At 58.7% G+C, this 47,932-nt stretch carries 49 protein-coding genes and 1 pseudogene (1 of these 50 running past the window's edge); 31 read left to right on the top strand and 19 right to left on the bottom strand.

Annotated features, from left to right (window positions below):
- Positions 1-97: 97 nt before the first annotated feature.
- Together HQ945_RS18405 and otnC are read left to right on the top strand one after the other, a co-directional pair.
- On the top strand, positions 98-1,096 hold the full coding sequence (locus HQ945_RS18405; RefSeq protein WP_113281410.1) for a LacI family DNA-binding transcriptional regulator: 999 nt from the start codon (positions 98-100) through the stop codon (positions 1,094-1,096).
- Positions 1,096-1,779, top strand: a complete 684-nt coding sequence (gene otnC, locus HQ945_RS18400; protein WP_113281241.1) for a 3-oxo-tetronate 4-phosphate decarboxylase — start codon at positions 1,096-1,098, stop codon at positions 1,777-1,779. Before HQ945_RS18405 ends, otnC begins: the two co-directional genes overlap by 1 nt.
- 43 nt (positions 1,780-1,822) lie before the next feature.
- Here otnC and HQ945_RS18395 read toward each other — a convergent pair whose 3' ends face one another.
- From HQ945_RS18395 to HQ945_RS18380, 4 genes are all read right to left on the bottom strand, one after another.
- Positions 1,823-2,143, bottom strand: a complete 321-nt coding sequence (locus HQ945_RS18395; protein WP_027232044.1) for a hypothetical protein — start codon at positions 2,141-2,143, stop codon at positions 1,823-1,825.
- A 112-nt stretch (positions 2,144-2,255) separates the two neighbouring features.
- Positions 2,256-3,749, bottom strand: a complete 1,494-nt coding sequence (locus HQ945_RS18390) for an amidohydrolase family protein (RefSeq protein ID WP_113281240.1) — start codon at positions 3,747-3,749, stop codon at positions 2,256-2,258.
- A complete protein-coding gene (locus tag HQ945_RS18385; protein ID WP_113281239.1) occupies positions 3,739-4,935 on the bottom strand; it encodes an amidohydrolase family protein in 1,197 nt (398 codons plus the stop codon). The genes HQ945_RS18390 and HQ945_RS18385 overlap by 11 nt, the downstream gene beginning before the upstream one ends.
- A gap of 33 nt (positions 4,936-4,968) precedes the next feature.
- A complete protein-coding gene (locus HQ945_RS18380; protein ID WP_113281238.1) occupies positions 4,969-6,333 on the bottom strand; it encodes an amidohydrolase family protein in 1,365 nt (454 codons plus the stop codon).
- 136 nt (positions 6,334-6,469) lie between these two features.
- Between HQ945_RS18380 and HQ945_RS18375 the strand changes: the two genes are divergently transcribed.
- The 6 genes from HQ945_RS18375 to HQ945_RS18350 all read left to right on the top strand — a co-directional run bounded on the left by HQ945_RS18375 (position 6,470) and on the right by HQ945_RS18350 (position 13,913).
- Complete coding sequence (locus HQ945_RS18375; protein WP_113281237.1) at positions 6,470-8,041, top strand: ABC transporter substrate-binding protein; 1,572 nt, start codon at positions 6,470-6,472, stop codon at positions 8,039-8,041.
- Positions 8,042-8,174: 133 nt separating this feature from the next.
- Entirely contained in the window at positions 8,175-9,140 is a 966-nt protein-coding gene (locus tag HQ945_RS18370) for an ABC transporter permease (RefSeq protein ID WP_174208370.1), read from the top strand.
- Positions 9,140-10,039: an ABC transporter permease gene (locus HQ945_RS18365; RefSeq protein ID WP_113281236.1), complete on the top strand. Its 900-nt coding sequence runs from the start codon at positions 9,140-9,142 to the stop codon at positions 10,037-10,039. The genes HQ945_RS18370 and HQ945_RS18365 overlap by 1 nt, the downstream gene beginning before the upstream one ends.
- Positions 10,039-11,754 carry a dipeptide ABC transporter ATP-binding protein gene (locus tag HQ945_RS18360; RefSeq protein ID WP_113281235.1) on the top strand — a complete coding sequence of 572 codons (1,716 nt, stop codon included), beginning with the start codon at positions 10,039-10,041 and terminating at the stop codon, positions 11,752-11,754. Before HQ945_RS18365 ends, HQ945_RS18360 begins: the two co-directional genes overlap by 1 nt.
- 10 nt (positions 11,755-11,764) lie before the next feature.
- Entirely contained in the window at positions 11,765-13,207 is a 1,443-nt protein-coding gene (locus tag HQ945_RS18355) for an amidohydrolase family protein (protein ID WP_174208369.1), read from the top strand.
- A 43-nt stretch (positions 13,208-13,250) separates the two neighbouring features.
- Entirely contained in the window at positions 13,251-13,913 is a 663-nt protein-coding gene (locus HQ945_RS18350; RefSeq protein ID WP_091951237.1) for a flavin reductase family protein, read from the top strand.
- A gap of 34 nt (positions 13,914-13,947) precedes the next feature.
- Here the strand turns inward: HQ945_RS18350 and HQ945_RS18345 are convergent, their stop codons facing one another.
- The gene (locus HQ945_RS18345) at positions 13,948-14,658 is read right to left on the bottom strand and encodes a GntR family transcriptional regulator (protein WP_081815898.1); all 711 of its coding nucleotides are present in this window, start codon (positions 14,656-14,658) and stop codon (positions 13,948-13,950) included.
- Between the two features lie 255 nt (positions 14,659-14,913).
- On the opposite strand from HQ945_RS18345, the gene HQ945_RS18340 reads away from it, so the two are divergent.
- The 7 genes from HQ945_RS18340 (at position 14,914) to HQ945_RS18310 (ending at position 24,358) form a co-directional block, all read left to right on the top strand.
- Positions 14,914-15,627, top strand: coding sequence for an aspartate/glutamate racemase family protein (locus HQ945_RS18340; protein ID WP_113281233.1), 714 nt, complete (start codon positions 14,914-14,916; stop codon positions 15,625-15,627).
- 112 nt (positions 15,628-15,739) lie between these two features.
- Positions 15,740-16,771 (top strand): amino acid ABC transporter substrate-binding protein, encoded by a 1,032-nt coding sequence (locus HQ945_RS18335; RefSeq protein WP_113281232.1) that lies wholly within the window; start codon positions 15,740-15,742, stop codon positions 16,769-16,771.
- Positions 16,772-16,849: 78 nt separating this feature from the next.
- On the top strand, positions 16,850-18,022 hold the full coding sequence (locus tag HQ945_RS18330; protein ID WP_113281409.1) for an amino acid ABC transporter permease: 1,173 nt from the start codon (positions 16,850-16,852) through the stop codon (positions 18,020-18,022).
- A 1-nt stretch (position 18,023) separates the two neighbouring features.
- On the top strand, positions 18,024-19,112 hold the full coding sequence (locus HQ945_RS18325; protein ID WP_207719718.1) for an amino acid ABC transporter permease: 1,089 nt from the start codon (positions 18,024-18,026) through the stop codon (positions 19,110-19,112).
- Entirely contained in the window at positions 19,105-20,535 is a 1,431-nt protein-coding gene (locus HQ945_RS18320; RefSeq protein WP_113281231.1) for an amidohydrolase family protein, read from the top strand. The genes HQ945_RS18325 and HQ945_RS18320 overlap by 8 nt, the downstream gene beginning before the upstream one ends.
- A gap of 155 nt (positions 20,536-20,690) precedes the next feature.
- The gene (gene ligD, locus HQ945_RS18315) at positions 20,691-23,327 is read left to right on the top strand and encodes a DNA ligase D (RefSeq protein WP_174208368.1); all 2,637 of its coding nucleotides are present in this window, start codon (positions 20,691-20,693) and stop codon (positions 23,325-23,327) included.
- Positions 23,324-24,358: an ATP-dependent DNA ligase gene (locus HQ945_RS18310; RefSeq protein ID WP_113281230.1), complete on the top strand. Its 1,035-nt coding sequence runs from the start codon at positions 23,324-23,326 to the stop codon at positions 24,356-24,358. Before ligD ends, HQ945_RS18310 begins: the two co-directional genes overlap by 4 nt.
- Here HQ945_RS18310 and HQ945_RS18305 read toward each other — a convergent pair.
- The gene (locus HQ945_RS18305; protein ID WP_139217681.1) at positions 24,355-24,606 is read right to left on the bottom strand and encodes a hypothetical protein; all 252 of its coding nucleotides are present in this window, start codon (positions 24,604-24,606) and stop codon (positions 24,355-24,357) included. The two genes, HQ945_RS18310 and HQ945_RS18305, sit on opposite strands and share 4 nt — an antisense overlap.
- A gap of 195 nt (positions 24,607-24,801) precedes the next feature.
- Positions 24,802-25,062, bottom strand: a complete 261-nt coding sequence (locus tag HQ945_RS18300) for a DUF6894 family protein (protein ID WP_113281229.1) — start codon at positions 25,060-25,062, stop codon at positions 24,802-24,804.
- Positions 25,063-25,162: 100 nt separating this feature from the next.
- Here HQ945_RS18300 and HQ945_RS18295 point away from each other — a divergent pair, with 100 nt between their 5' ends.
- The 3 genes from HQ945_RS18295 to HQ945_RS18285 all read left to right on the top strand — a co-directional run bounded on the left by HQ945_RS18295 (position 25,163) and on the right by HQ945_RS18285 (position 27,115).
- Positions 25,163-25,882: a Crp/Fnr family transcriptional regulator gene (locus HQ945_RS18295; protein WP_027232025.1), complete on the top strand. Its 720-nt coding sequence runs from the start codon at positions 25,163-25,165 to the stop codon at positions 25,880-25,882.
- A gap of 30 nt (positions 25,883-25,912) precedes the next feature.
- Positions 25,913-26,776 carry an alpha/beta fold hydrolase gene (locus HQ945_RS18290; RefSeq protein ID WP_027232024.1) on the top strand — a complete coding sequence of 288 codons (864 nt, stop codon included), beginning with the start codon at positions 25,913-25,915 and terminating at the stop codon, positions 26,774-26,776.
- Positions 26,777-26,887: 111 nt separating this feature from the next.
- Positions 26,888-27,115, top strand: a complete 228-nt coding sequence (locus HQ945_RS18285) for a hypothetical protein (RefSeq protein WP_027232023.1) — start codon at positions 26,888-26,890, stop codon at positions 27,113-27,115.
- 6 nt (positions 27,116-27,121) lie between these two features.
- On the opposite strand, the gene HQ945_RS18280 is transcribed toward HQ945_RS18285, so the two are convergent.
- Complete coding sequence (locus HQ945_RS18280; RefSeq protein WP_027232022.1) at positions 27,122-27,316, bottom strand: hypothetical protein; 195 nt, start codon at positions 27,314-27,316, stop codon at positions 27,122-27,124.
- 474 nt (positions 27,317-27,790) lie between these two features.
- Here HQ945_RS18280 and HQ945_RS18275 point away from each other — a divergent pair, with 474 nt between their 5' ends.
- Positions 27,791-28,030, top strand: a complete 240-nt coding sequence (locus tag HQ945_RS18275; RefSeq protein WP_051615032.1) for a DUF6894 family protein — start codon at positions 27,791-27,793, stop codon at positions 28,028-28,030.
- Positions 28,031-28,101: 71 nt separating this feature from the next.
- Here the strand turns inward: HQ945_RS18275 and HQ945_RS18270 are convergent, their stop codons facing one another.
- The gene (locus HQ945_RS18270) at positions 28,102-28,392 is read right to left on the bottom strand and encodes a DUF1236 domain-containing protein (protein WP_091951216.1); all 291 of its coding nucleotides are present in this window, start codon (positions 28,390-28,392) and stop codon (positions 28,102-28,104) included.
- A 426-nt stretch (positions 28,393-28,818) separates the two neighbouring features.
- Here HQ945_RS18270 and HQ945_RS18265 point away from each other — a divergent pair, with 426 nt between their 5' ends.
- Positions 28,819-29,823, top strand: a complete 1,005-nt coding sequence (locus HQ945_RS18265; RefSeq protein ID WP_036814617.1) for a YihY/virulence factor BrkB family protein — start codon at positions 28,819-28,821, stop codon at positions 29,821-29,823.
- Here the strand turns inward: HQ945_RS18265 and HQ945_RS18260 are convergent, their stop codons facing one another.
- Both HQ945_RS18260 and HQ945_RS18255 read right to left on the bottom strand, forming a co-directional pair.
- The gene (locus HQ945_RS18260) at positions 29,824-30,318 is read right to left on the bottom strand and encodes a DUF2380 domain-containing protein (RefSeq protein ID WP_113281227.1); all 495 of its coding nucleotides are present in this window, start codon (positions 30,316-30,318) and stop codon (positions 29,824-29,826) included.
- A 373-nt stretch (positions 30,319-30,691) separates the two neighbouring features.
- Positions 30,692-31,054, bottom strand: coding sequence for a hypothetical protein (locus HQ945_RS18255; RefSeq protein WP_113281225.1), 363 nt, complete (start codon positions 31,052-31,054; stop codon positions 30,692-30,694).
- Between the two features lie 494 nt (positions 31,055-31,548).
- Here HQ945_RS18255 and HQ945_RS18250 point away from each other — a divergent pair, with 494 nt between their 5' ends.
- Positions 31,549-32,283, top strand: coding sequence for a Crp/Fnr family transcriptional regulator (locus HQ945_RS18250; RefSeq protein ID WP_113281224.1), 735 nt, complete (start codon positions 31,549-31,551; stop codon positions 32,281-32,283).
- 143 nt (positions 32,284-32,426) lie between these two features.
- Here the strand turns inward: HQ945_RS18250 and HQ945_RS18245 are convergent, their stop codons facing one another.
- Positions 32,427-32,588 carry a hypothetical protein gene (locus HQ945_RS18245; protein WP_172982671.1) on the bottom strand — a complete coding sequence of 54 codons (162 nt, stop codon included), beginning with the start codon at positions 32,586-32,588 and terminating at the stop codon, positions 32,427-32,429.
- Between the two features lie 201 nt (positions 32,589-32,789).
- Between HQ945_RS18245 and HQ945_RS18240 the strand changes: the two genes are divergently transcribed.
- On the top strand, positions 32,790-33,362 hold the full coding sequence (locus HQ945_RS18240; RefSeq protein WP_162737225.1) for a DNA-3-methyladenine glycosylase: 573 nt from the start codon (positions 32,790-32,792) through the stop codon (positions 33,360-33,362).
- Between the two features lie 88 nt (positions 33,363-33,450).
- Complete coding sequence (locus HQ945_RS18235; protein ID WP_113281223.1) at positions 33,451-33,864, top strand: DUF2177 family protein; 414 nt, start codon at positions 33,451-33,453, stop codon at positions 33,862-33,864.
- On the opposite strand, the gene HQ945_RS18230 is transcribed toward HQ945_RS18235, so the two are convergent.
- Genes HQ945_RS18230 through HQ945_RS18220 form a run of 3 tightly spaced genes read right to left on the bottom strand, consistent with a single transcriptional unit; the run spans position 33,815 to position 36,010 of the window.
- The gene (locus HQ945_RS18230; RefSeq protein ID WP_207719717.1) at positions 33,815-34,747 is read right to left on the bottom strand and encodes an alpha/beta hydrolase; all 933 of its coding nucleotides are present in this window, start codon (positions 34,745-34,747) and stop codon (positions 33,815-33,817) included. The genes HQ945_RS18235 and HQ945_RS18230 overlap by 50 nt on opposite strands.
- A 16-nt stretch (positions 34,748-34,763) precedes the next feature.
- Positions 34,764-35,411: a ChrR family anti-sigma-E factor gene (locus HQ945_RS18225; protein ID WP_174208367.1), complete on the bottom strand. Its 648-nt coding sequence runs from the start codon at positions 35,409-35,411 to the stop codon at positions 34,764-34,766.
- Positions 35,412-35,413: 2 nt separating this feature from the next.
- Positions 35,414-36,010, bottom strand: coding sequence for a sigma-70 family RNA polymerase sigma factor (locus HQ945_RS18220; protein WP_246272711.1), 597 nt, complete (start codon positions 36,008-36,010; stop codon positions 35,414-35,416).
- 231 nt (positions 36,011-36,241) lie between these two features.
- Here HQ945_RS18220 and HQ945_RS18215 point away from each other — a divergent pair, with 231 nt between their 5' ends.
- The 8 genes from HQ945_RS18215 (at position 36,242) to alaE (ending at position 45,003) form a co-directional block, all read left to right on the top strand.
- Entirely contained in the window at positions 36,242-37,564 is a 1,323-nt protein-coding gene (locus HQ945_RS18215) for an NAD(P)/FAD-dependent oxidoreductase (protein WP_113281220.1), read from the top strand.
- A complete protein-coding gene (locus HQ945_RS18210; protein WP_174208366.1) occupies positions 37,561-38,373 on the top strand; it encodes a DUF1365 domain-containing protein in 813 nt (270 codons plus the stop codon). Before HQ945_RS18215 ends, HQ945_RS18210 begins: the two co-directional genes overlap by 4 nt.
- Entirely contained in the window at positions 38,370-39,821 is a 1,452-nt protein-coding gene (locus HQ945_RS18205; protein ID WP_027232010.1) for a cryptochrome/photolyase family protein, read from the top strand. The genes HQ945_RS18210 and HQ945_RS18205 overlap by 4 nt, the downstream gene beginning before the upstream one ends.
- Positions 39,822-40,026: 205 nt before the next feature.
- Positions 40,027-40,530: a (2Fe-2S)-binding protein gene (locus HQ945_RS18200; protein WP_174208365.1), complete on the top strand. Its 504-nt coding sequence runs from the start codon at positions 40,027-40,029 to the stop codon at positions 40,528-40,530.
- Positions 40,527-41,546, top strand: a complete 1,020-nt coding sequence (locus HQ945_RS18195; RefSeq protein WP_174208364.1) for an FAD binding domain-containing protein — start codon at positions 40,527-40,529, stop codon at positions 41,544-41,546. Before HQ945_RS18200 ends, HQ945_RS18195 begins: the two co-directional genes overlap by 4 nt.
- Before the next feature lie 7 nt (positions 41,547-41,553).
- Positions 41,554-43,749, top strand: a complete 2,196-nt coding sequence (locus HQ945_RS18190) for a xanthine dehydrogenase family protein molybdopterin-binding subunit (RefSeq protein WP_174208363.1) — start codon at positions 41,554-41,556, stop codon at positions 43,747-43,749.
- Positions 43,746-44,168, top strand: coding sequence for an NAD(+)--rifampin ADP-ribosyltransferase (gene arr / locus HQ945_RS18185; RefSeq protein WP_174208362.1), 423 nt, complete (start codon positions 43,746-43,748; stop codon positions 44,166-44,168). Before HQ945_RS18190 ends, arr begins: the two co-directional genes overlap by 4 nt.
- Positions 44,169-44,586: 418 nt before the next feature.
- A complete protein-coding gene (alaE, locus tag HQ945_RS18180; protein ID WP_174208361.1) occupies positions 44,587-45,003 on the top strand; it encodes an L-alanine exporter AlaE in 417 nt (138 codons plus the stop codon).
- A 925-nt stretch (positions 45,004-45,928) separates the two neighbouring features.
- On the opposite strand, the gene HQ945_RS18175 is transcribed toward alaE, so the two are convergent.
- The 4 genes and pseudogenes from HQ945_RS18175 to HQ945_RS18165 all read right to left on the bottom strand — a co-directional run.
- A complete protein-coding gene (locus tag HQ945_RS18175; RefSeq protein ID WP_113281212.1) occupies positions 45,929-46,108 on the bottom strand; it encodes a DUF3606 domain-containing protein in 180 nt (59 codons plus the stop codon).
- 141 nt (positions 46,109-46,249) lie between these two features.
- A pseudogene (locus HQ945_RS18170) lies at positions 46,250-46,775 on the bottom strand (DUF4142 domain-containing protein).
- Between the two features lie 400 nt (positions 46,776-47,175).
- A complete protein-coding gene (locus HQ945_RS22950) occupies positions 47,176-47,364 on the bottom strand; it encodes a hypothetical protein (protein ID WP_113281210.1) in 189 nt (62 codons plus the stop codon).
- A 240-nt stretch (positions 47,365-47,604) separates the two neighbouring features.
- On the bottom strand, positions 47,605-47,932 hold the 3' portion of the coding sequence (locus HQ945_RS18165; RefSeq protein WP_091923065.1) for a GrlR family regulatory protein. Its footprint extends 17 nt past the window's final position; 328 of the gene's 345 nt are visible here — the last part of the coding sequence; its start codon lies off the right edge, out of view; its stop codon occupies positions 47,605-47,607.

The following is a 47,932-nucleotide window of genomic DNA, read 5'->3' as shown; positions in this document are numbered from 1 at the left end:
ACCAATTTCGATTGGCAGCGCTGCCAAAATATCTTGATTAGTGCTGGAAAGACGGGAGAATGCACCAGTGCGGCGCGCGGCAATGGAACAAGGAAGCATGGAATTCAAGCAGCAGGAAGGTGTAACCCTGGCCGAAGTCGCCAAGGCGGCCGGCGTCGGCGAGAGCACAGTGTCACGTGTCCTGCGTAATCACGGCTCCTTTACCACCAAGACCAGGGACCGTGTCCTGGCGGCGGTCCAGCACCTCGGTTATGTGCCAAACAGGATCGCCGGCACGCTGGCATCGGCAGGCTCGCGGCTCGTGGCGTTCGTTATCCCATCGCTTTCGAACATCGTCTTCACGGATGTGCTGCGCGGCGCGAGTGCTACGCTCGAAGACCATGGCTATCAGGCAGTTTTCGCGGTGACGGACTATGATCCTGAGAAGGAGGAAGCATTGGTCGCCTCAATGCTTGCCTGGCGGCCGACAGCGGTGATGCTGGCGGGCTACGAGCATGCGGACGGCACTGTCAAGATGCTGCGCGCCGCAAAATGCCGCGTCGTCGAGGTGCTGGATATAGACGGTGTCGCGCTTGATCTCGCCGTGGGTTTCTCCAATCACGCGGCCGGGCGGGAAAGCGCCAATTTCATGCTGCAGCGTGGCTATCGGCGTATCGGTTACGTCGGGCATGACCTTAACCGCGACACAAGGGCTAGCAAGCGCTTTGCGAGCTTTTGTGAGACGCTGGGCGCAGGTGGTGCTCCACTCGCCGACCGGCAGATTCATCCCGGGCCATCGTCCGTGGAAAACGGAAGAATAGGGCTGGAACAACTGCTTGCACGAACCCCCGACGTCGATGCCGTTTACTTTTCCAACGATGACATGGCGCTCGGTGGCTACTTCCATTGTCTTTCGCACGGGATAATGGTGCCGGACGACCTTGCGATCCTCGGCTATAATGGGCTCGATATTGGCCGTGCCACCCCGCAGCGGCTTTCGACCCTGCTCACCCCGCGCGTTACAATTGGCCAGGTGGCGGCGCAGTTGGTGGTTGACGACGCGCCGTCGCAGGTCATCGACCTCGGCTTTGAATTGATTGAAGGGGAAACAGCCTGATGTCCAATGCGCGTTTGCGGGAAGATATATGCCGATATGGCAGGTCGCTCTTCGAGCGAGGATTAACTCCGGGTTCCTCGGGGAACATTTCGGTTCGGCTTGATGATGGCGGCTGGCTGGTCACGCCGACCAATGCCTCGCTCGGGTTTCTTGATCCCGCCAGGCTCGCGCACCTCGACGCTGGCGGTCGACACGTTTCGGGCGACAAACCAACCAAGGAGATCCCGCTCCACAGTGCGCTCTACGAAACGCGTGGATCGGCGCGTTCTATCGTCCACCTTCATTCAACGAACGCTGTTGCACTGTCGATGCTTCCCGAGATCGACCCGCGCGCAGCATTGCCGCCGATGACGCCCTATTGTCTCATGCGCGCCGGTCAGATCGCGCTGCTACCCTATTATCGGCCGGGCGATCCGGCCGTTGCCGATGCAATTCGTGGTCTTGCCGGCAAATATGCGTCGGTGCTTCTGTCTAATCATGGCCCCGTCGTCGCCAGCGACACTCTCGAGGCCGCGGTTTTCGCTACCGAGGAACTTGAGGAGGGTGCCAAGCTTTACCTCATGCTGAGGAACCTAAATCCGCGCTACCTGACCCCGGCTCAAGTTAAAGACCTCGTGCGGGAGTTCAATCTGGATTTGCCGATTGTCGACGACCACGGGCACCCGCACGATCCTGACGATTGATTTCCAGGCACGCCGCCTGGCGGTGCGGTCTGCCGCCGCGCCCCTAGGGATTCTCGCCCGGCAGCAAGAAGCGCCCACGCACGGACTTTCCTTCAACACTCACGGTAGCGGTTTCTCCGGGCGCGGTGCCCGCGCTCCTGGCAGCCGTACATACCTCTACGGTGATACGATGAAAGCCGTCCCGGCCTGAAGAGATTTTGGGAAGCAGGCCACCGAGCGTGGATGACTCCGCCGCCCAACCGCACTCGTCGAATATGGAGTTGCGCAGCGAGGTGCTGGCGAGATTGGTATCCATGCCGGGTGTTGTGCACGAAGATGCGAAGACAAGCGCGGCGGTCATCACAACGTAGCAGGCAAATCTCATTTCGGCACTCCCGGAATCGAGTTGATGTTTTGCTAACTATCATCTTTATCCGGGAGTTGCGACCTCTGGTGGCAGCCTTGAGTGGCCAATCCCCAGCGGAAAAATCTGGTTGTTACTCTTTCGCAACTCCGGTTGAACGAATGGTTGGATAAGAGGGCGGAAAGATCGCCTCGACCGGCGGATGTCTCCAGGTCCGTTCCGGATAGCGCGCAACCAGACGTTCAAACTGGCGTTGGGCTCGTCCATGCGACGCTTCGAAGTCGAAGCCCGGTATGATGCCATTTTGCATGACCGTCCGCCCATCGATGACGACGGTGTCGACATCGCGGCCGCTTGCCGAAGTCATGAGTCCGGCGATCGGATCCGTTATTTGACCGAGATGATCCGCCCCAAGGTTGAAGACGACAATGTCGGCCTTAGCCCCCTTGCACAAACGTCCGAGGTCGCTTCGGCCGAGCGCATCGGCGCCTCCGGTTGTCGCCGCATCGTAAAGATCGGTGGATGCGGGGCGCGCCGTATCGCCGGACATCACGCGTCCGAGCATGAGCCCGACCTGCATGTTGAGTACCATGTCGGGCGGCCAGGTATCTGTGCCCATGCCGATACGCATTCCGGCGCGGCGCAGGTCGGCAAAATTGTCGAGCGCCACCCCATGACGAGCCATCACGATCGGACAATGAACCAGGGTCGCGCCGGACGCTGCGATGATGTCAAGGTCCGCGCGCTCGGCGTTCGTACCATGTGGCAAGAGTACCTTCTCACCAAGGAATCCGATGCTTTGCAGCCAACGCGCCGAGGTTGTGCCGAAGCGCTCGCGCATGGTGTTGACCTCGAATTCCGACTGGCAGCAATGCAGGCGCAGGGGCACGTCGAGGTCGCGAGCGGCGGCCGCCGTCTCCCGCAAAAGGCCTTCGGTCCAGAACTCGATCCGGTCCGGCGCCAGCATCGTGCGCACGAGGCCGCCATGTAGCCCCTCGTGTTCCTGGCAGAATGCAATAGCCTGCTGAAGCCCCTCGGCCCCCCGCGCTTCATCGATCTCGACGACGATACTACCGTCCTCCTCGACAACCGAATGACCGGCCCGGAAAGCAGGCCCGAGATAGACGCGCAAGCCCAATTCGCCGGCGCTGTTGGCCGCAGATGCAAATTCGTCGGTCGTCTCGTTCCAGGCGCGATAGAACAGCGAAGCGATCGGCAATGCCGTGGTGATGCCGTTGCGGATGAGTTGCGCAAAGGCATAGCGTTTCTGGAATGCCAGTTCGTCCGGATCGAGCATCTCCACCGGCCCGGCGTTAACGTAGTCGCGCGGCCAAACCCGGCCCTTCTTCCAGCCCGGCTGGTGATCGAGGCCGAGGACGCCGGTGTCGAGGTCGGAAAGCGCATCGAGGTCGATGAAGCCAGGTCCGATGAGCGCCATGCCATAATCGATGCGCCGGCCTACCGGCCCGGTATAGTGCTGGCCCACGAAGGTGATCTCGTTCCCGTCATAGACGACCTCACCGTTTTCATAGAGGACGTGCCGCCCGTCGGCGTGACCGACGATCCAGCGCGCCGTCAAGAGCACCGGACCTTCTGAGCCCTGGTTCTTTTCCGGTTCAATCGACATGCGGCAGGTCCTCGCTCAATTGACCGTTGCGCACGAGGATACGACCACCGCGAATGACAGTGCGCTCATGTGGGGTGAGGGCAACAGCCTCAGCCAGCGTTTGCGCTGCAACGAGAACGAGATCGCCGTGACAACCGGGTGCGAGGCCGTAGTCATGCAGTTCGATGCCGCTCGCGCCGCCAAACGTACAGACCTCCACGGCCGCCTCGAGATCGGCGTCTGCGGTCATGCCGTTGCGCTGGGCAAGGAACTTGGCCCGTTCCAGCATGTCGCCGCTGCCCCAGGGTTCCCACGTCCCCTGAATGCCGTCAGATCCCGAGGCGACAATCACGCCCGATTGGCGCAGCAGCTTCAGTGGCAGTGCAGGCGCAGAGGGGCTGCCGACGGTCATGACGGCAATATTTTCGGTAGCGAGCGCATCGATCAGCGTTCCCTGCCGCTTCGCATCGAGCGTGCCGAGACAGTAGGCGTGACTGGCCATCACCCGGCCTTGCAGGCCAAGCGCGCGCGTCCGCTCAATGATGAGTTCGAGGCAGAATGCGCCAAGCTCACCCGGCTCATGCAAGTGGATGTCGATCGGTTTGCTGTGACGATCGGCAAGCGCAAAAATTGCATCGAGATGGCGCACCGGATCGCGGTCGATCGATGCCGGATCGATGCCTCCGACGATATCGGCACCGGCCTTGAGCGCCTCTTCCATCAGCGCCAATGTGCCGGGGCGCACCAGCATGCCGCTTTGCGGAAACGCCACGATCTGCACATCGACAAGACCTGCAAAGGCCGCGCGGGTTGCTACGAGGCCCTGGACGTTGGCGATGCCGATCTCGGTGTCGACATCGACGTGGGTGCGAATATGGGTCACGCCGAAGGGCAATGTCTGCATGATCTGGCGTGCGGATTGCCGTCGGGCATCGATGCCCAGCTCACGCTTGGCCCTGCGGTCGGCAAGGATACGGTCGTTGCGTGTGGGGCCTACCTCGTTACGATACCAGTCCGTGCCGATCAGCGTCTTGTCGAGATGCGTGTGGGCTTCAACCAGTCCTGGGAGGGCGATTTGTCCGCCGGCGTCGATTGCATCCGTGCCTTTGGGTGCGGCAGCCTCGACAAAGCGACCGTCGCGGATGAAAAGGTCGGTTGGCGCACCGCCGAGCGGGCGCACGTTGCGAATGATAAGGTCAGTGGTCATCAGTAACTCCAGCTAAATCGAAGGCGGTCACGGTCAGAGCGCAGGCAAGCGCGCGATCATCCGATGAAACGCGGTTTCGGCTCGCTCCAGAATGGCATTCTCATCTTGATCGACCAGTTTGCGTCCACGCATAAGGACGCGTCCACCGACAATCGTCGTATCGACGTCAGCGCCATTGGCGAAGCGGGCAAGCCGCTGCACCGGGTTGACCGGCGGCCACAAATGCGGCTGGCGCATATTCACGAGAATGATATCCGCGCGCTTTCCCACTTCTATCGAACCAATTTCGTTTTCCATCGAAAGTGCGCGCGCGCCTTCAATCGTTGCCATCGCAAGAAGTTGCATGGGCGGCAGCACCGTATCGTCACGCAAGTGACGTGCATGGTAACGATGCGCCTGAAACATGTTGCGGAACATATCGAATGGACGGTCGGGCGCGGCGGCATCGGTGCCTAGCGAAACGGTGACGCCCTGTTCCATCAATTCCGGTGCGGGACAGCGTCCCGATACCGACATGAGCGCGCTTGGATTGTGTGCGACTTTCGCCCCGGTTTGCTTCAGGACCGCGATGTCCGCCTCGGTCAGCTCGATGCAGTGCGCGAGCAGTGAATGTCCGTCGAAGAGATCGAGGCGCGTGGCGTTGGCTGCGATTGAGCCCTCGCGGTGCCCGTCCTGAACCAGCAAAACGCCTTTTTCACGCGCCATGTCGCGCGCATCCGCCGAAATCTTGTATACGGATTCGTCTTCAAGTTCGCTGGCAGTGAACACCGGCAGGGAAATCGCCAGGCGAAGCAAATCGCTGCGTCCGGCCCATGCGTCGATGAGGCGGCCGCAGACTGCCAATTGCTCTGACGGCGATACCGCAATTTCCCGGCCAGTGCCAGCCGCGTAGTCGGTATACACGTGTCGGGACGTTGGCCGGTTCGGGCCAACAGCCAAGATCTCGCGCACGCCCATGTCGGCGACCGCCGCCAGATGGGCCTCCGCAGCCTCAGGGCCTTCCGTGCGCATGATATCTGGACCACCGCCAAAGAGCAGCGCTGCGGTCGTCGTGCCGCATTTTATGCGCTCCAGCGCGGAAAGGCATGCTTCTGCGGTCCAGAATTCCGTATCCACAGCACTCGCATAGATACGGCCCGTGACGTTCATCCACTGTTCCGAATCGTCGCCAAGGCCCTTGGTCAAGGTGTGTCCGGCATGCGCGTGCGTGTCGATCAGGCCGGGCATCACGACCATTCCGCGCGCGTCGATGCGTTCGGCGTCGACATCTACAACCTGTCCATTGCAAACTGATGTAATAATACCGTTCTCGATCAGAACGCTGCCGCCTTCGATGATGCGGCCATCGCCATCCATGGTGACGATGACGCCGTTCTCGATGAGCAATGCATTGGCCATTCTATTTGGCTCCCCAATGTTGAAGTGCATGTCGGTGACATCAAATCAGCGAAAAGTGAAATTGTCACCTTGAAATTGTGTACAATCTGTGTACCATAATAGCGGGAACATGTGTATACAAAATGGGAGATACCCCGTGAAGAAATATCTCAAGACATTATTGGCCGGTCTCGCGCTTGTCGTGCCGATGACCATGCCTTCCGTGGCTCAGACACTGCGGTGGTCGTCCGCCGGCGATGTCATTTCCTACGATCCGAACGCTCAGGTCGACAGCTTTACCCAAAGCGTCCACCACATGGTTTTCGATCCGTTGGTGCGCCGTAACAAGGAGCTGCAACTGGAGCCTGCCCTGGCGACATCCTGGGAAGTCGTTGCTCCTGATCGCTGGCGCTTCAAGTTGCGGCAGGGTGTGAAATTCCACGAAGGCCAGCCCTTCAACGCGGACGACGTCGTCGCGACGATCCAGCGCCAGATCGATCCAGGTGCGCGCAACCGCGAGAATCTCTCGGCCGTCATCGGTGTCGAGAAGGTCGATGACTATACGGTCGATCTTATCCTGAGCGGCCCCTATCCGCTGCTCCTCAACGATTTGGCCGCGATCTACATGATGAGCAAGCCATGGATGGAAGAGCATAACGCGCTGAAGCCCGGCAACACATCCACCGGCGCCACGACATATGCAAACAACCATGCCAATGGCACCGGTCCCTTCAAGCTCGTCACCTACGAGCCGGATTCGAAGTCCGTGTTTGCAGTCAATGAAGAGTGGTGGGACAAGCCGCAACACAATCTGAAGAGCGTCGAATTCCGCCCCATCGCGTCCGACGCGACCCGCGTTGCCGCGCTGCTTTCCGGCGAACTCGACATGATCGCCCCGGTCCCGCTGCAGGACATCGACCGCGTCGCCAACACGCAGGGCTTCAAGGTGGTGGAGAATCCGTCCCTCCGCGTCATTTTCCTCGGCTTCAACTGGAAGAAGGAATTGCACGCCGAACCCGGCAAGCCCAATCCGCTCCTCGACGTCAAGGTTCGCCAGGCGCTGTGGCACGCAGTCGATCTGGCAACGATCCAGAAGCGGCTCATGCGCGGCAAGTCACGCACGACCGGCATGATGGTGGCGCCGCCCGTCACCGGGTATGACGAAGGCATCGATGCCCCGCTTGCCTACGATATCGACAAGGCCAAGTCGCTTCTTGCCGAAGCCGGATATCCCGATGGCTTCAAGGTTGGCCTGAACTGCTCCAACGACCGTTATATCGCCGACGAGCAGATCTGCCTTGCGATCGCGTCGATGTGGGCGAAGATCGGCGTTCAGGCCGATGTGGGTGTCGAGAGCAAGACCACCTATTTCCCGCGCATGGATAAGGGCGAATTCGACATGTACATGCTCGGCTGGGCGTCGCTTCCGCCGATGGATGGTTACAGTGTCCTGCAGGCCCTGCTTGCCACCACCGACGGCAAGTTCGGTGGCAGCAATTCCAACGGCCTGTCGAATCCGAAAATCGATGAACTGGCTCGCAAGGCATCGACCGAACTCGACCAGGACAAGCGCGTCGCGATGTTGAAGGAAGCCTTCACCATCACCCACGACGAGGTGCTCTATCTGCCGCTGCATCAGCAGCCGGTCGCCTGGGCGATGAGCGACAAGGTCGACATGCCGCAATTCCCGGACGAATATGTTCGCCCGTGGTTCGCACACATGAACTAAACTGGTGGCACGTGCCGCACATGCGGCACGTGCCTCGCCAATTGGAACCGCTGCGCTGGTCCCTTTAGGGCTTAGAGGCGCATCCGCGAAGGGCCGGTGAAGCTGCTTCGCGCTCCATGGAAGGCATGGTCCGATGATCAAAATTGTTTCGATGCGGCTCTTTCAGGCGATCCTCGTTATGGTCGCCGTCACAGCCGTCGCCTTCATCATGTTCCGCTTCGTCGGCGATCCTGTCGCGATGATGGTGCGGGAAGGGGCAAGCCAGGCCGAAAAGGATGCGCTGCGCGCTGCGCTCGGCCTCGACAACCCGATGCTCATTCAGTTCGTCGAGTTTTTCGGCCGTGTCCTGCACGGCGATCTCGGCACCAGCTTCCGCTACCAGCAGCCCGTCGCCGAATTGTTGATGAACAGGCTGCCGGCGACGCTGGAACTCGTGCTGGTCGCGACGGTGATGTCGCTGGCGCTCGGCATTCCGCTTGGCGTCGTCTGCGCATTGAAGCCCACGGGATTTCTGTCGCGCATCATCCAGTCGGCAACGCTCGTCGGCATTTCGATGCCGACTTTCGTGACGGGCCTGCTTCTCATATTGATCTTCGCCGTCAACCTGCGCTGGCTGCCTTCGTCGGGACGCGGCGAACTGGTCAATCTCGGTGGCTGGCAGACTGGCTTCCTCACCGTTTCGGGACTGAAATCGCTGATCCTGCCCTCCATCACGCTCGCGCTGTTCCAGCTGACGCTGATTATGCGCCTCGTCCGCTCGGAAATGATCGACGTCCTTTCGTCCGACTATATCCGCTTCGCCTTTGCCCGCGGCTTGCCGCGCTCGCATATTTACGGGCGGCTCGCTCTGCGCAACGCATTGATGCCCGTCGTGACCGTTACAGGTCTCCAGATCGGGCAATTGATCGCCTTCGCCATCGTCACCGAGACAGTGTTCCAGTGGCCGGGCATGGGCCTACTCTTCACCAATGCGGTCGGCTATCCGGACGTGCCGGTTCTCGCCGCCTACCTCCTCTTCGTCGGCTTCCTGTTCGTCATGATCAACATGGTCGTCGACATTCTCTACACATTCATCGATCCGCGATTGAGGACGAAGTGATGACAACGCGCGCTTTTCTCCAGCACCGACTGCCGCCGATCTCGGTCATCATTGCCGGCCTTGTGCTCGCCACGATGATTGTACTCGTGATTTTCGCTGCGCTGATCGCGCCGATGGATCCGCGCGACGTCTCATCCTATTCGCTCATCGATATGGAAATTCCGCCCTCCTTCATGGACGGCGGCGATCCGCGCTTTCTGCTCGGCACGGACAATCAGGGCCGCGATCTTGTATCGGTTATCCTGTTCGGCCTGCGTATTTCCATCATCATCGGCATCGGGGCGGTGCTGCTCGCCGCGATTATCGGGGTCGCCCTTGGATTGATCGCGGGCTATTTCGGCGGGATCATCGATACGATCCTGATGCGTGTCGGCGACGTACTCGTCAGTTTTCCGACGATCCTCGTCGCTCTGCTGATCAGCGGTGTCGCCCGCGCGCAGTTGAGTGGCGCGACGGTGTCCGAGTGGGCCCCGGTCATCCTTATCTGCGCCATCGCCCTCAATGAGTGGGTCCAGTATGCCCGTACGGTACGTGCCTCGACCATGGTGGAGAACGCGCGCGATTATGTGCGTGCCGCCAAGGTGATCGGACTTCCGTCGCGCCGCATCATGCTGCGTCACATCCTCCCGAATGTGATGAGTTCGGTGATGGTGATTGCGACGATCAACCTTGCTGGCGCCATCCTCACCGAGGCGACGCTGTCGTTCCTCGGCGCCGGCATGCCCGCCACCTATCCCTCGCTCGGCACGCTGATCCGCATCGGCAACCAGTTCCTGTTCTCGGGCCTCTGGTGGATTGCGGTCATGCCCGCTGCCGTCCTCGTTGTGCTTGTACTCGCGGTCAATGTGATCGGCGATTACCTGCGCGACCGCTTCAACCCCAAACTGATGGCGCACTGATGAACACGCAAACGCCACCTGTACTCGACATCAAGAACCTCAGGGTCGAGTATCCGCTCACCAATGGCGGCACACTCGTCGCCGTCAACGATATCGATCTGACTATCCGCCCCGGCGAAATCCATGCGCTGGTCGGCGAGTCCGGCGCCGGAAAGACGACCGTCGGCAATGCGCTGATGGGTCTTCTGCAGGCGCCAGGCCGCATCGCGGGCGGGTCGATTTCCATCGCCGGCAAGCAGATCAACACGCGCACCGGTCGCACCGAAGGCATCGTTCCCGGCCGGGACGTGGGCGCGATCTTCCAGGATCCCATGACCAGCCTCAACCCGCTGTTCACGGTGGAAAGCCAGCTCTGCGAGGGGATGCTTGCCCATTTGAAGATCAGCCGCAAGGAAGCCCGCGCGCGGGCGCTCGATCTTCTCAAGGCAGTCGGCATTCCCGAACCGGAACGCCGCCTTGGAAGCTACCCGCATCAGCTCTCCGGCGGCCAGCGGCAGCGCGTCGTCATCGCCACGGCGCTCGCCTGCGATCCGCGATTGATCGTCGCCGACGAGCCGACGACGGCGCTCGACGTTTCGGTGCAAGCGCAAATTCTCAAGCTTATCCGTGATCTTGCCGACGAGCGGCGCGTCGGCGTGCTCCTCGTCACACACAATATGGGCGTCGTCGCGGAAATTGCCGACCGGGTGACGATCATGCAGAACGGCAGCGTTGTCGAAAGCGGTTCGGCGCGCGGCGTTCTGACCTCGCCCAAGGCACCCTATGCACGCACGCTGATCGCTGCGGTGCCGCCAATCGAACACCGGCTGGAGCGACTGCCGGTCCCGAGCGAAGAGACGCCCGCAACACTCAAGGCGCGCGAGGCGGTGCGCGGCAAGACAAGGTCGGCCGCGGAGAGCAAGGAGGATGAGCCGATGCTGGCGGTGCGCGAACTTTGCGTCGAATATGGCCAGCGTTCGTTTCTGCCAAGCCGCAGGACAGCGTTCAAGGCCGTAAAGAGCGTGTCGTTCGACGTCAAGCGCGGCGAGATTTTCGGCCTCGTCGGCGAATCCGGCTGCGGCAAGACGACGGTTGCGAATACCATCGCCGGGCTCGTTGCCCCGACTTCAGGTTCCGTGCATTTCCAGGGAGTTGCCCTGGAGGCCGGCAGGACAAAATCCGTCCGCCAGTCAATGCAGATGGTGTTCCAGGACCCTTATTCAGCCCTCAACCCGCGCATGCGCATCAATGCCGCAATCGCTGAGCCCATTCTGTTCTACGAACTTGCTTCCAACGCTGCCGAGGCGCGTGAAGACGCAGCCATCCTGCTTGAGGCTGTCGGGCTGAACGGCCAGTCGGGCGAGCGGTTCGCGCATGCATTCTCCGGCGGGCAACGCCAACGCATCGCGATCGCCCGGGCCCTCGGGCCGCAGCCTTCAATGCTGATCTGCGACGAGCCGACCTCGGCACTCGATGTCTCGGTACAGGCGCAGCTTCTTAACCTGTTGAAGGATCTGCGCGATCTTGCCGGTCTTTCCATGCTGTTCATCAGCCATGACCTCGCTGTGATCCGGCAGATGTGCGACCGCGTCGCCGTCATGAAGGGCGGAGAAATCGTCGAACTCGCGGAAACCGAGACGCTGTTCTCATCCCCGCAGCACGAATATACGCGTGAGCTTTTGCGCCTCGCGCCCTCGCTCGACCGTATTCTCAAAGCCGAAAATACCGCCGCATAAGGACCAGGCAATGGCAGATATTCTCATAAAAAACGGAACCGTCATCGCCATCGATCCGGATCGGCGCATCATTGCTGACGGCGCGGTGGCGATCGAGGGCGATCGTATCGTCGCCGTCGGTCCGACCGATATTGTAGCGCGCAATCATCCTGCCCGTGAAGTCATCGACGCGCGCGGCATGGCCATCATGCCAGGACTCGTCGACAGCCATGCCCATGCCGGCCACGGCCTTATCAAGACCCTCGGCGGCGGGCGCAGCGACCTTTGGTACCGCGCCTGTCAGGGCGCCTATACGGTCGGCTCGACCCCGGAATTCTGGCATGCCGAGGCCCAGCTTGCCGCGCTGGAGCGTCTGCGCTTCGGGGTGACGACCGGCGTTTCACTGCTCGGCGGCGGTGATTCCGTCATGCGGACGGACGAAGCAGTCTATGGCGACGCACATATGGAAGGCGTCCTTGGCATCGGTACACGCTCTGTCGTCGCTGTTGGCACGACCCGACCACCTCATCCCCTGACCTATGCGCGCTGGAAGGGTTCTGAACGGACCGATTACCCCGTCTCGTTCGAGCAGCAGTTTGCTACCTGCGAGGAGTTGACCGGGCGCTGGCACGATAGCCATGAAGGACGTCTTCACGTTGCCATGCTCACGCCGACCCTGCATCAGGAAAATCTGGACGCGCCGGGCGCCGATGATGCTGTTTCCCAATCGCGCGCCGTAAAGACTTTCGCCGAGGAACGCGGACTGGTCTTCATGCAGGACGGCCATACCAAGGGGAGCGTGCGGATTGCCGACGAAATCGGGATTCTTGGGCCGCGGACGCTGCTTTCGCACGCAACCGGACTTGACGACGACGAGATCGCGATCTGCGCGCGCACCGATACGCGCATCGTTCACAATCCGAGTGCGATTGCCTCGATCCTCGCCCGCTGCCCGGTGCCCGAGCTCCTGCAGGCTGGTGTGCTCGTTGCAATGGGATCCGACGCAACGGCGCCGGACCGCTCGGCGGATATGTTTCGTCACATGCAGCAATGCATGCATTACCACCGGACGCATTTCCACGACCCGAGCTGGATGCCGCCGGGCAAGGTCCTCGAAATGTGCACGATAGACGGCGCGCGGGCACTTGGTCTCGACCACGAAATCGGTTCGCTCGAGCCCGGCAAGAAAGCCGATATCATCCTCGTAGACCTGCGACGCCCGCATCTTTATCCGGCAAACATGCCAGAGTTCCGCGTCACCTATTTCGCCAATGGCAATGACGTTCACACGGTCCTTGTCGGCGGCCGCGTGTTGTTGCGGGATCGCAATCCCGTCCATGTCGATCAGGATGCCGTTCTCGATGCGGCGCAGCGCGAAACCGAGCGCATGATCGAGCGCCTCGATCTGCACGATCTCGTTCGCACGCCACCAATGTTCTGGGGCCACGCCCGCGACACCGATCTCATCGAATGAGCGGCGTGTCGTCTAACCTAATCAACCATTTGAAAGACTTCCGATGAACAGTGTTTCCTTTGATTTCAATACCCTTACGCCGCGTGAACGGTACAAGATCCTGATCGGCACAGTTGTTCCCCGCCCGATCGCACTGGTATCCACTGTCGACCGCGAGGGACGCGCCAACGCAGCGCCATTCAGCTTCTTCAATTGCCTTTCGTCGGACCCCGCCATTGTCGCGCTGGGAGTTGAGTATTCTCCGAGCGGTCACTCCAAGGACACGGTACGCAACATAAGGGACACCGGCTGCTTCACGGTCAATGTCGTTTCGGGGTCGATCATGGACGAGATGAACATCTGCGCCGTGCCCTTTGACGCGAGCGTCGACGAGATCGCCGAGGCAGGCCTGACGATAGCGCCAGGTAAAGCTATCGCGGCTGGCCGTATCGCCGAAGCGCCCGCAGCATTGGAATGCCGACTGCATTCATTCCTCAATATCGGTGAAAGCCGTGAAATCGTGCTTGGGGAGGTCGTCTACGCGCATTTCCACGAGAATGCCATCGACGCCGATAAGCTCTACGTAGATGCCACGGTGCTCGATGCGGTCGGCCGCATGGGCGGTCATGGCTATGCGACGACGCGCGATTATTTCGAGCTGAAGACCATGTCGGTGGCCGATTACAAGGCAAAGATCGAGACGACAATCGAGGCGAAGGCCTCCTGATAGAACCGTGCCATTCCCTTTGCCGGGAATGGCATCATTTCACATAGTCGTCCAATATCGACCGGATATCGCGCTGGTGATTGCTTGACGTCAGCAAAGCGCGTTCGGTGACCGCCTCAAGGTGATGATCCATGACGGCAAAAGCCCTCTCGCTATCGCCCTTCTGTAAAGCGGCAACGATTTCAAGATGCTCGTTGACCGCGCAGTCCGAAGAGTGCGGCCGGCCATAGAGGGCGAGAATAAGCGAACAGCGCGACACGAGTTCGTTTACGTAGCGTGCCGTTACGGCATTGCCCGCCATCTCGGCGAGAAGAATGTGGAACTCGCCGGCGAGCCGGATCGAGTCGGGTGAATCCTGGGTGCGGGCGGTTTCCTCGCGCGCGACATGGTCCTTGAGGCGCTTGATCTCTGCCGGTGTGATGCGCTCGACGAGGCGGCGCACCACATCGCGTTCGAGGCTCCGCCGCGTTTCAAAGATATCGTAGGCTTCTTCGAGCGTCGGCTGAGCCACGGTCGCGCCGCGATTTGGCTTCAGGTCGATCAAACCCTCGCCGTGCAGACGCCCAAGCACGCTCCGCACGATGGTGCGACTGACACCGAAGCGATCGCCTATGACGTCCTCCGGCAATTTGTCGCCGGGGCGCAGGGCGCGCTCGATGATCGCCCGCCGCAAGGCTTCATACATTGTATTGCTGCTTGGGAGACGCTGGCGCTTTTTACCGGTGGTCAAGGTCTGTTCGTTCATGTGCAACCCATCTGTTGATCACCAACTTATATCGTATCAGACGGAATCCGTGAATTGGCAATAGTGTATGCTATTTAGATTTATTTTTGTATACTATTTTTAGCGAGCGGTATATAGTCTTCGTAAAGAGGCCCGCTGCATTCGACCACAAGCAGCGGGAATAGGGGGAGCACACGGTCATGTTCACGGCATTGCCAGGGACAAGCGCAATCTTCATTCGGCGGGCGACGAGCGCAGCTTCCGGCAGGGCTGGTCATGCTTGAGAGTCAGAGTTCGAAACTCCTGATTGTCAATGGTAATACCAATCTGGCCCTGACCGAACGGTTGCGTGATCAGGCGCGCGCCATGCTGCCATCCGAACGCAATGTCACTGCGCTGACCGCACGGTTTGGCGCCGAATATATCAGCGATCGCGAAAGTGCGGCGGTCGCGGCTCATGCCATCATCGATACGGTCAAGGAACATTTGGCCGAGGCCAGCGACAATAAATATGATGCCTGTCTGTTGGCCTGTTTTGGTGAACCCGGCATCGGAGCCGCCAAGGAAGTCTTTGATTTCCCTGTCGTCGGCATGGCGGAAGCCTCCATTGTATCTGCCTTGCAGCTCGGTGAACGCTTTGCGATCGTAACCATCGGCGAGCGCTGGCCGGGAATGTTGCGCGAACTGATGCGCCAGCAGCGGCTGGAAGATCGCTGCTGCGGCATGTACGCCATTCCGGGAAGGGCGCTCGATCTGGCCGCGCGGCCCGCGGAGGCGCGCAGTGCGGTGCGAGTGCTCGTTGACAAGGCAATCCGGGAGCAGGGCGCTGATGTCGTCATCATCGGCGGGGCTGCGCTCGCCGGCATTGCTCAAGATCTGCAGCCGGAATGGGACATCCCGCTCGTCTGTTCATTCCATGCGGGGCTCGTCCAGGCCGAAGCCATGGCCGGCCTGCGGCGACCCGCGCAATCGAGAACTCGGAGAATCTGAACACTGCTGATTTTGGCAACCGGGAAGACCATTCTCCCCGGCAAAATCAGTGCGTGACAGGATGCAATAAGTGTGATTATCGTATACAAAAATACAAACACGAGGGAACAAAATGAAATCAAAATGGTTTAGGAGTTTTGTATTCGCGTCGCTGGCGGCTCTTGCTGCGATGGGCTCCACGTCGGCCTCAGCACAACAGACACTCGACACGGTGAAGAAGCGCGGCAAGCTCATTTGCGGTGTTTCGATGAATGTCGCCGGATTTGCCTACGCCGACAGCAAGGGCGTCATGCAGGGCTTCGATGCGGATGTGTGCCGCGCTGTTGCTGCCGCAGTCTTCGGGTCGCCTGACAAGGTCGATTTCGTTCTCACCAACATCAATACGCGCTTTCAGGCGCTTCAGTCGGGCGAGATCGACATCCTCTCGCGCCAGACGACGATGACCTTCTCGCGCGAAGCGTCGCTCGGCCTCGATTTCGGACCGACCGTCTTCTATGACGGACAGGGAATCATGGTTCCGGCCAAGCTTGGCGTGAAGAGCGCCAAGGAATTGAACGATGCAGCGATCTGTATTCTTCCGGGCACGACGACCCTACAGAACCTTGCCGATTTCTTCCGCACCAACAACGGCAAGTTTGAATCCGTCGTCTTCGAAAATCCCGATGAACTGCGCAACACATTCTTCTCCGGGCGTTGTGATGCGCTAAGCAGTGATCGCTCCGATCTCGCATCCATTCGCGCTGTCGCCCAGAACCCGGCCGACTACATCATCCTCCCGGATACGATCTCGAAGGAACCGCTTGCTCCGGCCGTACGGCAGGGCGACGACAATTGGCGCGATATCGTTTCCTTCACCACCTATGGCATCATTGCCGCGGAAGAGAAGGGGATTACCCAAGCCAATATCGACGACAGGACAAAGAGCGAAGACCCTGAGATCCAGCGCATGCTTGGCGTGACCGGGGATCTCGGACCCATGCTCGGCCTCGACAACAAGTGGCTCTACAATGCCATCAAGGGCGTAGGCAATTACGGCGAAATGTTCGAGCGCAATCTTGGCGAAAAAACCGCCCTCGGCCTGACCCGCGGTCCCAATAATCAATGGACCAATGGCGGCCTGCTTTACGCGGCGCCGTTCCGCTGAGCTAACGCGAGCCGGTGCGGGATAAATCTCCGCATCGGCTCATCCATTTCAATCGGATCTTGCATGCTGGGGGCTTCGATGCGTGTCGCGCAGGCACCGTTCCGCTTGAATTTCCGCGATAAGCGGACGCGGGGCATTCTTTATCAATGCTTGTGCGTCGCCAGCGTCGTTGCCGCGGGCCTCTATCTCTTCAATAACGTTTCGGAAAACCTTGCACGGCAAAGCATCGCCACGGGCTTTTCCTATCTCTGGCGTGAGGCTGGATTCGTCATCAGTCAATCACCGATCGACTATCAGCCATCCGACAGCTATGCGAAGGCGCTGCTTGTCGGCATCCTCAACACGATACGCGTCTCTATCCTCGCATCGGTTGCCGCCACGATCATAGGCACTCTGGTGGGGATTGGCCGGCTCTCGTCCAACCCTTTATTCGCCCGTCTGATGCTCCTCTATGTCGAGGCTCTGCGCAACGTCCCGCTGCTATTGTTGCTGTTTCTCTGCTATGCGGTCATCGTCACGATCCTTCCGCCGGTCCGCGAGGCCTTGCAGCTTCTGCCGTTCGTCTTTCTCAGCAATAGCGGCCTCGCAGTTCCATCCATCGCCTGGAGCAACGATCACACGATGATCGCAGCGGCATTCCTGTTTGGTTGCGGATTGGCCTACCTCTATGCGCGCCACCTTCGGCTGCGGCGTATTGAAAGTGGGACCGACCAGTCCAACTGGCCGCTCATCAGCGCAATCATTGCCATTCCACCGCTTGTCGCCTGGCTTATCCTGCGTCCCGAGCTCGATCTCAGCCTGCCGGAACTCGGCCGCTTTCGCCTAGCTGGTGGTGCGCAGCTAACGCCCGAGTTTGTCGCTCTCTTCGTCGGGCTCGCCCTCAGCGCATCGGCCAACGTTGCCGAGATCGTCCGCAGCGGCATCCTTTCGATCCGCAAGGGCCAGCGTGAAGCCGCGGCCGCGCTCGGGCTCAGATCCTCGCGTATCATGCGGCTGGTCATATTGCCCCAGGCCCTGCGGGTCATCATTCCACCAATGACGAGCGCCTATCTCAACGTCTTCAAGAACTCGTCGCTGGCGATAGCCATCGGCTATCCCGACGTGGTAATGGTTTCCAACACCACAATGAACCAGACCGGGCAGGCAATAGAGCCGATCGCCCTGTTCATGCTGGTCTATCTCAGCCTCTCGATCACCATCTCGCTGTTCATGAACTGGTACAATGCGCGCGTCGCATTGCGGGAGAGGTGACATGACCGCAGAAGACGTCTCCATCTCCGTTCAGCGCTATCGGCCCTCGCTCTCCCTGAAGAGCAGGCTCAAGCCCTATTTCGGCACGCCGGTCAATGGCGCTATTACCGTCGGCTGCATCCTCATCATCGCCTGGGCACTGAAGCATGTCATCGCCTGGCTGTTGGTAGATGCTGTCTTTACGGGAGCGCCTGCTGTTTGCCAGCAGCAGGGCGGGGCATGCTGGCCCTTCCTCGTTGCCAAGATGCGCTTCATGTTGTTCGGCTTCTACCCCTTCGAAGAACAGTGGCGGCCGCTTCTTGCCCTGCTGATGTTCTTCGGCACATGCGGCATCGCCATGATCCCGATGTTCTGGGGGCGCCGGCTCCTCGTCCTCGGTGCCGCGGCGTGCATCGTCATTTTCTGGCTTATGCTCGGTGGATTTGGCGGCCTTGTCTATGTGCCCACGTCCAAATGGGGCGGCCTTCCGCTTTCGTTCATGTTGTCCGCCGTCGGTCTCGTCTGCGCCTTCCCGCTCGGCGTGCTGCTGGCGCTTGCGCGCGCGTCAAACCTGCCGGCCATCCGTGTCCTTGCCGTTGTCTTCATTGAGCTCGTCCGCGGCGTCCCGTTGATCAGCATTCTGTTCATGGCTTCGGTCATGCTGCCGCTCTTCCTGCCGACTGGCGTCAACATCGACAATCTGTTGCGGGCGCAGGTCGCAATCATTCTCTTTGCCGCCGCCTATATCGCTGAAGTCGTTCGCGGCGGATTGCAGGCACTGCCCAAGGGGCAGGTCGAGGCTGCCTCGGCAATGGGCCTGCATTACTGGCAGACGATGCGCCTTATCGTTCTCCCGCAAGCCCTGAAGATCGTCATTCCGCCGCTTGTCTCGCTGTTCATCGGCTTTTTCCAGGATACGACGCTCGTGACGATCGTCGGGCTTCTCGATTTCCTCGACACGGTACGCGCAGCGATGCGCGATCCTCAGTGGCAGGGTATTGCCGTGCTCGAAGGTTATGTGTTTGCGGCTTTTGTCTACCTCGTTTTCAGCGCCATCATGGGCGCCTACAGCCGCTTTCTTGAACGGAGATTTAGAGTTGGTCATGACTGAGAAAGTTACTGTCATCCGGGACGCTGCCTGGATTGTCGCCTGGGACGCGGAAACCGATGCTCACATCTACATGAATGACGGTGACGTAGCTTTCTCTAGCGCGGGGGTTATGCAAGTCGGCGGCCATTACGTCGGTGCGATAAACGAGGAGATTTCTGGGACGAACCTCATGGTTATGCCCGGCCTCGTCAATATTCATTGCCATTCAGGCGACGAGCCGCTCGCCAAGGGACTGTTCGAGGATGCCGGCACGCCCGCACTCTGGGGCAATGCGCTTTACGAATTTTCGGCCTTGCTCGATGCGGATGAGGACGCACAAGTCGCGGCGCAGACTGTCATGCTTGGCGATCTGATGCGCAGCGGTGTGACGACGATGCTCGACATTGCCGGCGATCATCCGCGCTGGATTTCGACCATGGCGGAAAGCGGCTTGCGCGGTTATCTGGCTCCGGGATTTCGCCAGGCGCAGTGGCGCGTCGTCGAAAGCCACCGCCTGGATTTCGACTGGGACGATGCAGCGGGGAACGATCGGTTCCGGCAGGCCTTGACGCTCGTCGACGAAATCAGTGCCCACGAGAGCGGCCGGCTTCAGGGCGTGGTCGCGCCTTCGCAGATCGAGACCTGCCGGCCGGAGCTTATGGCCGAAGCCGCCGACGAGGCGCGCCGGCGAGGCGCGCCGATTACCATCCATGCGGCGCAAACCATGACCGAGCATGAGGAACTCTTGCGGCGCCACGGTCGTACCGCAATCCAGCATCTCGACGCAATCGGCATACTCGGTCCCGATCTCATCCTCGGCCATTGCATTTTTGCCGATCACCATTCCTGGACGCGCCAGCGCACCCGCAACGACATTGTCCGCCTGTCCGAGACCGGGACAGCGGTTGCCCACTGCCCGGTAACTTTTGCGCGCAGCGGCATGACGCTTGAAACGATCGGCGCCTATCAACGCGCGGGGGTGACCATCGGGATCGGCACTGACAGCTATCCATTCAATATGCTCGAAGAGATGCGCCAGGCGCTGATCTGCGCGCGCATCGCCGGGCGCAACTTCGCGGAAATCGATACGCAAGGCGTATTCAATGCGGCAACGATCGGCGGCGCCAAGGCGCTTGGACGGGACGATATTGGCAGGCTTGAAGTCGGAGCCAAGGCTGATCTGGTCCTGATCGACATCGCGACGCCCGGCATGCAGCCTGTGCATGATCCCCTGCGCAACCTTCTGCATTGCGCAGCCGAGCGTGCGGTCCGGGATGTCTTTGTCGACGGATCTGCCGTCGTTCGCAATCACGCCGTGGCCAATCTCGACTATGAGGGGGCCGTCCGCGAATTGCAGGACGCGCAAAAGCGGATGATCGCGCGAAGCAGTGCAGGCGGGCCGGCGTTTGGCAAAGGCGCAAGGCTCTCGCTCGCCGTCAAATAGCTACTATGTCGACCCGGCATCGTGCGCACAAGCAGCCATGATTCCGCGGTAATGCTTATCGTTTGAGAGGTTGGCGCCACAAACGCCAGCCGCCTGCATCTTTTCGCGATCCGGCGCGTTTGTCTGCCATGGTATCAAGCGCGGTCGAGGTTATCATGGCAAACGGCAAGCTCTCCCGTTACACGTCCAAACGCGACTTCAAGCTCACACAGGAGCCAAGCGGAGGCGGCGAAGTCAATGCGTCGAACAGGCTTCGCTTCATCGTCCAAAAGCACGATGCTTCAAGGCTGCACTACGATCTCCGGCTGGAACTCGACGGCGTTTTCAAATCCTGGGCGGTGACGCGGGGGCCCTCGCTTGACCCAAAGGACAAGCGGCTCGCCGTCGAGGTCGAAGATCATCCGCTCGAATATGGCGACTTCGAAGGCACGATCCCGAAGGGCCAGTATGGCGGTGGAACCGTAATGCTGTGGGATCGGGGTTATTGGGAACCGGAGGGTACCAAATCCCCTCAGGAGGCGCTCGAGGACGGCGATCTCAAATTCGCGTTGGATGGCAAGAAATTGCACGGCAGCTTCGTGCTCGTGCGCATGAAGAATGACCGGGACGGCGGCAAGCGCAACAACTGGTTGCTGATCAAGCATCGCGACGACCACTCGGTAGATGGAAACGGTGACGCGATCCTCAAGGAAGCAGCCTCGGTGGCGTCGGGCCGTACCATGGAGGCAATAGCCTCGGGAAAAGGGCGCAAGCCCAAGCCGTTCATGACGGAGGGTTCTGACGCGGCAGCGGACGCAACTTGGGAGAGCAATCGCAACGGCTCTGCAGCGCCGACTACGCGCAAGCGAGGAACGCCTGCCGCCTCAAGTGAAGCGACGATGCCGGACTTCATCCCTCCACAGCTTTGCGAAAGCGTTGCGCGTCCTCCTTCTGACGCTGGATGGGTGCATGAGATCAAGTTCGATGGCTATCGCATTCAAGCCCGGGTCAAGGACGGAGATGCGACGCTGAGGACCCGCAAGGGTCTTGACTGGACGAAGAAGTACACGGCAATCGCCAAGGCATTCTCGGCATTGCCGGATGTGATTATCGATGGGGAGATATGCGCTCTCGATGATCATGGCGCACCCGACTTTGCCGCGCTGCAGGCGGCACAGGCCGATGGCAAGACCGGCGACCTTGTCTACTTCGCCTTTGATCTGTTGTTCGAAGCCGGTCAGGATTGGCGCGACCGCCCCTTGACCGAACGAAAGGCACGGCTGCAGTCGATCCTCGACGACGCGGGCGGTGATCCGAGGCTCAGATATGTCGACCACTTCGAGACGGGTGGTGACGCGGTCCTGAAATCCGCCTGCAAGCTTTCGCTAGAGGGAATTGTGTCGAAGCAGTCCAACGCTACCTACCGTTCGGGGCGAACCGATATGTGGGTTAAAGCGAAGTGCCGCGCCGGCCACGAAGTCGTCATCGGCGGTTGGTCGAAGACCAACGGAAAATTCCGCTCGCTGCTCGTAGGTGTGTTCCGGGAGGACCATTTCATTTATGTCGGCCGCGTCGGCACAGGGTATGGAGCGGCAAAAGTGAAGTCGCTGTTGCCCCGACTCGAGGCACTTCGCGTCGAAAAGTCGCCCTTCACCGGGGGGAACATGGCCAAGAAGGTCGATCCCGATATCGAATGGGTGAAACCCGAACTCGTGGCGGAGATCGAATTCGAAGGCTGGACTGCCGACGGTCTCGTGCGGCAGGCTTCGTTCAAAGGTATTCGTGAAGACAAACCTGCCCTGGAAGTCGAGGCGGAGGAGCCGGCCAAACCTGAAACCACGGACGTTCCCGATCCCGGGAAACAGGCGCGGAGCATCGGCAAGCGACGTGGAGCGAAGGCCGAAATCATGGGTGTTGTTTTGTCCAATCCGGACAAACCTCTGTGGCCGGACGCCGGCGACAAGAGGCCTGTCACCAAGCTTGATCTTGCCGAGTATTACCAGGCGGTCGGCCCATGGCTGCTTGATCATATCAAGGGGAGGCCATGTTCGATCATCCGCGCCCCGGACGGCATGGGCGGAGAACAGTTCTTCCAGCGCCACGCCATGCAGGGCGCGTCGAACCTGATCGAATTGGTAACGGTTTCCGGCGATCGAAAGCCCTATCTGCAAATCGACCGGGTGGAGGGATTGATTGCAGTCGCCCAGATCGCTGCCCTCGAGCTGCATCCATGGAATTGCGCACCTGGAAATCCAGACGTTCCAGGACGGCTGGTATTCGATCTGGATCCCGGCCCCGATGTGCCGTTCTCGGTGGTGGTCGCGGCTGCGAAGGAAATGCGGGAACGTCTCGAAGCGCTGGACCTCGTCTGCTTCTGCAAGACCACGGGCGGCAAGGGCCTGCACGTCGTCACGCCACTTGCGACCAGCAAGAAGAGCAAGCTCACCTGGAGCGAGGCAAAGGCATTCGCCCACGATGTCTGCCAGATAATGGCCAATGATCACCCGGACCGCTATCTCGTCAAGATGGCTAAGAAACTGCGCAACGGGCGGATCTTTCTCGATTATTTGCGCAACGATCGCATGGCGACCGCGGTGGCGCCGCTCTCGTCTCGGGCTCGTCCTGGCGCAACTGTATCCATGCCCTTGGCGTGGGGGGACGTAAGGGCCGATCTCGACCCCAAGCGTTTTACCGTGCGAACGGTCCCCGCACTTCTCGAAAAAACCGACGCTTGGGCGGATTATCTCGATGGAGAACGTTCATTGGAAAAGGCCATCAAGCTTCTGGGAAAGTCCGTGAAAGCAGCAGCATGATCGAAGTGGGGAAACGGAAGATTTCACGCTCTGCGTGGGCCCTGCCTCTCGATACGCAGCCGATGGAGGCCCGATCGGCCGAGACCCTGCCTGCCGACGGCGGCTGGCAATATGAACCGAAATGGGATGGATTTCGCTGCCTGGCATTCAAGGACGGAACCGAGGTTGATTTGCGCGCCAAATCCGGGAAGCCGCTGGGGCGCTTCTTTCCGGAGATGGTCGAGTTGCTGGCGGCGCTGCCGGTTCAACGTTTTGTAATCGACGGCGAACTCGTCATCGAGAGCGGCGGCGCGCTCTCCTTTGAAGCCCTGCAAATGCGACTTCATCCTGCGGAAAGCCGTGTCAGAAAGCTCGCGGCTGAAACGCCGTCGAGGCTCGTCGTCTTCGACATGCTGATGAATCCCGACGGCAAGTTAATCATGGATAGTCCGCTTACCGTTCGTAATGCGCAATTGTCCGCCTTTCTGGCGCTCGCGCGCGAAGCCGCACTGACGCAATCGCCGCATACGAGCGATATCGACGAAGCACGTATCTGGCTCGAAAATGGTTATGCGGGAACCGATGGCGTCGTGTGCAAGCGCGTGGATGGCCCATATCTTCCGGGCGAGCGCGCCATGATCAAGGTGAAGCGTCTTAAGTCAGCGGATTGCGTGGTTGGCGGGTTCCGTTACGAACATGACAGCAAGCAAGTCGGGTCTCTTCTTCTTGGCCTCTATAACAGTGACGGCCAGCTCGATCACGTTGGCTATACGTCAACGATTACGGATAAAGAGCGCGGTGAACTGACAGAGAAGCTGGAGGCATTGGTCGGGCCTCCCGGCTTTACCGGCAAGGCTCCAGGTGGGCCGAGCCGCTGGAGCACAGAGCGGAGCGGCGAATGGCAACCGTTGAAGCCGCAACTCGTCGTCGAGGTAAGATTTGATCATGTCAGCGGTGATCGGTTTCGCCACGGGACCAAATTGTTGCGGTGGCGTCCCGACAAGAGCCCTCGCCAATGCACGTACGAGCAGCTCAGGTCAGGCGTGCATTAGGCCGGAACCTTTTTGTGGCGAAGGGAAAGCGTATCGGCAATGAAACGCTCCTGGCTCGCCGCAGTGGCGGCGATCAGGTTTTCGTCACGCAAGCCCCCATCGAAAAGGGTCATCACCCGTTTGGCAACCCTGTGGATTTCGTCCAGGCTTGTACTCGGTACATGGAGATCGCGGCACGCGATGCGGTGTGCGTGTTCCATGAGGTTCCAGTCTTCGCGGGAATATATTGCTTTCCTTGCACGTCGCATGAATGCCTCCTCATCGTCGTCAAGTATTAAGCCGAACACTGGACGCGGCGCCGGTGGGTGTCATTCAAATTGTTTAACGGAATCGTCGAAACATGCTTTGCGAGACTGCACGATGATCGCTCGGTTATGAGCGAACCGCATTGAATCGGAACAAAAGGTTTCGCGGCGACTTGTAGCTAGATCAGCAACGCAATCTTACCGAGACGGCACTGTCTTCGGATTTTCCAGCCACTCATTGGAAAACGTCAGGCTCGCGATTGAAATGGGATTCCCTGCCTCGTCTCTCACAGTCACGGTGACAATCAGACGCCCGGTGTCGCCGACTTCGTCGCGAGCAATATCAAGCAGGATGCGCGTTGCCTCCTGGGTTACGGCATTGAGCGTCGCCAATTCCACCCCGTGGTCGTCGCGCAGGGGGCCGGCGCCATTGTGCAAGTCAAAGTAATATCGGGACATTTGTGTGTACACGCTGCTGGTTTCGTAAGGATAGTAATCGTTCGTGGGCCAATCAGTTCCGTCATTCGTCACTATTCTGGAAAATTGGATGGAGGTTTCTTTGATTGAATCACTGCTTCTGAATCTTGAAAGCCGCGATATTGTTTCCGAGGAGGAGAAATCGCTTCTTCGATCAATCATCACACGCGGGCGACAATTTGAAATCGATGAAGATCTGGTGCGGGAAGGATCACGGCCGACATATAGCACCTTGATGCTGGAAGGCTTCGCCGCGCGCTATAAGGTGCTCGATGACGGAAGCCGGCAGATTACGTCCCTGCATATTCCCGGCGACTTCGTCGATCTTCACGCATTCCCCCTGAAAATCATGGACCACGGTATTGTCGCCTTGTCCCCGTGCCGCGTCGCCTTCGCCGACCACAGCGCTCTCAAGACGGTCACCGAAACTGTCCCGCACCTGACGCGGTTGCTCTGGCTTTCCACCCTGATCGACGGCGCCATCCATCGCGAATGGATCGTCGCGATGGGGCGAAGATCAAAGAAGGCCCATCTTGCTCATCTGATCTGCGAGCTCTACGTCCGCCTGCAGGTCGTCCAACTGACCAACGAACAGAGCTTTCATCTACCGCTGTCGCAGGTCGAGCTTGCCGATGTCGTCGGGATCTCGGTGGTCCATCTCAACAAGACACTGCAGTCGCTGCGCCGCGAAAAGCTGGTGACCTGGATCAATCGGACAGTGACCATTGTCGATTGGGAAGCCCTGAAGGAGTTCGCGGAATTCAACCCGCTTTATCTCAATCTTTCGGTCGAGGCGCGGTAGCGATTACAGATGTCGTATAAGACAGCCGAGATATTTCCGGGATTCACCTTGGAGACGATCGTTCTCAGCGAAGCCACCTTGCGGGTTCGTCACGGGGGTAACGGACCGCCGCTGCTTTTGCTGCACGGGCATCCGCGCACGCACACCACCTGGTACCGGGTTGCTCCTTTGCTCGCGCTTGAGTTTACAGTTGTCTGTCCTGATCTGCGCGGATTTGGCGGTTCGTCCAAGCCTGCGGACCATCCCGATCACGCCGGGTCGTCCAAACGAGCGAAAGCGCGTGACTGCGTCGAGCTAATGCGCGGACTGGGGTTCGAAACATTCTCGATCGCCGGCCACGATCGCGGCAGCTATACGGCTTTTCGCTGTGCGATGGATCATCCGCAGACGATCAGATCTCTATCAATCCTCGATGGAGTTCCAATCATCGAGGCTGTCGAGCGATGCGACGCCAAATTCGCGAAAGCCTGGTGGCACTGGTTTTTCTTCGCTCAAGCAGAGAAGCCTGAACGGGCCATCCTGGCCGATCCGCTCGCATGGTACGGTGGTACGGCCGACAAAATGGGAGAAGCGAACTTCGCGGATTACAGCACAGCCATTCATGATCCGTCGACGGTCCACGGCATGATCGAGGATTACCGTGCCGGCCTTGAGATCGACTGGCGCCACGACGAGGAAGACCGGAGCGCCGGACGGCGCTTGGCCTGTCCGTTGCAGGTTTTATGGTCGGGGCAGGACGATCTCGAGTACCTCTATGGCGATGTTCTTGGCGTCTGGCGGCGGTGGGCAACGGAACTGTCCGGCCAGTCCCTGCCTTGCAGGCACCATATGGCGGAGGAGGTGCCCGAGACGTTGGCCAAAGCACTTTCGCGTTTTCACAGCCTCTACTGGTAGCCTGAGAGGAGATGAACCTGAGTGCAGGGGTTGGAACTTTCGAACCCGCGGGCCGTTACATTTTGCTACAACTTCTGATGGTATAAGGTTCTGGTCTTGACTGGAGGCGTCATGATGACGGTGCAGATTTCTCCGCCCTCGCGTTTGGCAACCCATTCGGTTCGCGAGTCGGATTGCGTCGAAGCCATCAGGGCAAGGTTCGAAGAACTGCACGATCCGGGTGAAGATTACATCGATCTCATCAGGGAGGCGATGGCGGCAGGTTGGACCATGCGCGAAGCGCGGCTCGCTCTCAACAAGCTGCTCGGGCTCGACCTCAGGGATCAGGAGCAACACTAGCACTTGTTAGTTTCCGGCGCGGTTCAGCACTTCTTCCAGTTCGTCGATCCTGCGCCGTATCACCTCTGCGGCACTGTCACCCGGTACTGAATCACCTTCCGTGGAAATGCCGAAGGTTTGGCTGCCTTCGGCGACGGCGAGATCGTCCTTCAGCCGCGCCAGTTCTTCGCGCAAATCCGCTTTTGTAGGCTCGTTGCTCATGACACCCTCATCTGCTTGGCGACTACTTCCCGTGAACGATTTTCCAGACGTTACGTTCCCGGAGTCTCCCACTCTCTAACGCGTGCCCAGGGTGACGGAACTTCCGTTTCCTCCATGTGTTTCACTGAAACTTACGATGCCAATTGCCACTCACTGCAATGACGCAAATTCGAGCAACAGTAGGGAGCAATCTGATGGGTGATCCTGGTCCTCGTCCAAATCCCGATCCGCCAATCCCTGACAGGCCGCCGGTGCCCGCGCCGGGACCCGGCCCGGTGCCGCCCATTGTCGAGCCGCCATCTCCGGATCAGCGGCCGGACGAAGTGCCTTTGCCCAATCCTGACGAGGTCCGTGATCCGCCCGCGCATGTTTGGACTAGGCAGAACGAGCCAACGGCGACTTTCATGGTCTCACCTAGGGAACGAATGGTGGTGCGGAGAGTTCATTCTCGACAAAGGAAGTGCGAGGTCCCACATGCCGCTGTTTCGTTTCGTTTTCGATGAAGGTGAGGGGCTTGATGCCATTACACCGATCGCATTTCCTGACCATGAAGCTGCGATCGACGCTGCGCACAAGGCAGCAAGGGAATCGCTCATCGACGCGGTCATTGAAGGCTACGATCCAACGACATGGGTCGTGCGCATCTATAATGAACCGGGCGAACTTTTGAAGACGATTTTCGTGTCTGACCTCCTGCGCACAAAAACCGAATAGCTCTTTATTTGCCGATCCTGGCGAAGAGGGCCCCCTACGAGGCCCTCCATTCTATCCCACACATGGCAGCGTTACTGCGATAGATAAACAACCTTGCGGTCCTTGCGCGATACGATGATCGGCTGCTTGTCGACGTAGACATAGGCGTAGTCCGGGCTATCGGGAATCGGTACCAGCTGAACCTCTTGGGGAACGACGGTTCCAACGGCAACATCGCCATCGATCACAACAGGATCCGAAGGATGGGCAATGACATAGTCGCGCGCTGGCTGTGGAACTTCCACGATGACAGCGTCCTGCGCAAAGGCATAAGTCGAGCCGGCGAGGAGCAATGCGGTGGTTATTGCAACGATGCGTTTCATGAGTTTTGTCTCCTTGTGTGTCCCTGGGCAAGAAACCGGCAATAGGCCCGTTTGGTTCCAGAAGAAGTGACAACCCTCACCAACTCGGGCTTTGCTGCCGCGAAAAGTCAGGGCCAGCGAACGGCGCTACAAGAGCCGGCGTGCTCCGCCAGCTTAGAAGATTTTTGCCGCGTCGAATGGAACCCGACTTTGCCACGGCCGTTTTCACGCTAGACAGTGGTGGCCGTGTTAACCAGACGCGACGGTAGGGCGGACAGGACAGTTTTTCTGGTTTCCGGTCCTGGCCAACGAAACGGCAGGCGAGCGCATAACCCGTCCGGCCGCCACTGTCACTGAACCTTACGTCTTCCATTTTTCATGGTGGTGGCCGGAACATTGCTCGTATCTGTGAATTGCAGGATAGAGGCAAAGATATCGGTCCCGCGTATGAAGGCATCCACAAAGCGAACCAAGGAAGAAGTGCGTAACGCCCGTGCGCGGCAAAAAGCCCGCGGCCGTCGCGCCAAGAAGCCTTCGGAGATTCCGGCGCTCGGATGGAAGGACGTCCTTTACCGGGTGTGGCAGTCGCTGTCACAAGACCGCATCATGCTGATAGCGGCAGGTGCCGCGTTTTATTTGCTGCTCGCCCTTTTTCCCGCCTTGACAGCCTTTGTGTCGCTTTATGGATTTCTTGCCGATCGTGCCTCTGTCGCGGGGAATGTTTCGCTGCTTGCCGGCATCTTGCCCAATGACGCGATAGCTCTGATACGTGCTCAACTCGAGGCACTCGCCGCGCAGGATACGAAGTTGCTTAGCATCGGCTTCCTGTTCGGTTTCGTCATCGCGCTCTGGAGCGCCAATAATGGCGTCAAAGGCATTTTCGAAGCGTTGAACGTCGCCTACGGGCAGAATGAGACCCGCAGCTTCGTCAAACTGAACCTCGTTTCATTCGTCGTTACTCTGGGTGGAATCTTTTTCGGAATCGTGCTGCTTCTGGCGCTGGGCATCATGCCGAAACTTCTTGACGCGATGGGCCTTGAAGGTTGGAGCGCCGGTTTGCTGAGCCTCGCCCGCTGGCCGGTTATGATGGGCGTTACCGTGGCTGCAATCTCGATCGTCTATCGCTACGGCCCGGACCGGGAATATGCGAAGTGGCGGTGGCTTTCGTGGGGTGCCGTATTGTCCGCTGTGATCGGCATCGCCGCCTCTGCAGCGTTCACATCGTATCTTACAAACTTTGCTGATTATAACGCCACCTATGGCGCCTTGGGCGCAGTAGCCGGCCTGATGATGTGGATGTGGATCTCATTGATCATTCTTATTCTCGGCGCAGAACTTAATGCGGAGCTCGAACACCAAACCGCAGTCGACAGTACGACAGGTCCGCCGCAGCCCATGGGCAAGCGGGGCGCAGTCGTTGCCGATACGCTGGGCGAAAGCGTGGCTGAATAATCAGCGCAGAATTTTATTGGTCATCACCCATTTCACTGACCGAGGCCACGCATAATTTGCGCCCATTCGCAGATCGGTGAAGCCCTCCGCAACGGTCTTGCCGCTTTTCGCATCAAGGATGCGAATGAATACGGCATGTTCGGTGCGGTTGACACGGGTGACGACGCCGAGGAGCGCGAGCGATGCGCCGTTCTGGCGAGCGATAGCTGCCTCGCAGCCCCCGCAATAGCGCAGCCCCTTCGCTTTTGCCTCCGTAGGCACCGTAACGCCCACCACAGTATAGCGGCCCGAGCCCGTGAGCATGTCCTTTGCCATTTGTTCTGACTCGGAAAGATAGCGCTTGTCGTGCTCATCCGGCGCAATGATGCCGGCGCCCGCACTCCTGTCTTCAAGTTCAATGGGAAACACTGCGATCGAGGCAGGCGGGTTTTGCTGGCCGCTGGCCGGCGCGCACATCATCAAGACCAATATCGTCAGTAGAAGTGATGGGCGCATGTTAACCCTCCATGCGGCTTTCCTCGCTGGGTAAAGGCCGAGGCGCGCAAATCATGCCACGTTGCTGCTAATTCGCAAAGCTGCGGCAGGTTCGGCAGGAAATGATTACATGGGATAGATCAGCATTAGGACCCCGATTGCGATCAGCGCCAAGGCGGGCCAGTTGCGACCCGCGCCGAGGAATCCGAGGCCTTGCCGTCTTGGTTCCAGTGTTGGTGCATTTTGATTGTCGGGATGCCTGGGCGGAGAGCTGAGCCGGCGCGAACTGATTGCCACCCACACTGCGTACAGTATGCCAAGGCAAACAAACAACGCGCCGGCTATCTTCATGGTTGAACTCCAGGAACGGCTTAAGCCAGCCGTTCGTTAGAAACTAGTTCTTGCAGTCCTCGGCCTTGGCCATAGCGGTGGGCTCGCCCTTCTGCTGCGCCTGCACGTCCTGCGCTGAGGTGGCTAAATTCTTGTCACCTGCGCCTTCCGTGCCGGCGAGTGGCATGGTTTGGCCGTCCTTCTGAGCGGTCTGGGGGGTATTATTGGTTGTTGTACCCGTACTGGCCGCACCCTTTTGTATCGTGCTGTTGCCCGAATTTTCCAAGGGAACGTGCGTGCCATCCTGGGCGATGCCCGGCTTTGCATCGGAATTTATCGATCCCGTTGTCGTGGGGCATGCGGCAAATGCGATACCGGGGGCAAAAGCCAGTGCGGCAGCGGCGATGATCGGTGCAAGCGCTTTCATGTGATTTCCTCCCTATAGGTTCAATATCGGTAAACCGGGCTATCGCGTTATTGTTCCAGTTGCGTTGGTCGCAAAAGGGCGGTGAACTTTCGCTCACCGCCAGTTATGGCCCAAAAAGCTCGGCGTAACCGCTGAGCCAGGGCGCGCTGACCTGGAAAATCAGCGCACAAAGAACGCCCGCGAAAAATGCTGGTTCCGGCTTGGTCCGCAATCGTACCGAATTTGCTGCGCAGCAAATGAGCAAAGACGCTTTTCCGCGCGGGGTGCGTGCTTCTCCTGGCGCTCTTGATCGCCGATATTTGCAGGATATGTCTCAACGGTTTGAAGCGCGACTGAAAGCGGGTTGCATGAGATGCCGTCAGCAGCTCGTTTCTCCCTTCCATACTCGTCCAAAATTTTATCGCGTTCCTGCAACAGATGGCAGAGTCTGTACGTTTTCGGACGTTGTTCGCAATGCTTTCGCAGGCCAATTCCGATAGAGACAGGAGCACGTGATGAGTTTGGCAGCCGGCACCTTCGCCAACCATCTCCTTGCAATGAGCAGGGCTTGCAAGGGCGACGAACTGTTTGCCCATCTCGAAACGGTCGACCTCCCGCTCGGCATGCTCCTCAACGAGCCGAACCGGACGATCCCGCATATCTATTTTCCAGAAAGTGGCATTGGATCGGTGATCACTTCCCTGTCCGATGGCCGCGATATCGAGATCGGACTGTTCGGCGCAGACGGGATGTCACATGTCGGCGCAGTGATGGGCGACGAACTGAGCCCTTACCGCACCATTGTTCAAGTGGCGGGAAAAGGCAACAGGATCGCTGCGGACCGATTTCGCAGAGCTATCGAGGGCAACAGCGACCTGATGCGATTGTTCCTGAAATATGCACGCTCCTTCTCTATCCAGACCGGATCGACCGCGCTTGCCAATGGCCGGTCGACGATCGAGGCACGTCTCGCACGCTGGCTGCTCATGATGCACGACCGGATCTCAGGCGACTATCTCGGTGTGACTCATGAATTCCTTGCAACGATGCTTGGCGTCAGGCGCCCCAGTGTCACCGATGCGCTGCATATTCTTGAAGGCGAACATCTCGTGATCTCGAGACGCTCGGAAATTGTCATCCGCGACCGCCATGGCCTCTCAGCGATAGCCGATGGTGCCTACGGTCTTGCCGAGCGGGAAGCCGAAAGATTGACGGGCTGGCGCGGCAAGCCGCTTTCCCGCTCGGTCTGACCCGACGATTTCCACCGTAAACAGCCGACCCTGAACGGGAATGCGAAGCCGGCAGGGAACGGGGTGAAGCGGACTTGTGGGTATATAAAAACGGCCGGGAATTTTCCCAGCCGCTTTCATTAACTGCATCGGTTACCGGACGACTATTTATTCTTGTGGCTCTGCTCGCCAGCTTTGCCCTGTTGTTCACCGCTCTTGGAGGAACCGGATCCCTGCTGGGAGCCGCGTGAACCTTGTCCCTGTTCCTGCTGCTTGGACGTGCCCTTGCCGCTCTGTGAACTTCCGCTCTTTTGACTATTAGGCATTTGTCTTCTCCGTTTTGTTAACCCCGCATTCAATCAATCCGGCTCGTTGACGAATGTTCCTGCTAATTGAATGCAGATCGGAACTGTACGGTAGCGGACACAGCGCTTGTATGTGCGGTAGCGAATGGGCCAGTTTCGCAGTGTCAAGAACGTGTTCGTGACTTTGCTAAGAGTGGGTTCGGAAAGGAACAATTTGACGCGATGGAAGAAATCACCACCATGCTCGACGAGAGCTTTTTCCAACGAAGTTCGGAGGAGGTTGCCCGCGCCCTCATTGGCGTTTCTCTGTTTGTCGACGGGGTGGGCGGACCGATCATCGAAACCGAAGCCTACGCCCCAAACGATCCTGCGTCGCACAGTTATCGCGGCCCCGGGATCGCGAACCGGACGATGTTCGGTCCAGCAGGTCGCGCCTACGTCTACCGGTCTTATGGTATCCACTGGTGTCTGAATTTTGTGTGTCTCGAGGCGTCGGCAGTGCTCATCCGGGCAATTGAACCTGTTCGCAACATCGAGATCATGCAGCGCCGCCGCGCCGTCGATGACATTAGACTATTGTGCTCGGGACCGGGAAAACTTGCCCAGGCGCTTGCTGTTGACAAGTCGTATGACGGCAAATCTCTGTTTGAGCCGCCTTTTTTGCTGGAGGCGGTAAAGGATGCCTTCGAGATCAGCATAGGACCACGGATCGGTCTGACCAAGGCCGTCGAAACGCCGTGGCGTTTCGGCGCCCGCGCTTCGCCCTTTCTCAGCAGAAAGTTTCCCCTGAAATAGCCATGGCCGCGGCAATATTTGGCCCGCGATTCCATCGAAGATCCGCCGAGGCGCTGGCAGCGTATACCTAGCAAACAGGGATCAAAACATGCTCAAATACGGACTGGCATACTTCGTTACCGCAGTAATTTTCCTTGCGCTCGACATGTTGTGGCTCGGCACGATGGCGACGAGCTTTTACCGCGCCCGCATCCCGGACATAGTGGCGTCGGATGTGAATTACGCACCGGCCATCCTGTTCTATCTGATCTACGCGGTCGGCGTCGTGATCTTCGCCTTGAGCCCTGCCATGGAGACCGGCCGATGGCACACCGCGCTGATTTATGGCGCACTTTTCGGCTTTTTTGCCTATGCCACCTATGATCTGACCAGCCAGGCGACTTTGAAACAATGGTCGACCGCCCTTACGGTGGTGGATATTGCCTGGGGCACTTTTGCTTCCGGTTTGTCGGCTACCTTGAGCTTTCTGGCGACGAACTGGCTGCTGGCGAGGCTAAGCTAACCGCATCACTTACTTGCCACGAGACATCGGTGTACTTGCGGTTGGAATGCGCGCGGACGAAATTCGCCGTATCGTCCAAAGTAGGAGCGACGAAGCGCATTGGCGACCCCATCGCGCCGATGATGGCGAGGTGTCCAACGCCCGGGTAGAGCTTTATATCAACGGTATTTCCGCCAGCGCTCAACTTCTCGGCAAGCCGCGTGCTGTTTCGCGGAAAGACCGTCGTGTCGCTTTTGCCGTGCAGGAGCAGCGTAGGCGGCTCGTGGCGTCCCGCAAACGTCACGGGTTCGGCCTGCGCCGTCGTTTTGGCGGTGCTGAATATGGCCGCTATCTTTTCGTCCTGCGATGGCAGGAAATCATAGGGTCCGGCAATACCGACAAAACCCCTGAGGTCCCTGTTCGGCGTCATGCCCTCCCTCCCGAGCCACGTCTTGTCGAGTGCGAGCATCGCGGCAATGTAAGCGCCGGCGGAGTGGCCGACGACGAACAGCTTTGCCGGATCGCCACCGTATTGGCGTGCATGATCCCTGGCCCAGCGCACGGCCTTGGCGCCGTCGTCAAGAAAGCCTTCATAATGAACCTGCGGATAAAGCCGGTAATCGGGTATCACCGTAACGATCCCCTTGGCGGCTAAAGCCGATCCCACGAACTGATAGGTTTTCTTGTCGCCGTTCTGCCAGCTGCCGCCGTAGAAGAAGACGGCCACCGGGGCGGCATGCGCACCGGCCGGCGCGTAAACATCAAGCGTGCGTCTCGGCCCTTCGCCATAAGCGACGTCCTGCTCGACTCGAGCACCATTGGAAGTGGTGGCGATGTTCAAGATTGTTCCCGGCGAGCACGCCGTCAGGACCATGGCCGCACCACCGACCGCCGCGATTGCCAAAAAGGGGCTCAAGTGCTCAAAACCCCATGAGGGGTTGGACAAGCCGGCCAACGAGGCTCCTCATCCGCAAGCGGCCATCGACCACGGCGAGACAAATGCATTCCTCATCAGGACCCGCTGCTGGCTCGTGCTCGAGACTGGCATCGGCAACGATCAGATCGCCGACGTGGTAGTCGCCGTCCGCATCATGCAGCGAACCCTTGAGAATGAGCGTGTATTCGGTACCCGCATGGGAATGTTCGGGCAGCACCATGCCCGGTTTCGAGCGCAGCAGCATGGGGCGGTTGCGGGCGGAGCCACCGCGGCCGATCGAGCTCCAGCGTACGCCGGGCGCAAGGAATTTCCACTTGCCGATATCGTAATGTTCAAGCGGCTGTGGCAGGCGCATCCCCTCTGACAACTCAGCGAGCCATTTGCCCCGTTCCGCCACCTTGGCAGGCGGGACTGAATCGATCCGCGCAAGCGTCTTCTCCAATGCGTCGGGCGAAAGAGCACTTTCGGACGCGTCCTCAAGCGCGATCCCGCCAAAGATTTCGAAAGCGCGGACGCGCTCTGCGCTTTCCGGACACATCGTCAGGTGTGCCGCGACCACGAGCGCCGGACCGGGCGCCAGGGTTCCGGCGGCATAGGCCATCAAAAGGTCGTCGGATGGACGGTGGGACATCGTTACTGTTCCTCACCCAAAAGGGCGCGCAAGCGCTGCATGGCCAGCCGCAAGCGAGATTTCACCGTACCGAGCGGCAAACCCAGCACTTTGGCGATTTCACTGTGGGGTTTGTCATCGAAGTAATGCAGACGTATGACGTTCAGCTGGTCCGCCGAGAGCAAATCGATCGCATTGCGGACCCGGTGTTCGCTCTCGGTTCTCAGCACCTCGTCGGAGGGGGAGGCTGGAAGTTCGGGCGCCGGATCTTCAAGCAGATGCTGCGCCGGATAGCGCTCACGGCGTACTGAATCCACGCGCAAATTGCGTGCGATAGTGAATATCCAGGTCGAAACGGAGGCCTTCGCCGGATCGTATAGCGCCGCCTTGCGCCAGACCATCAGCATGGTTTCCTGTGCAAGTTCCTCCGCCTGTCCGGCGGCCATTCCACCGCGCATGAAAAAACCTTTCAGGCGTGGTGCAAAGTAGCCGAAGAGTTCTGCGAATGCCGCCTTGTCGGCCTGCTGCGCTATGGCCACGAGCCGCGCCGACTGCTCCGCCTTTTCCGTCACGACGGCGCACCCGCCGGCAGGCGCGCCTTTAGCCCGACGCGCCGACATTGCTCGAAGTTGCCTCCGCCAGAGAGTCTCGAAATTGTAAAAGCCAAACGTACCGACGTCATTCATACCGCTCTATACGCAGGCCCACCGCGATCGGATCATCGCTTCGGGACCAGCGAAACTGTCAATGATCCATTCCCGTATCTGCAACGTATTGATTGCAGCACAGGGAGACAACGTCTGATTTCCCTTGGCTGTCGGTGTTTGCAGGATGACTTCGGGAGAACAGGGTTGAAAATTGCAGTCATAGGGTCCGGTATATCCGGCATGTCGGCCGCATGGCTTCTTTCGCAGAAACACGAAATCACCGTCTACGAACGCGAAACGCGCATTGGCGGGCACAGCAATACTGTGATTGTACCCGGTGAGGGTGGTGTGGCTGTCGATACCGGCTTTATCGTCTACAATGAACAGACCTATCCCAACCTGACCGCGCTGTTTGCCTTGCTCGGCGTTGAAACCGCGGCGTCGGAAATGTCATTTGCCGTCTCGCTCGATAGCGGCAGGCTCGAATATTCCGGAACGGGCTTCAGCGGCCTTTTTGCCCAGCAACGCAACCTCGTCAATCCGCGGTTTTGGCTCATGCTGCGCGACCTCTTGCGCTTTTATCGCGAAACGCCAGCCCATGCGGGCAAGCTTGGCCTCATTGCGCTTGGCGATTTCCTCGAACGCGAAGGTTACGGCCGCGCGTTCCGTGACGATCACCTGTTGCCGATGGCATCGGCCATCTGGTCGGCGCCGGCTGCCAGTCTTCTCGACTATCCGGCCGAAGCCTTCATCCGCTTCTGCGACAATCATGGATTGCTCAAGCTTGCCAACCGGCCCGTCTGGCGCACGGTCAAGGGCGGAAGCCGAAACTACGTTGAGCGCCTGACGGCGAATTACAGAAACCGCGTCCGCACCGGCTGCGCCGCCGCGTCTGTCCGGCGAGCCGGCGATCATGTCGCCGTCTCAGATATCCACGGAGCGACCGCCATATTCGATCATGTCGTGATGGCGGGTCACGCCGACGAGACGCTTGCCCTGCTCGCCGACCCGTCGGCACCCGAGAAAAGACTGCTCTCCGCCTTTCGCTACTCGGTCAATCGCGCGGTGCTGCACGAGGATGAAACGCTCATGCCGAAGCGGCGTTCGGTCTGGTCGAGCTGGAACTACCTTGGCGAACGCAAGGAGATGCAGCCGCCCAGTCAACTCTGCGTCAGCTATTGGATGAACAGGCTTCAGCCCCTCGAAACCGATCGCCAGTTCTTCGTTACCCTCAATCCTCGCCATGCGCCGAACCCGTGCAAGGTGCTGCATACCCAGACCTATACGCATCCACTCTTCGACAGTGAGGCCATGCAGGCGCAGCGCCAGCTCTGGCAGTTGCAAGGGGCTCGCAATACCTGGTTCTGCGGCGCTTATTTCGGCGCGGGCTTCCATGAAGACGGGCTCCAGGCAGGCCTTGCCGTTGCCGAAGATTTGGGTGGCTTACGCCGTCCTTGGACCGTTGCCGATGAATCGGCGCGCATCCATCGCCAGCCATTGGCTGATCCGGTAGAGGTTGCGGCATGAGCGCATTCTCCTCGGCAATCTATGCGGGCAAGGTGACGCACAAGCGATTGCGGCCCCGGCAGCACTTCCTGCGCTACCGCATGTTTTACATGCTGTTCGACATTGATGAGATTGACCGGATCGCCCGGGAGCACTGGCTGTTTTCGCGCAACCATTTCAATCTCTTCAGCTTCTTCGACCGCGATCATGGCAGCAAGTCCGAGGTCGCCAAGGACGGCTCGCCGCTGCGAAGCTACGTCGAGGATCATCTTCGCGCGGCGGGAGCAGAGCTCGATGGCGGCGCAATCCGCCTGATGTCAATGCCGCGTATCCTCGGCTATGTGTTCAATCCGCTCAGCGTTTATTTCTGCCATGATCGCGCTGGCGCCTTGGCCGCATTGATCTATGAGGTGGATAACACGTTTGGCCAGCGTCACAGCTATGTCTTCCCTCTCGACAAAGACACCGGCAGCGCCGGACTATTGCATCAGGAATGTGCCAAGGCGTTTTATGTCTCGCCCTTCATGGAGATGGCGCTGGGCTATGATTTCACCATCAAGATTCCCGATGACGCCGCCTCGATCGTGATCAATGCCAGCGACCGCGAGGGCCTGATCATCGCCACCGCTTTTGCCGGCAGGCGGAAGGAATTCAGCGACTGGCAACTAGCGAAATTGTGTTTCGCCTATCCCCTGCTGACCCTTAAAGTCATTGCCGGCATACATTGGGAAGCGCTGCGGATATGGTTGAAGGGCGTCGGCCTCAAGCCTCGGCCGCAGACACCCGTTCAGACCAAAACCATCATAGCGCGATCGACCCGGGCAGAATGACTGACGACAACACTGATAAGCCGGCGATCGTGCTCTTTCGTCACGACCTACGTATCCGCGATAACCGCGCGCTGCTGGCTGCCGCCGGCTCCGGCAAACCGGTTATCCCGATTTTCCTTTCGGATGAGACGAATGAGGATTCGCGGCCAATCGGCGGCGCGCGGAAGTGGTGGCTGCACCATTCACTGAAAGCGCTGGGCGCTTCGCTCGAAAAACTGGGCGGCCGGCTCATTCTGCGGCGGGGAAACACTGCGGCGATTGTCGACGAAGTACTGGATGACACCGGAGCCGATGCCGTGCTGTGGAACCGTCGTTACGATCGACCCGGCGTTGCCATTGATACGGCACTCAAGGCCGGATTATCAAGCCGGGGAATCGCGGCCGAGAGCTTCGAGGGCCATCTGTTGCACGAGCCATATGCGCTGAAGACAGGCTCCGGTGGGTATTACCGCGTTTATTCCCCGTTCTGGCGCGCGCTGAATGCCCAGCCCGAGCCCCGCGACCCACTGGCTGCGCCGCGAGAACTATTGGCCTGGCCGCACCCGGTAACGACGGACAGTCTCGACGACTGGGCGCTTCTGCCCCATGAGCCCGACTGGGCCAATGGCTTTTTCAGAGACTGGACACCTGGTGAAGAAGGAGCCCATGAGCGGCTTGCGGACTTCCTCGACGGGTCGATCGACCGCTACGTAGCCAAGCGCAATCGTCCTGACATGGAGGCGACATCGCGATTGTCGCCGCATCTTGCCCATGGCGAGATAACACCCTTCCAGATATGGCATGCCTTAAGGGCGCCCGAAGGGCTCGACCATCGATCCGGCGCGGAAAAGTTCCGCGCAGAGGTAGGCTGGCGGGAATTCTCCTGGCATCTGCTTTTCCACAATCCGAAGCTGCATTCGGAAAACTTCAAGCCGGCCTTCGACAATTTCGCATGGGCGGGCGATGCCGGGGGCCAGTTCACCGCCTGGAAGCGCGGGCTGACCGGCTACCCCATCGTCGATGCCGGCATGCGCCAGCTTTGGCAGACGGGATGGATGCACAACCGGGTGCGAATGGTCGTCGCTTCCTTCCTCATCAAGCACCTGCTCGTTGACTGGCGCGAGGGCGAAGCATGGTTCTGGGATACGCTCGTCGATGCGGATCCCGCCAACAATTCTGCGAGCTGGCAATGGGTGGCTGGGTCCGGCGCCGACGCCGCTCCCTATTTCCGCATCTTCAATCCCGTCCTTCAGGGTGAGAAATTCGATCCGAAGGGGGACTATGTTCGAAAATTCGTACCGGAGCTGAAGACGCTCCCTGCAAAATTTGTGCATCAGCCGTGGAATGCGCCCGAAGCCGTTCTGAGAGAGGCGAATGTCAGTCTCGGCGAGACTTATCCGTGGCCCATCGTTGATCATCAAGCCTCCCGCCGCCGAGCACTGGATGCCTATTCCGCAGCGATGAGGTAACGATTCTGGTGGTGGCGTGGGACGGGTCTACCAGACAGGATACAAGTGTGTCCCAAGACGTATCGCTGCGTGGAGGGTCTTCACTCTGTTCTCGTTGCCCTTGGCCACAGCCTGCTTGTGTGGATCGAACTTGTCACGGGGTTAGTCCGCGCCTAGTGTTTGCACAGAAAGCGAAAATCAAGGGCATGGGGGCTTCGGTGACATCATGGATGCCGCACCAAACACAGCACATCATGTGGCCTATACCATCAACGGCGTCATACGAATGGCGACTATCGAGCCGTGGGTGACGCTGCTTGATCTGCTACGGGAAGAGTTTGATCTTACGGGCACCAAGAAGGGGTGCGATCATGGCCAATGTGGTGCGTGTACCGTCCTCATTAACGGTATTCGGATCAACAGTTGCCTGGTGCTCGCCGTTAGCCGCAGCGGCTCCGTAGTGACAACAATCGAAGGCATTGGAACTCCCGACCAGCTTCATCCCCTGCAGGCGGCGTTCGTGAAACATGACGCTCTCCAATGCGGATACTGTACACCCGGGCAAATCTGCTCGGCCATCGGATTGATTTCGGAAGGTATCGCCAAGACGCGGGACGAGATACGCGAAGGCATGAGTGGTAATCTCTGTCGCTGTGGCGCCTATATCGGGATCGTGGACGCGATCGAAGAAGTCTTGGCAGCGGCACCCGACGCGAACTCGTTGCCATGAAGCGGTTCACATATGTCCGAGCCGCGTCGATCGATCAGGCGATCGAAAGTCTCTCCGTCCATGCAGACGCAAAACTGTTGGCCGGAGGCACCAACCTCATTGATTTGATGAAGTACGACGTATCGACCCCGACGACCATTATCGACATCAACGACTTGCCGCTGCGTGAGATAAATGAAACCGCCGATGGAGGATTGCGCGTTGGCGCGCTCGTGACAAATTCCGAGGTTGCCATTCACCCGTTTGTCGCGCGACATTATCCTTTACTAGCCAGCGCCATCTTCGCCGGCGCGTCGGCCCAGTTGCGCAACGCGGCCACGGTCGGGGGCAACCTCATGCAGAGAACGCGTTGCCCGTATTTTTATGACGTGCTGACTCCTTGCAACAAACGAGCGCCGGGTAGCGGATGTCCGGCTCGGACAGGGCTAAACCGCAACCATGCCATACTTGGTGCGAGCCAACTTTGCGTGGCCACCCACCCGTCCGACATGTGCGTTGCCCTCGCAGCAATCGGAGCGACAATAATCGTTCAAGGCCCCAATGGAGTGCGCTCTATTCCCTTGGCTGACTTTCACCGACTGCCGGGCGACTCGCCTGAGAAAGACACGACGCTTGTCGATGACGAAATCATTCTTGACATCTTTCTGCCGCCGGTACTCGAGCATCATCGATACAGCTATTTGAAGATCCGCGATCGCCTGTCTTACGCCTTTGCCATCGTCTCGGCCGCAGTGTTGCTAACGATCAACGACGAAGCCGCGGTTTCGTTGGCCCACATCGCCTTGGGCGGCGTCGCGCACAAACCGTGGCGGAACACGGCGGCGGAAGCGCTGTTGATCGGCAGGCCTGCGTCTCGTGTGAACTTCGACCAGTTCGCATCGATGCTGCTATCAGGCTCCGTGGCATTGTCTGAGAACGACTTCAAGATAGACCTTGCCCATCGGACGGTCGTTCGAGCGCTTGAACAGGCCGCATCACGAACGCCTCAGTCGCAGTTCGACAAGCGTGTCCATTGAGGGATAGATGGATCAAGAGCAGACGGTCACGGGCAAGAGCATTCTCCGAGTTGACGGACCACAGAAGGTTCGGGGCGAGGCCAAATATGCTGCCGAATACAATATTCCCGATCTCCTGCATGCGTACGTGGTGACGGCGTCGATCGCGAAAGGTCGAATACTGTCGATCGATCTTGCTGCAGCAAGACGTTTTCCGGGCGTGGTCGAGGTTCTGTCCCACAAAAATCGCCCATGGTTCTGGCCAGTCTCATTTCTTTATAAGGATGCAGCGGGTCCGCCAGGAAAGCCATTCGTGCCGTTAGACGATGACCGCGTGTATTTCAGCGGTCAACCCGTCGCGCTGGTGATCGCTGAAAATTACGAAGCTGCGCGTGATGCGGCCGCTTTGGTAAAGGTGACATACAAAGCCGAGCAGCATACCACCGACCTCGCTGCATCAACGGCGTTCAAACCGCGGAAACGCCGGATCGGTGTCGCCCCTGTCCCTCATCCGACAGGAGACGCCGATCTGGCGTTCGCAGTTGCTCCTCTGAAAATCGAATCGACCTACACCACGTCTCCGGAAAACCATCATCCCATGGAATTGTTTGCAACGACGGTGAAGTGGGGCAAGATCGTCACTGTTTACGACAAGACGCAAAGCCCAAAGAGCGTAGAGCTCTTCCTCAAGGTCGCGTTTCGCTTGATCGGACGCAAAGTGCGGGTTGTTAGCACCTATGTCGGCGGTGCGTTCGGTCTTGGTCTACGTCCACAGCAATCGGTCTTTCTGGCGGTGATGGCGGCGAAGGCGCTCGAACGCTCTGTCCGACTGGTTCTGCCACGCGACCACATGTTTGCGCTCGGATACCGCGCCAACGCCGTCCAAACCGTATCCCTTGCGGCCGACGAGCAAGGCCGTTTGCAGGCGGTCAGGCATCGAGCCGTGGCCGCCACCTCGCAATTTGAGGATGCCCAGGATCCGATGCTACTATTCTCTGCAAGCCTTTATCGGTGCAACAACATCAAGCTTACCTACGAACTGGCAAAACTCGACACTGTTTCGCCTTGTGACATGCGCGCTCCTGGTGCGGCGACCGGAATGTTTGCGCTGGAATCCGCGATGGACGAACTGGCTTACGTCCTCGATATGGATCCTCTGGCTCTGCGCCTCACAAACTACACGGAGCGGGACCAGAGCGAAAATCGACCCTTTAGCAGCAAGGCACTACGCGAATGCTATGCTCTGGGAAGCGAGCGCTTTGGCTGGCACAAGCGCAGTCGCGCACCGCGGTCGATGCGCGAGGACAAAGAACTGATCGGTTGGGGCATGGCTACAGGAGCCTGGGAGGCCGCAATGTCACCCGCGCCCGCGCGGGCAAAAGTTATGGTCAGGAGCGACGGGAAGTTCGAGGTGACATCATCCATCACCGACATCGGCACCGGTACCTACACGATCCTAAGTCAAATCGCAGCGGACACGCTTGAAACGACGATGGACCGCGTTGTGATACGGCTTGGAGATTCAGCCTTGCCCTTTAATCCAATTCAGGGCGGCTCATGGACGGCAGCAACGTCTGGCGCTGCCGTCCAGTCCGCTTGTCGCAAGCTCAAGTCGACGATCAGGTCGCGGGCGAAGCATACAGGCGTTCTGGGGCGCGGGCAGGGTGCCGAGCTACTTTCTGCATCCGCTCTCATCGATTTGTTGAAACTGCAGCGCGGCCGCAAACTGAGCGCAACCGCCACGATGTTCAGCTTCCCGTTTGGCAAAAAGTTCTCCAGTGCCACCCATGCGGCAGTGTTCGCCGAGGTCCGTGTCGACGAGGAGCTATCAGTGGTGCGTGTCACCCGCATCGTATGTGCCGTAGCCGCCGGACGCATTCTTAATCCCAACACTGCCCGCAGCCAGATCATCGGCGCAACTGTCATGGGGATTGGGAAGGCGTTGCACGAGGACGCCGCCTACGATCACAACCTCGGACGCTGCATGGCACACGGTTTCGCAGACTATCACATCCCTACCAATGCCGACGTTTATGACATAGACGTCGTGTTCGTCGACGAGACGGATGCCGAGGTTAGCCCACTGGGCGTGAAGGGCGTCGGCGAAATCGGGGTCGTCGCCGTGGCACCTGCCATCGCGAACGCAATCTTCCATGCGACAGGAGAAAGGATGCGACACCTTCCGATTACCATCGATCGTCTGGCACGCGCCGGATCACGATGACCGAAGCGCTGGATGAGGGTCCCTTCTTTCACGGCACAATTGCGGATTTGCGCGTTGGTGATTTGCTCACCGCAGGATACCGGTGGAACTATCGACCTGAAGTGGTGATGAACCATATCTACTTCACTGCCATTGTGGACGGTGCCGGACTTGCCGCGGAGATCGCAGCTGAACTCAGCAATGGCGGCGCAGTCCCGCGTGTTTACGTCGTGGAACCGACCGGGGCATTCGAGAACGACCCGAACGTGACCGACAAGAAATTTCCCGGCAACCCCACACGGTCGTATCGCAGCAGCGCACCGCTCAAGGTCATCGACGAAATCACGCATTGGAACAGATTGACGCCCGAAGCACTACAGGAATGGAAAGAACGACTGACCGCACTGCGCTCAGCCCAACGAGGCGAAATCATCAACTGATCCGAGAGGGACACGCATCGTGTGCTCATCCAACGATCGGATAGCTAAAACGAGATGATCAGCTCTCCACCCCGAACTGGACAGCCAAATCCGGCACGCCGCCTACCTCGAGATTTTCCTGCGATTTTTCTCACATCTGATCCAAAATCTGCATTCCAAGATCCGCGCCGAAGAGCTGACCTTCCGCTTCCGCAATGTGTCGTCATTCAACTCAACGTCGTAGTAGCGCGCCCGGTCATCGGTAGTCACCATCCCCATCGACCGGCACATCGTATGTCAGTAATGGTAAAACCAAAGGTCTCAAGCATTCGCGGCAACAATGAATTGGATGTAGCGTGCTCACTAGTTGAGCAGCGTTTTATCGAATCGCTCGGCCCAGTCCTATTGGGACAGGCGTTGGATGATATGGACAGCTAAAATGAGACAATTCTTTGCAGATACGTTTGCCCTTATTGTGTTCTCAACCGTAGCTGGGATAGCGGTCGAGTTCTTCATCGTTGGACTGACCCCATCACAGGTATTTCAGGCGCGGCTCGCTGCCATCCCCGTTATTGTTGTCACTGCCCGACCTTACGGGATTTATCGCGATTGGCTGTTCGCCCTGTTTGATGCGCCGACAGGCAACCGAGCTAAAAAGACGGCGGTCGATATCAGCGCATTCGTTACGTTTCAAGTTCCAATCTACTGCGCAATCCTGGCGCTCGCCGGGGCGACTATCATGCAAATTGTCACCGCTGTAGGGTCAGCCATTATCGTTTTGACGGCCTCGGGTCGCCCCTATGGACTCTTTCTTGAGTGGAGCCGGAAACTGTTCGGTGTTTACAAGAATGCCTGAGGCACAGATTTGCCGGAGCCGTTGTCATTGCTGGACATTTCTCGGAGGGAGTTTCTAACAGGGGTTCTTATCAAGTGGTCAAAGAAGATCGAAGATTCCAAATATGATACAGGCGGCACCTGCTATAACCAAAGGCGTTCGCGGAACAATGGGGTGGCGGGCATTCCGCCTGACTTCATTAAAACGCTGCGGCACTGCATGCGCAATAACAACTCTTATTGACGTGGGGGAAACGGCTACGGCGTCGAGCCGACGCGATCTTGAATGCATACCAACAATAAACTGTGATTTTATGAACTTTCGATTAGCGGATACTCTGCCTGTGCACCACAAGACCAAGGAGTTGAACGATGAGAACAATCCTCGTATTTGCCGCCGCTTGCGGGCTCACCGTGTCGGCCGCTTCGGCCGAGTGTGTCGGACATACCGCCTCCCTTGACAAAGAGATCACAACGGCAAGTGTTTCGAAGGACCAAACACAGGACCAGATCACTATTCAAACTGATGCTAGATCAGTAAAAAAGGAACCGTCGCAATTCGAAGGCGAGTAGCTGGTGCGCCCCAGGAACCGAGCCTTCGAGAACTCGGTGCTCAAGAAGGATCAGTCCTGGTAAGTGCGTAGATTGCCTCACTAGTTGTTGCCGGATGTCGGCGTTACACATTGGAGATATTGAGGCACGCGCTTATTGCCCGCTTTCTGGAAGCTGAGCTGTTTCCTTGCTCTTAACCCGTGCGTATCGAAGATGCGCCGAGGACGATCGGGCCGCCAAACACCACCGCAAACCACAGATACTCCATTCTACCGTCCTTCGGTAGCAAGATGACGATGACCAGTTTTAGGTGGGCCGATCTCGGGAATGGAGGAGAGAAGGGCGGCGATTAAGACTGGAAGCGTCGTCCACAACAGATCATACGCGGCCATGGGTCAGTGGCCTCCAAGTTCGCTCTCGATCTTCTTGCGACTGCCGGCGTGCTTCTTGATCAGCTCAAGGGCTCGGTCTCTGCTGATGTCATGTTTCGTCATGAGGTAGTTCACCTCGTAGTCCTCGCTTGCCGATACTGCGGCGCGGTCTCGATTGTCCTGCTTGGATTTGTCATCTGACATTTGGGTTTCTCCCCGGCTGTTGCTGTTGTTTCTCAACAGCCGCAAAGGATTTAGGTTCCGTGTCGCCTTAAGTGGGGATCGGCCACTAACCCGATTGCGCCGCTCATGGCGAGCAGCGCTTTCCTGGGTTCCAGTTGTTGCTTACTTATCGAGATCCTGGGCCATCATCAGATGATGTTCCAAGGCCGGCTCTGTCGTAGCGGCCCACGCCTTAAGGTCGGGATTATCGCCGCCCTCGCCGTAGCGCTTGAATAAGTCGACTGCGTCTTTGTGTGCGGAAACCTGATCGGAGTGGTACTGCTTGGTGAAATCCTCACCTTGCAGACCGTTGAGCTTATCAAGCGTGCTTTTCTGCGCTGATGTCATTGCCGTCGGGATTGAGGCCTTGACTTTCCCGCTGTCAACCAACTGCTTCAGCTCCGCCGACGTCTTCTGATGGTCCGCGATCATCTGCTTGGCGAAAACCTTGGTAGGATCGTCAGCCCGTTCCGCGGCGAGCTTACTGGACTCGATTTCAAACATGTCACTGGTGGCAGCTTCCATAACGAAATCTTCCGTTTTGGGGGCCACCCCGATCAGAGAGTTGACGCCGGTTTTCAGCCGCCGTCTGGGCAAACGTCGGCGTTGACATCATTAACAAGGCAACAGTAACTAAAAGCTTGTTCATCTGGGTTCTCCTTTGCACTGAGCGAACAACGCGGGGTAGAGAACACTGTTCCAACAGCGCAAGCCGATGCCAGGGCGCTTCATTGGACAATGCCCGTCGCTGTTGACGTTATGATAGTGCTCGGCTTGTTCCTGATCGGATGCGGTCGATTACCAGGTTATCGACCGATCCTTACCGGCAGGGTGTGTACCATCGAAGCGAGACTCAAATCAGTGCTATTCAGGTGGCGGGATTCACACCATGCCCAGCAACAAGTGACTTTGCCGGCCAAAGACTGTCCAAAATAGTGTTCAGGTATGGATGAGTACACGTGACTTTTCGACTGTCGTTTGCATCGGCGGTTTAGTCCAATGCGCGATGGTAATCGTATTATTGGAGAGTTCGTCCAAGTCACGTCAGCTTAGAGCCGCTGTTTTGTACCCGCGCTAGTCCCGTCGGAGCTTTTAGAACGTTCCTCAAAACGGTCCGCGCCCTTGGCTAGGTCAGAACCTTTCTGGGCTTCCACCTTCTTTTCATTTTCTGCCGCGCTCTTCCTCAAACCTCGCGCAGCCTTCCTCCCTTTTTCCGTAGGGGCTTGCTCGATACCCATTGCACGTCCTCCGTTTCTCTTGCACGCTCAACGAACAGGCTCCAAGTTCGTTCCGTGACCTCCCGGTGCCAAAAATGAGGACTAGCCACGATGTGACAACAAGCCCCACTGCCGCAAAGGCATAGAATAGCCAGCGGCCTGAAACCATCTCGGCAGTAATATTTATCGTTTGTGCCAGCGTTGATGGGCTGCCAATGGAGAAAGCGGCCAAGCAGATACTTACGGCTATGCCGGTAAACTTCACTCGTGCAAAAAGTTCAGCTTAATCTCTATGTCGTTGCCGAGAGAATTCTGAGATTTGCCGCTCAGAGAAATGTGATCGCCCCTAATCTCGCCCACCAGTTCAAGCCCGTTTTCATCGCCTCCAAATACGGATGCAATGGTTTCAGAGGTCATTCCTTTAAATGGGCGGGCCTTAACTTGGGCAGTAATGAAATTTCCAGAAAGCGAGTAGGTCCCAACGTAATAAATCAAAGTGTCTCCACCGTACACGCGACCGTCTCTAAGAACCACCAAGCCAATTCCCTGCATCGAGTGTGTATCAAACTCGGCACGATAGATTCCCTCG

The organism is Phyllobacterium pellucidum, from assembly GCF_013327855.1.
GTDB classification, from domain to species: domain Bacteria; phylum Pseudomonadota; class Alphaproteobacteria; order Rhizobiales; family Rhizobiaceae; genus Phyllobacterium; species Phyllobacterium pellucidum.
Note: the sequence above shows the minus strand (reverse complement) of the source record. Positions and strands in the feature narration are given on the sequence as shown.

What these genes read in the sequence shown, in the direction of transcription:
- HQ945_RS18405 (WP_113281410.1), top strand. Translation starts at nt 98, where the DNA reads ATGGAATTCAAGCAGCAGGAAGGTGTAACCCTGGCCGAAGTCGCCAAG.
- otnC (WP_113281241.1), top strand. Translation starts at nt 1,096, where the DNA reads ATGTCCAATGCGCGTTTGCGGGAAGATATATGCCGATATGGCAGGTCG.
- HQ945_RS18395 (WP_027232044.1), bottom strand. Translation starts at nt 2,143, where the DNA reads ATGAGATTTGCCTGCTACGTTGTGATGACCGCCGCGCTTGTCTTCGCA.
- HQ945_RS18390 (WP_113281240.1), bottom strand. Translation starts at nt 3,749, where the DNA reads ATGTCGATTGAACCGGAAAAGAACCAGGGCTCAGAAGGTCCGGTGCTC.
- HQ945_RS18385 (WP_113281239.1), bottom strand. Translation starts at nt 4,935, where the DNA reads ATGACCACTGACCTTATCATTCGCAACGTGCGCCCGCTCGGCGGTGCG.
- HQ945_RS18380 (WP_113281238.1), bottom strand. Translation starts at nt 6,333, where the DNA reads ATGGCCAATGCATTGCTCATCGAGAACGGCGTCATCGTCACCATGGAT.
- HQ945_RS18370 (WP_174208370.1), top strand. Translation starts at nt 8,175, where the DNA reads ATGATCAAAATTGTTTCGATGCGGCTCTTTCAGGCGATCCTCGTTATG.
- HQ945_RS18365 (WP_113281236.1), top strand. Translation starts at nt 9,140, where the DNA reads ATGACAACGCGCGCTTTTCTCCAGCACCGACTGCCGCCGATCTCGGTC.
- HQ945_RS18360 (WP_113281235.1), top strand. Translation starts at nt 10,039, where the DNA reads ATGAACACGCAAACGCCACCTGTACTCGACATCAAGAACCTCAGGGTC.
- HQ945_RS18355 (WP_174208369.1), top strand. Translation starts at nt 11,765, where the DNA reads ATGGCAGATATTCTCATAAAAAACGGAACCGTCATCGCCATCGATCCG.
- HQ945_RS18350 (WP_091951237.1), top strand. Translation starts at nt 13,251, where the DNA reads ATGAACAGTGTTTCCTTTGATTTCAATACCCTTACGCCGCGTGAACGG.
- HQ945_RS18345 (WP_081815898.1), bottom strand. Translation starts at nt 14,658, where the DNA reads ATGAACGAACAGACCTTGACCACCGGTAAAAAGCGCCAGCGTCTCCCA.
- HQ945_RS18340 (WP_113281233.1), top strand. Translation starts at nt 14,914, where the DNA reads ATGCTTGAGAGTCAGAGTTCGAAACTCCTGATTGTCAATGGTAATACC.
- HQ945_RS18335 (WP_113281232.1), top strand. Translation starts at nt 15,740, where the DNA reads ATGAAATCAAAATGGTTTAGGAGTTTTGTATTCGCGTCGCTGGCGGCT.
- HQ945_RS18330 (WP_113281409.1), top strand. Translation starts at nt 16,850, where the DNA reads ATGCGTGTCGCGCAGGCACCGTTCCGCTTGAATTTCCGCGATAAGCGG.
- HQ945_RS18325 (WP_207719718.1), top strand. Translation starts at nt 18,024, where the DNA reads ATGACCGCAGAAGACGTCTCCATCTCCGTTCAGCGCTATCGGCCCTCG.
- HQ945_RS18320 (WP_113281231.1), top strand. Translation starts at nt 19,105, where the DNA reads ATGACTGAGAAAGTTACTGTCATCCGGGACGCTGCCTGGATTGTCGCC.
- ligD (WP_174208368.1), top strand. Translation starts at nt 20,691, where the DNA reads ATGGCAAACGGCAAGCTCTCCCGTTACACGTCCAAACGCGACTTCAAG.
- HQ945_RS18310 (WP_113281230.1), top strand. Translation starts at nt 23,324, where the DNA reads ATGATCGAAGTGGGGAAACGGAAGATTTCACGCTCTGCGTGGGCCCTG.
- HQ945_RS18305 (WP_139217681.1), bottom strand. Translation starts at nt 24,606, where the DNA reads ATGCGACGTGCAAGGAAAGCAATATATTCCCGCGAAGACTGGAACCTC.
- HQ945_RS18300 (WP_113281229.1), bottom strand. Translation starts at nt 25,062, where the DNA reads ATGTCCCGATATTACTTTGACTTGCACAATGGCGCCGGCCCCCTGCGC.
- HQ945_RS18285 (WP_027232023.1), top strand. Translation starts at nt 26,888, where the DNA reads ATGATGACGGTGCAGATTTCTCCGCCCTCGCGTTTGGCAACCCATTCG.
- HQ945_RS18280 (WP_027232022.1), bottom strand. Translation starts at nt 27,316, where the DNA reads ATGAGCAACGAGCCTACAAAAGCGGATTTGCGCGAAGAACTGGCGCGG.
- HQ945_RS18275 (WP_051615032.1), top strand. Translation starts at nt 27,791, where the DNA reads ATGCCGCTGTTTCGTTTCGTTTTCGATGAAGGTGAGGGGCTTGATGCC.
- HQ945_RS18270 (WP_091951216.1), bottom strand. Translation starts at nt 28,392, where the DNA reads ATGAAACGCATCGTTGCAATAACCACCGCATTGCTCCTCGCCGGCTCG.
- HQ945_RS18265 (WP_036814617.1), top strand. Translation starts at nt 28,819, where the DNA reads ATGAAGGCATCCACAAAGCGAACCAAGGAAGAAGTGCGTAACGCCCGT.
- HQ945_RS18260 (WP_113281227.1), bottom strand. Translation starts at nt 30,318, where the DNA reads ATGCGCCCATCACTTCTACTGACGATATTGGTCTTGATGATGTGCGCG.
- HQ945_RS18255 (WP_113281225.1), bottom strand. Translation starts at nt 31,054, where the DNA reads ATGAAAGCGCTTGCACCGATCATCGCCGCTGCCGCACTGGCTTTTGCC.
- HQ945_RS18250 (WP_113281224.1), top strand. Translation starts at nt 31,549, where the DNA reads ATGAGTTTGGCAGCCGGCACCTTCGCCAACCATCTCCTTGCAATGAGC.
- HQ945_RS18245 (WP_172982671.1), bottom strand. Translation starts at nt 32,588, where the DNA reads ATGCCTAATAGTCAAAAGAGCGGAAGTTCACAGAGCGGCAAGGGCACG.
- HQ945_RS18240 (WP_162737225.1), top strand. Translation starts at nt 32,790, where the DNA reads ATGGAAGAAATCACCACCATGCTCGACGAGAGCTTTTTCCAACGAAGT.
- HQ945_RS18235 (WP_113281223.1), top strand. Translation starts at nt 33,451, where the DNA reads ATGCTCAAATACGGACTGGCATACTTCGTTACCGCAGTAATTTTCCTT.
- HQ945_RS18225 (WP_174208367.1), bottom strand. Translation starts at nt 35,411, where the DNA reads ATGTCCCACCGTCCATCCGACGACCTTTTGATGGCCTATGCCGCCGGA.
- HQ945_RS18220 (WP_246272711.1), bottom strand. Translation starts at nt 36,010, where the DNA reads ATGTCGGCGCGTCGGGCTAAAGGCGCGCCTGCCGGCGGGTGCGCCGTC.
- HQ945_RS18210 (WP_174208366.1), top strand. Translation starts at nt 37,561, where the DNA reads ATGAGCGCATTCTCCTCGGCAATCTATGCGGGCAAGGTGACGCACAAG.
- HQ945_RS18205 (WP_027232010.1), top strand. Translation starts at nt 38,370, where the DNA reads ATGACTGACGACAACACTGATAAGCCGGCGATCGTGCTCTTTCGTCAC.
- HQ945_RS18200 (WP_174208365.1), top strand. Translation starts at nt 40,027, where the DNA reads ATGGATGCCGCACCAAACACAGCACATCATGTGGCCTATACCATCAAC.
- HQ945_RS18195 (WP_174208364.1), top strand. Translation starts at nt 40,527, where the DNA reads ATGAAGCGGTTCACATATGTCCGAGCCGCGTCGATCGATCAGGCGATC.
- HQ945_RS18190 (WP_174208363.1), top strand. Translation starts at nt 41,554, where the DNA reads ATGGATCAAGAGCAGACGGTCACGGGCAAGAGCATTCTCCGAGTTGAC.
- arr (WP_174208362.1), top strand. Translation starts at nt 43,746, where the DNA reads ATGACCGAAGCGCTGGATGAGGGTCCCTTCTTTCACGGCACAATTGCG.
- alaE (WP_174208361.1), top strand. Translation starts at nt 44,587, where the DNA reads ATGAGACAATTCTTTGCAGATACGTTTGCCCTTATTGTGTTCTCAACC.
- HQ945_RS18175 (WP_113281212.1), bottom strand. Translation starts at nt 46,108, where the DNA reads ATGTCAGATGACAAATCCAAGCAGGACAATCGAGACCGCGCCGCAGTA.
- HQ945_RS22950 (WP_113281210.1), bottom strand. Translation starts at nt 47,364, where the DNA reads ATGGGTATCGAGCAAGCCCCTACGGAAAAAGGGAGGAAGGCTGCGCGA.